Genomic DNA, 56,570 nt, shown 5'->3' with positions numbered 1-56,570 from the left:
GGCCTGCCCCTCGGGAACCGACGAGATGCCCGCGCGGACGATCTCCGCCATGTACGCGGCCTCGTTCATGGCCAGGCCCACCACGGCCAGCCAGAACGCCGAGTACAGGACCATCGTGTCGTCGAACCGGACGAACTGGAGGTCGGTGAACGGGATCCCGAACTGGACCTGGCGGTACAGGGTGAAGATCAGGCCCCAGAACAGCAGCTGCACGTAGATCGGCGTTCCGCGGAAGATCCACAGGTACACCCAGGCGACTGCTTTGAGCACGGGGTTGCTGCTCATCCGCATCACCGAGAGGATGACGCCGAGGACCACGGCGAGGATCATCGACAGCAGCGTCAGCGCGATCGTGTAGAACACGGCCATGCCGAACCTGGTGTCGAACAGGTAGCGGGCGTAGGTGTCCCACCCGTAGGCCGGGTTGGTCGCCGCGCCCCAGATGAACAGGAACACCAGGACCAGTACGACGGTCGCCGACACCCAACGCCACGGGTGCCGGAGAGGCACCGCCCGGATCGGTTCCGGGGCCTCCGCCGCGGGGGCGTCCGCCCCCTTCTGCGCGGTACTCACCTACCGGTCACTCAGCCCTTCCGGATCTCGGCGTCATCGATGAGCCCGGCCTCGAGGCCCCAGTTCTGGGCGATCGTCTCGAAGTCGCCGGTCTCGATGAGCTTGTCGGCGGCAGCCTCGAGGGCGGCGGCGAGTTCCGAGTCCTTGCGGACGGGCCAGCCGTAGGGGGCGGAGTCGAACACGTCGCCGACGAGCTGCATCTTGCCCTCGGACTGCTTGACCGCGTAGGCGGAGATGGGCGAGTCGGCGGACATCGCGTCGACCTTCCCGAGCGCCACGGCGGTCGAGGCCTCGTCCTGGGAATCGAATTGGACCTTCTCGATCGCGGGCTTCCCGGCCGCGACGCAGGCCTCGCTGCGGGCGGGCACGTCCTCCTGGTCGGAGACCGTGGTCCGCTGGACGGCGACGTTCAGGCCGCAGGCGTCATCGGGGTCGACGTCGTTGCCGGCGGCGGCTGCCCACTGGATGCCGGCTTCGAAGTAGGTGACAAAGTCGACGGTCTGGAGCCGCTCGTCGTTGACCGTGAACGACGAGGCTCCCATGTCCATGGTGCCGCCCTCGATCGCCGGGATGATCTTCTCGAAATCGGACTCGCGGAACTCCGCGCGAAGCCCCATCAGCTGTGCGGCGGCGGTCATCACGTCGATGTCGAAGCCGACGATCTCGCCGCTCTCGTTCTTGAACTCGTTGGGCGCGTACGGCGGATTGGTGCCGATCACGATGACGCCCTTGTCCCGGATCTCGGCCGGGACGAGCGCGGCGATCTTCTCGTCGGTCTCGAGAGACACCTCGTCACGAGGCTCCCCGGAGTTCTGCGGCCCCTCGGTGTTGGTGGTGCAACCGGTCAGCGCGAGGGCCGCGGTGGCGGTCAGGACCATGGCGGCGCGCAGTCCGCGCCGGGAGGTGAGCGTCATGGGGTGCCCTTTCAGGCGTCGTGGAGCCGAATCTGAAATGAACTTAGGGTACAGGTCGGCTGCCGCCCGGGAGGTCAACGGGACGCTCAGTGCGCCGCCGAGTCCCAGTCCGGACCGGTTCCGGTCGAGACGTCCAGCGGGACGTCGAGCTCGATGGCCGAGTACATGCGGTCCACGACCAGGTCCCGGACCTCGTCGAGTTCGCCCTCCGCCACCTCGAGCACGAGTTCGTCGTGGACCTGGAGCAGAAGGCGGCTCTTCAGCCGCCGTTCGGTGAGGTCCGCGTCGACCTTGAGCATGGCCGCCTTGATGATGTCGGCGGCCGTGCCCTGGATGGGTGCGTTGAGCGCGGCACGCTCGGCGTTCTCCCGCTTGAGCCGGTTGTCCGAGTTGAGCTCGGGCAGGTAGCGACGCCGCCCGAACAGTGTCTCCGTGTAGCCGTCACGGCGGGCCTGTTCGACCACTGCGCGCAGGTAGTCGCGCACGCCGCCGAAGCGGGAGAAGTAGGCCTCCATCTGATCCTTGGCCTCACCCTGGCTGATCCCGAGCTGGGCGGCGAGGCCGAACGCGCTGAGCCCGTAGGCCAGCCCGTAGCTCATGGCCTTGACCCGGCGACGGAGCTCCGGGGTGACCTCGTCGATCGGCACGCCGAACGCGCGCGAGCCCACGAACGAGTGCAGGTCCTCCCCTGTCCGGAACGCCTCGATGAGCCCGGCGTCGCCGGACAGGTGTGCCATCACCCGCATCTCGATCTGGCTGTAGTCGGCGGTGAGAAGACAGTCGTAACCCTCACCCACGACGAACGATTCGCGGATGCGTCGACCGTCCTCGGTGCGCACGGGGATGTTCTGCAGATTGGGGTCCGTCGAGGAAAGTCGGCCGGTCGCGGCCACGGTCTGGTTGAACGTGGTGTGGATACGCCCGTCGTCACCGATGGTCTTGATGAGCCCCTCGACCGTGGTCCGCATCTTGGTGGTCTCGCGGTGCAGCAGTAGTGCCTCGAGGAACGCCCGTCCCGGGGTGTCGCCCGTCTCCTTGGTGAGCAGTTCTTCCAGCGCCTTGGCGTCTGTGGTGTACCCGGTCTTGGTCTTCTTGGTCTTGGGCATGCCGAGGGTCTCGAACAGCACGACCTGCAACTGCTTGGGCGAGCCGAGGTTGATCTGTTCGCCGCCGATCGCGGCGTAGGCGGCGTCGGCCGCCTGCCGCCCGCGGTCGGCGAAGTCGTCCCGTAACCCGTCCAGGGCGCCGCCGTCCACCGCGATCCCGATCGATTCCATTCGCGCCAGCACCGGCACGAGCGGCAGTTCCATCTCCGCCATCAGGCGCGCCCCGTGCACCTGCTCCAGTTCCACGTCCAGCCGCTCCGCGAGATCGACCACCGCGCGGGCGCGGGTCGCGGCGGCGTCGGCGTTCTTCTGCTCAGTCTCGGCGTCATCGACATCGTCGAGCAGGGACAGTTGCTTGTCCCCCGCCTCCGCCTCGGGCAGTTCGCGCTGTAGGTGACGTTGGAACAGCTCCGCCAGTCCGTAGCTGCGTTGTCCGGGTCGAACCAGGTAGGCGGCCAGGGCCACGTCCATGGTCACCCCGCCCAACCGGAGCCCGCGTCCCGTCAGTGCGTGCGTGGCGGCCTTGGCGTCGTGGACCGCCTTGGATACCGCGTCGTCGGCCAGCCAGGCGCGCAGCGCCTGCTCGTCGTCCGGCCCGATGTTCGCGAGGTCGAGGTGTCCGGAGGCTCCGCCGGCGGCGGCGATGGTGATGGTCTGCGCGTCGCCCGCGCCGGGTCGGGAGGGCCCGACGACGACGAGGCCGTGCCGCTGCCCGGCCGGCGCGTGGGCGGCGAGCCAGTCGGAGACCTCGCCGGCGTGCAGCACCGCGGCCTGCTCGAGCTCCACCTCGGCGGCGGGCTGGGGGGCGCCCTCCGGCAGGAAGGCGGAGAGGAATCGGTCGCGCGCCTGGGGGCCGAATTCCAACCGGTCGAACAGTGCGTTGACGTCGGCACGCTCCGGAGTGGCGCGGACGAGGTCCCTGATCTCGACGCCCAGGTCCAGGTCACGCGTGAGCTCGGTGATCCGCCGGTTGAGCTGCACCTGGGGCAGGTGCTCGCGGAAGCTCTCACCGACCTTGCCCTTGACCTCGTCCGCGTGCGCGATGAGCTCCGAGAGGGTGCCGTACTGGGTGATCCACTTGGCTGCGGTCTTGTCGCCGACCTTGGGCACGCCCGGGAGGTTGTCGGAGGTGTCGCCGCGCAGCGCGGCGACGTCCGGGTACTGGGCCGGTGTCACCCCGTACTTCGCCTCGACGGCGCTTGGTGTGAAGCGGGCGAGCTCGGATACCCCCTTGACCGGATAGAGGACGGTGACCTCGTCGGACACCAACTGCAGAGCGTCGCGGTCCCCGGTGCAGATCAGCGTCTCGGCACCGCCCGAGTGGGTGGCGAGGGTGGCGATGATGTCGTCGGCCTCGTGGCCCTCCAGCGACAGCGTCCGCACCCCCAGCGCCACCAGCGCCTCCTGGATGAGTTCGACCTGCCCCTTGAACTCCTCGGGCGCGGCCGATCGGGTGGATTTGTACTCGGGGTACTCCGCCGTGCGGTGCAGCGTCGCACGGGACACGTCGAACGCCACGGCCAGGTGCGTGGGCTCCTCCTCGGTCACCAGGTTGGCGACCATGGACAGGAATCCGTACACGGCGTTCGTGTGCTGGCCGGAAGCCGTGGAGAAATTCTCGGCCGGCAGCGCGTAGAACGCACGGAACGCGAGTGAGTGCCCGTCCAGGAGCAGCAGGCGGGTGGGCCCCTCCCCCGCGGTGACGCCGGAGGCGACGCCCGAACGGGGGGCGGTGTTGGCTTCTGCGGTCTGACTCGTGGTGCTCACACGGCCACTCTAGGGCGGGCGTCGGACAGACGCTCATCGGTCGTCGGTTAGACTTCCGGACCAGCGGTTCACCGCGTTCGCCCCCGTAGCCCAATTGGCAGAGGCAACGGATTCAAAACCCGTCCAGTGTCGGTTCGAGTCCGACCGGGGGCACCACCGCTCGAGCGAGGTCAGACCCGCTCGTATTCCTCTCATCACCTCATCACCGCCTCCGCCCTCTCCACCCGCGCGCCACCCGGTGGCGCGGTGGTCCGCTACGCGCGTAATGTTTGCTTGTTGCAAGCAATCGGTTCGAGGAGTGGATATGGCGATAGACGCGGAACGCGGCGGCCGGTTGGTGGTGGACCTGTCGCGGGTGGTCAAACTCCTGCGCGCGGTCAACCTCTCGGTCCCCCGCTACGACGAGGCCGTCGAACCGTCCGCGCATCCACTGCTGTTCGCCATCCATGACGGCCCGGCCCGGGTCACCGACCTGGCCGCCCGAGTCCACACCGACGTCTCGGTGGTGAGTCGCCAGGTCCGCCAACTCGAGACCCGCGGGCTCATCGCAAAGGTCCCCGATCCCGATGACGGACGTGCCAGCCTCGTCACACTCACCGCCGAGGGCACCGATCTCGTCAGCCAGGTGTTCGAGCGCAGTGGTGACTGGATGGCCGGCCTCCTCGAGGACTGGACGCCGGACCGGGCGGACGCCTTCATCGCGGACCTCGCCCGATTGGCCGACTCCCTCCACGCCGAACTCTGCTCTCTCACCTCCGCCGAGGAGAACCGATGACCACTCCCAAGACATCCTCGGTCCACGCAGGCGAAGACGGCGAGTTCACGCACCGCCAGATCCTCGTCATCCTGGCCGGCCTCATGTCCGCCATGTTCCTGGCCAGCCTCGACCAGACCATCGTGAGCACAGCGATCCGCACCATCGCCGACGACCTGCAGGGCCTTGACGCCCAGGCGTGGGTCACCACCGCGTATCTCATGACGTCCACCATCTCGACGCCCCTGTACGGCAAGCTCTCCGACATCTACGGGCGCAAACCGTTCTTCGTGATCGGCATCGTCATCTTCGTGTTCGGCTCATTGCTCTGCACGCTCGCCACCTCGATGTACATGCTCGCCGTCTTCCGCGGCATCCAGGGACTGGGTGCCGGCGCACTGATGTCCCTGGCGCTCGCCATCATCGGCGACATCATCCCGCCCCGTGACCGCGCCAAATACCAGGGCTACATGCTGGCGGTCTTCGCGTCGTCGTCGGTCCTCGGGCCGGTGATCGGCGGGTTCTTCGCCGGGGCGGACACGATCTTCGGCATCGACGGGTGGCGCTGGATCTTCCTCATCAACGTCCCCATCGGCGCGGCGGCCCTGACCCTCGTGATGATCACGCTCAACGTCAAGAACGTCCGGGTCGACCATCGCGTGGACTGGGCGGGGGCCGCCGCGATAGTCGTCGGTCTGATGCCTCTCCTGCTCGTGGCCGAGCAGGGCAACACCTGGGGGTGGGGTTCCCCCGCCGCCCTCGGCTGCTACGTCGTCGGGCTGGCCGGCATCGGGCTCTTCCTCATCGTGGAGGCCCGCGCGGGCGACCAGGCCCTCATCCCGCTCCGCCTGTTCCGCGACCGCACCTTCGCGATCGTCACGGTCGGAGGCGTGATCGTGGGTATGGCCATGTTCGGCGGCATGATGACGCTGCCGCTGTACATGCAGATCGTGCACGGAGCCGATCCCATGGAGTCGGGACTCATGATGCTCCCGCTGGTCGCGGGGATGATGGGTGCCTCGATCGTGTCGGGCCAGCTCATCTCCAGGACCGGTCGTGTCCGCGAGTTCCCGATCTTCGGCACGGCGGTGGCCGCTGTCGGCCTGTTCCTGCTGTGGACGATCGATGCCGACACGTCGCTGACGCTGGTGATGGTCTACATGCTGGTGTTGGGCATCGGGCTCGGCAACTGCATGCAGCCGCTCACCCTGATCGTCCAGAACGCCGTGAGTCCGCGGGAGATCGGTGTGGCCACCGCGTCGGCCACCTTCTTCCGTCAGCTCGGTGGCACCGCCGGCGTCGCGGTGTTCCTGTCCATCCTCTTCAGCCGCGTCGGTGGCTCCATCTCGGGCGAACTCGAGCAGGCCGCCGCCGACGGTAGCCTCGCCCGCGGTGTTCAGAAGGGCCTCGCCGACCCCGCCCTGCGGCAGGATCCCGACGCGTACGGGATCGTCCGGGCCCTCGCCGACCCGACCACCGGCGCGGGGGCACTGGAGACGGTCACCAAGGACTCCTCGGTGATCAACCGGCTTCCCGAGCTGGTCGCCCACCCCTTCGAGCAGGGTTACGCACTGAGCATGTCCGAGATCTATCTGGTGGCCGGCATCCTCGCCGTGGCCGCCTCGGTAATCCTGGCGTTCATGCCGCAGATCGTGCTCCGGACCGGTTCGGCACAGGCCGAGGCCGCGCGTGAGGCGGCCGCGGCGGCCGCGCCCACGGGGACGGATGTCGAGGCGGCCGAGTCCGCCACCACGACTACGACGAGTCCCTCGGCGGACCGCTCCCGCTCGGCGGACCGGCCGGACTGAGCCCGGTCGGACTGAGCCCGGTCGGAGCCCGGTCGGCTACCCCTCGAGGTCGTCCTTGAGATTGGACAGCAGGGCGTGTTGGATGCGCTTGAGCCCGGCCGGCGCGAAGGTCCGCTCGAAGAATCCACCCACTCCCCCGGCGCCGTCCCACGAGGTGGTCATCTCGACGAGCGCGCCCCCCGTCGCCTCGCGCACCGTGTAGGTGGTGGCCATGGACGAGTTCTCGTCCTTCTCCACGAGTGACCAGTGCGCGGCGGCGTCGTCGACAGTGACGTTGGCCTTGACGTCCCGGCTTCGCTTCTTGGTGGCCTGGAGGTTCCACGCCGCGACGGTGCCGTCCCCCTGTCCACCCTGGATCAGGCGGTAGGCGCTGAACTGCTCGGGCTGGATGCGGGGCCGGACCTGCGCGTAGTCGGCGATCGCCGCGCTCACGGCCTCGACGGGCGCCTCGATGACGATGGTGTTGCTGGCGGTGACCCTGGCCATGATGATGACTCCTCCTCGTCGGTCCGACCGTGTCGCGCCCGCTACCTGACGCGGTGGTGGCGGCGCCCTCGGGTGGGCGCGTCAGACCACGTCCATCCTGCCCGACGCACCGGCCCGTCGCGTACGCCATCTCGCGCCGACCTTACGCAGCTCCTCCAGCCAGAGGATCGACGACGCCACCGCGGTGGCCAGCAGCCATTCGTCGGCGCGGAGCGAGGTGGTGTCGAAAACGCCCTGCAGGAACGGCACCTGGACCACCGCGATCAGCAGCAGCGGCACCGCGCCCAGCGCGACCCAGATCGGGGCGTTGTGCGCCATGTCGCGGGAGAACACCGAGCCGTGGTCGGATCGGACATTCATCAGGTTGAACACCTGGAAGAAGACGAACGTCGCGTACGCCAACGTGGTGGCGAACAGCGGTTCCCCTGCTCGATCGGGGAACACCGCCTCGGCGGACGCCAGCACGAGCAGGGTACCCACGGCCATCACCACACCCAGCCAGAGGATCCGCACCAATCGCGCCGGAGTGAGGATCTGTTCGCCGGCCGGCCGCGGAGGCCTGCGCATGGCGTCCTTCTCCACAGGCTCGACGCCCAGGGCCATCGCCGGCGGGCCGTCCATGACGATGTTGACCAACAAAACCTGCAGCGCGGTGAACGGCACCGTCGCCAGCCCCAACAGACCACTCGCCAGGAAGACGATCACGAACGCCCACGCGGTGGTGAGCTGGAACTTCACGAACTTGACGATGTTGTCGTAGATCCCCCGCCCCTGGCGCACCGCGGAGACGATCGTCGAGAAGTTGTCGTCGGTGAGCACCATGTCCGCCGCGCCCTTGGACACGTCGGTACCGGTGATCCCCATGGCGATCCCGATGTCGGCCTGGCGCAGGGCGGGCGCATCGTTCACACCGTCTCCCGTCATCGCCACCACGTCCCCGTCAGCCTGGAGGGCCCGCACCATCCGAATCTTGTGCTCGGGGGTCACGCGGGCCAGCACTCCGAGGCGAGCGGCCCGGGCGGACAGCTCCTCGGCGTCGATGCGGTCCAGATCGACACCGCTCACCGCCTCCCCGCCGATACCGAGGTCGCGGGCGATGGCCGAGGCCGTGACCAGATGGTCACCGGTGATCATGTGCACCGAGATGCCCGCCTGGTGTGCGATGCGTATCGACTCGGCCGCACGTGGCCGCGGTGGGTCGACGATCCCCAGCACCGCGAGCACGGTCAGGTCGCGGACCTCGCCGAGCAGAGAGTCCTCGTCGGGTTGTCCGTCACCGTCGCCGAAAGGCCGGGCAGCCACGAGCAGCGTGCGCAGGCCGGACGCGGCGAGCCCCTCCGTGTCCGCGCGCAACGCTCCACGCCGCTCGTCGTCGAGCTCCACGGCGGTCGCCCCGTCCCAGACGTGCGTGGCGCGAGGCAGGACGGCACCGGTGGCACCCTTGACGTGGAGGACGAGGTCTCCACCCGGTGCGCGGTTGACCGTCGCCATGAACTTGTACGCCGAGTCGAACGGGACCTGGGCCACCCGCGGACGGGCGGCGCGCAGCCCCTCGACGTCGATCCCGCACTTGGTCGCCGCCACCAACAGTGCGCCCTCGGTCGGATCTCCGACCAGTCGCCCGTCGGCGACGATCGCGTCGTTGCACAACGCCATGGCCACCGCGGCCCGTCTCAGGTCCGGTACGACGTCCGGGTCGGACGACAGGACGGTCCCGGCCCCGTCGTATCCGGTGCCGGTCACGGAGTACGACCCGCCGCCCGCGACGATCCGCGTGACGGTCATCTCGTTGAGAGTGAGGGTCCCGGTCTTGTCCGTCGCGATGTGGCTCGTCGAACCGAGTGTCTCGACGGCGGCGAGGTTCTTGATGATCGCGCCCTCGTGGGCCAGGCGCGAGGCACCCATCGCGAGCGTGAACGCCACGACCGCCGTGAGCCCCTCCGGGATCGTGGCCACCGCCAGGGAGACCGCGGACAGGAGCATGTCCTCCCAGGACTGACCGCGCACGAGCCCGATCACGAGGACCAGTCCCACCACGGTCAGCGCGATCCCGGTGAGGACGCGGGCGAGCGTACCGATCCGTTTCTGCAGCGGCGTCGGACCGGCGCCCGCACCGCCCAGCAGGTCCGCGATCGCGCCCATCTCGGTGTGTTCACCGGTACCGGTCACCACGATGCGCGCCCGGCCCCGGGTGACCTCCGTGTTCATGAACACCATGCCAGCGCGGTCTCCGAGAGGCGCGTCGACGTCCTGTACCGCTCCCGCGGCCTTGTCCACCGGGGCCGACTCCCCGGTCAACGTCGCCTCGGCCACCTGCAACCGGGATCCGGAGAGCACCCGGCCGTCGGCGGGGACCCTGTCTCCGGACTCGACCACCACGATGTCGCCCGGGACGAGCCCACTGCTGTCGATCTCGGCCTCCACGCCGTCCCGCACCACCCGGCTGTGCGGGACCGACATATCGCGCAGGGCTGCGAGACCGGCCTCGGCACGGGTCTCCTGGACGTAGTTGAGGATCGTGTTCAGTGCGACCACCAGCAGGATGACCACGGGGGTCTCCCATTCCCGGGACACCCCCGCGCTCACCGCGGCGGCAACTGCGAGCACGAGGATCATCGGATCCGCCAACAGCCTCGCCACCCGCCGCCACGCGGGCACCCGCTCGGCCTCGGGCAGGGTGTTGGGCCCGTGCCGGACGAGACGGGCGCCCGCCTCGGCGCTGGTGAGCCCGTCCGGGCCCGCACCGAGGCGGGACAACACCTCCGCGGGCGCGAGGGTGTGCCACGAAGTGGGAGGACCGGACTCTGCGGGCGTCCTCGTCGTCGTCATCTCCCCGGCCCCTCCCCCGCGTCAGTCCTCCCCGCGCCCACGGTGGCGGTCTCAGTGCCCTCGGGCGATCCATTCCTCGAGGTGCGGGGATTCGTCCCCGACCTTCGTCCCGTCACCGTGACCGGTGTGCACCAGCGTCTCCGCGGGCAGCGTGAGGATGCGCTCGCGGATGGAGGTGATGATGGTCGGGAAATCCGAGTACGAGCGGCCCGTGGCCCCCGGTCCGCCGGAGAACAGGGTGTCGCCGGAGAACAACACGCCCGCCTCGGGAACGTGGAACACGCACGATCCCGGTGAGTGCCCGGGCGTGTTCATCACGTCGATGCGGGTACCCGCGATCTCCAGACGCTGCCCGTCGGAGAGCTCGCCGTGGGAGACGGTGGGATGGGTCTCGTCCCACAGCATCTGGTCACCCGGGTGCACCAGGATCGGCGCATCCAGCTTCTCCGACAGTTCCGGCGCCACGGTGATGTGGTCGTTGTGGGCGTGCGAACACAGGATGCCCTTGACCCGGCGGCCCGCCACCGCGTCGATGATCGGCTGGGCGGTGTGGGCGGCGTCGATCACGTACACCTCGGAGTCGTCCCCGAGGATCCAGATGTTGTTGTCGACCTCCCACTCGCCGCCGTCGAGCGCGAAGATGCCGCTCGTGACGACCTTCTCGATACGCAGACCGCCGGCGTGCCCGGCGCTGGTGTGGATCTCGCTCACATCGTCACCACCGATCGGAGGACTGAACCGGACTTCATCGCGTCGAACGCCGCCTCGACGGCCCCGATGCCGATCCGCTCGGAGACGAACTTCTCGAGCGGGAGCCGACCCTGCAGATGCAGATCCACGAGCATCGGGAAATCGCGCTCGGGCAGACAGTCGCCGTACCAGGACGACTTGAGCGAGCCACCACGGCCGAAGAAATCCAGCAGCGGCAACTCCAACCGCATCTCCGGCGTGGGCACGCCCACCAGGACCACGGTCCCGGCGAGATCACGCGCGTAGAAGGCCTGCTCGTACGTCTCCGGCCGCCCGACGGCGTCGATCACGACGTCGGCGCCGAAGCCGTCCGTGAGCTCCCGGATCGCGGCCACCGGATCGGTCGAGGTCGAATTGACCGCGTGGGTCGCACCGAAGTCCTTGGCCCACTCGAGCTTGGTGTCGTCGATATCGACCGCGATGATCGTCGAGGCGCCCGCAAGTCGGGCGCCCACGACCGCGGCGACACCGACTCCACCGCACCCGATGACGGCGACGGACTGGCCACGGCTGACCTGGCCGGTGTTGACGGCCGCGCCGATGCCGGCCATGACACCGCATCCGAGCAGTCCGGCGACCGCCGGGTCCGCCGCCGGGTCGACCTTGGTGCACTGCCCCTCGTGGACGAGGGTCTTGTCGATGAACGCGCCGATGCCGAGCGCGGGGGTGAGCTCGGTGCCGTCGCTCAGCGTCATCTTCTGCGAGGCGTTGTGGGTGGCGAAGCAGTACTGCTGCTGGCCCCTCTTGCAGGCCCGGCACTCACCGCACACCGCGCGCCAGTTGAGGACGACGTAGTCGCCCTCGGCGACATGGGTGACCCGGTCACCGACGGTCTCGACGATGCCCGCGGCCTCGTGGCCCAACAGGAACGGGTACTCGTCGTTGATCCCGCCGTCCCGGTACGCCAGGTCCGTGTGGCAGACGCCGCACGCCTGCACCCGCACGATGACATCGTTCGGTCCGGGATCGGGGACGACGACGTCGACCAACTCGACCTCGGCCCCCTTGCTACGGGCAATGACGCCCTTGACGGTCTGCGACATGGATCGCCTCTCGACTGGTGGTGGACTCTCTCGCCCCACTGTGTCAGAAAGGCCCGACACGTGGCCCGTCAACGCGGTCGCGCCCCGCCTCCTCGAGGGGAGACGGGGCGCGACGGGTGCGTGTCGGGGGCGTCGATCGATCAGACGGCGACGCCGTTGGCGCGGAGCCACGGCACCGGGTCGATCCACTGGCCGGCCGGGTTGCGCACGCCGAAGTGCAGGTGCGGCCCGGTGGAGTAGCCGCGGTTTCCGACCGTTCCGATGACCTGCCCGGCGTTGACCCGCTGGCCGACCGAGACGTGGTTCTGGTCGTTGTGTCCGTACTCGAGCAGGTGGCCGTCGTCGGTCTGGATCCGGATCCACAGTCCGTACCCCGAGGCCGGGCCGGCAGCCACGACGGTGCCGGACTTGGCGGCGAACATCGGGGTCCCGATCGGTGCACCGAAGTCCGTGCCGTTGTGGAACGTTCCCCAACGGGGGCCGAAGCCGGAGGTGATCGGACCGTAGGTCGGGGCGTGGGCGCCACCGACCGAGGGGACACCGAGCGAGCCGAACACAGCCGGGTCGATCGCGTACTCCCGAAGCTGGTCCTCGGTGAGGCCGATGCCCTGGATGACGCCCTGCGCCATCTCGGTCAGCTGGTCGGCGTTGATCTCGGCGGACTGGGCGGAGGCTGCGGGGGCGGCGGCCATGGCCATGCCGCCGGAGAGGGCGGCGCCGGCGACGGTGCCGGCAACGAGGCGGCCCATGTTGGACGAGCGGGCGGCGCGGTGGCGCCCGGCGGTCGCGCCGGTGCCCTCGACGCCGAGTCGATCGGCGAGCTCGGCGTAGGAAATGCGAGTGGCGTCGGACATCAGGGAACCTCGGAGACTGGAGCGGGTGAAGCAGGGACGTGACCGGCTTCCCGGTCGACTCCAAGAAGGTAACAGAAGTGTCTCGACTCTGTCACGTCAAAGGCACGAACACAGACGAAAGCGCCGGTGAGCGGCTTGCTCACCGGCGCCTGTCGGTTGTTATCCGATGGTGATCAGTGGTCGACCTCGCCCATCCGGTGGACGAGGATGAAGTTGGTTGACCCCTCGACGCCCGGCACGTTCCCCGCGACGAGCACGATCAGGTCGTCCTCGTTGTACCCGTCGAGCGGGAGCAGCATCTCGTCGGTGACCTTGACGATCTCCGCCGTGTCGTTGACGCGGTCGGTGAGGAAGGTCTCGGTCCCCCACGTCAGCGCCAGCTGGCTGCGGATGCGGGGGTCGCTGGTGATGGCGATGAGCGGCAGGTGGCTGTGCAGACGGGCGAGCCGCCGCACCGTATCCCCCGTCGAGGTGACCGCGACGAGCGCCTTCGCCCCCAGCCGCTCACCGATCTCGCGGGCGGAGTAGGAGATGACACCGCGCTTGGTCCGTGGGATGTGCACCAGATCCGGCGCGGCCGTGGAGTCCGACTCCACCGCGAGTGCGATGGACGACATCGTGCGTACGGTCTCGATCGGGTACTTGCCGACGGAGGTCTCCCCCGAGAGCATCACCGCGTCCGCCCCGTCGAGGACGGCGTTCGCCACGTCGGACGCCTCGGCCCGGGTGGGCCGGGAGTTCGTGATCATCGACTCGAGCATCTGGGTGGCCACGATGACGGGCTTGGCGTTCTCGCGCGCGATCTGGATGGCACGCTTCTGGACCAGCGGCACCTCCTGCAGCGGCAACTCCACGCCGAGGTCGCCCCGGGCCACCATGATGGCGTCGAACGCCAGGACGATGGACTCGAGATTCTTGACGGCTTCCGGCTTCTCGAGCTTGGCGATGATGGGAACGTGGATCCCCATCTCGTCCATCACCTCGTGCACGAGGTCGACATCGGCCGGCGACCGTACGAATGACAGGGCGATGAAGTCCACCCCCAGACCGAGGGCGAACCGGAGGTCGGCGATGTCCTTCTCGCTCAGCGCGGGGACGGAGACGTTCATACCCGGCAGGGACACGCCCTTGTTGTTGGAGACGGTTCCGCCCTCGGTCACGACGCAGTGGACGTCGTCACCGTCGACCTTCTCGACGGTCAGTCCGATGTTGCCGTCGTCGACGAGGAGGCGGTCTCCCGGGCGGGCGTCGTTCGCCAGCCCCTTGTAGGTGGTCGAGACGCGATCCTTGGTGCCCTCCACCTCGGCGACGGTGATGACGACACGGTCGCCCTCCTCCCACTCGTGCCGGCCCTCGAGGAAGCGGCCGAGGCGGATCTTGGGGCCCTGCAGGTCCGCGAGGACACCGACGGCCCGGCCGGACTCGTCGGAGGCCTTGCGGACCCATCGGTAGTTGGCCTCGTGGTCAGCGTGCTCTCCGTGGCTGAAGTTGAGGCGGGCGACATCCATGCCCGCGTCGACCAGCTCTCGGATGCCTTCCTCCGACGCGACGGCGGGACCCAGGGTGCAGACGATCTTGGTACGACGATTCACTCGTACCAATCTAGTCCCCTCGACCGGCCACCCGGTTAACCCGAGGTCAACGACCGGCCAACGGGGGTGCGTCGCCCGCGGGACCACCCTCCGCCGGGTCGTCCCCGACGTCGTCCGGCGCCCGCAGGTCGGAGGCCTCCTCCCGGCCGCGGCGGGCCCGCCAGAGATACACCAGCGCGGCGAGCATCACCACGAGGGAGACGATGGTGTTGATGCGCAGTCCGAACACCTCCGTGGCGGCGTCCGCACGCAGCAGTTCCACCCAGAAGCGACCGAAGCAGTACAACGCCACATAGAGGGCGAAGAGCCGACCGTGGCCCAGGCGGAACCGCCGGTCGATCAGCACCAGGGCGATCGCCACGAGAACGTTCCACAGCAGTTCGTAGAGGAATGTCGGGTGAACGGTCGCCAGCACCTGTCCGGTCGACCGCCCGATCGTCTCCGAGTACCCGTAGGACTCGTCGTAGCGCTGGTAGATCTCCAGCGCCCAGGGCACATCGGTCTCGCGGCCGTAGAGCTCCTGGTTGAAGTAGTTGCCCAGTCGGCCGATCCCCTGTGCCAACACGATGCCGGGGGCGATCGAGTCGCCCAGCGCCCCCAGCGCCCGGATGCCCTGCTGGCGCAGACCGATGTAGGCGCCGAGAGCGCCGAACGCGACCGCTCCCCAGATGCCCAGGCCGCCATCCCAGATCTTCAACGCGTCGACGGGATCGCGGCCCTCTCCGAAGTAGCGGTACCAATCGGTGGCCACGTGGTAGATCCGTCCGCCGATCAGGCCGAAGGGGATCGCCCACAGCGCCGTGTCGATCACCACCCCGGCCCGGCCGCCACGGGCGACCCAGCGCTTCTCGCCCCACCAGATGGCGACGACGATGCCGAGGATGATCCACAGGGCATACGCGCGCAGGGGGAACGGACCGATCTCCCAGACGCCCTGGGGAGGGCTGGGGATCACGACCCGGTCCCGCGCCGGCGGACGCCCTCGGCCAACTCGGCGGTCAGCCTCCCGAGGGCGTCGAGCCCCTCGGTCGCCGCCGTGATGAGTGCCGACCCGACGATCACGCCGTCGGCGTACGAGGCGATCTCGGCCGCCTGCTCACCGTTGCGCACCCCCAGCCCGACCCCACAGGCGAGGCCCGAGATCTCACGGACCCGCGCGGTGAGGGTCCGGGGCGCGTCCGAGACGACGTCCCGGGCGCCGGTGACACCCATGACGGCCTGGACGTAGACGAAACCGCCCGTGTGGGAGAGCGTCATCGCGAGTCGCTCGGGGGTCGACGACGGCGCGACGAGGAACACCCGGTCGATTCCGTGGGCGTCCGACGCGGCGATCCAGTCGTCGGCCTCGTCGGGGATGAGGTCGGGCGTGATGACGCCGGTACCGCCGGCGGCGGCGAGGTCGGCAGCGAAACGGTCGACACCGTACTGGAGCACCGGGTTCCAATAGGTCATGACCACGGGGACCGCACCGGCCGCGGCGACCGCGCGGACCACCTCGAAGGTGTCCGCCACGCGGAACCCGGCCTCGATCGCGGTGTCGGCGGCGGCCTGGATGGTCGGCCCGTCCATCATGGGATCGGAGTACGGGATGCCGACCTCGACGATGTCGCATCCGCCCTCGACCATCGTGCGCACGGCGTCGATCGACCCCTCGAGAGTCGGGTAACCCGCCGGGTAGTAGCCGATGAGCGCGGCCCGGTCCTCGCTCCGGCACCGCTCGAACACGTCACTGAGAACGCTCATCCCTCGACTCCTCCGTCCGCGAACTCGCCCGCGCCGTCGTCGGCGCCCTGGCTCGAATCCACCCCGGCCTCGGGCGGGGTCCCCCCGTCCAACAGGCCGAACCACCGGGCGGCGGTGTCGACATCCTTGTCGCCGCGACCGGAGACGTTGACCAGGATGAGGTCCACGCCCTCCGCGGCGAGCTGCGCGGCACCGGCGATCGCGTGCGCCGACTCGATGGCGGGGATGATGCCCTCGGTGCGGCACAACTGAGCGAACGCGTCCATGGCCTGGGTATCCGTGATCGGGCGGTACTCGGCCCGCCCGATCTCCGCCAGGCGCGAATGCTCGGGCCCGACACCCGGGTAGTCCAGGCCCGCCGAGATCGAATGGGACTCGATCGTCTGCCCGTCGGAGTCCTGCATGAGATGGGCGTACGAACCCTGGAAGACCCCGGGCGTCCCCGCGTTGACGGTCGCCGCGGTGCGTCCGGACCCCACGCCGTCACCCCCGGCCTCGCACCCGACCAGACGAACCGAGTCGTCGTCGATGAACGAATGGAACAACCCGATCGCGTTGGAACCACCGCCGACGCACGCCACGGCGGCGTCCGGCAGCCGACCGGCCTGATCGAGGATCTGCACCCGGGCCTCGGCGCCGACGACGCGCTGGAAGTCGCGGACCATCGTCGGGAAGGGGTGCGGCCCGGCCGCGGTACCGAACGCGTAATAGGTGTCGTCCGCGTGGGCGACCCAGTCCCGCATCGCCTCGTTGATCGCGTCCTTCAACGTGGCCGAACCGATCTCCACTGCCTCGACCTCGGCACCGAGCAACCGCATCCGCGCCACGTTGAGGGCCTGCCTGCGCACGTCCACCGCGCCCATGTAGACCTTGCATTCGAGTCCGAGGAGGGCACACGCCGTCGCCGTGGCCACCCCGTGCTGACCGGCGCCGGTCTCCGCGATCACCCGCTTCTTGCCCATCCGCTGCGCGAGCAGCGCCTGGCCGAGGACGTTGTTGATCTTGTGGGAACCCGTGTGGTTGAGGTCCTCGCGCTTGAGGAACACCCGCGCGCCGATCTCCGCACCGAACCGCGTCGCCTCGTACAACGGCGACGGCCTACCCGAGTAGTGGCGCTGCAACCGGTCGAGCTCGTCGAGGTACTCGTCGTCCGCCCGGGCCTTGGCGTAGGCGTCGGTCACCTCGTCGACCACCGCCATCAGGGCCTCGGGGACGTAACGGCCGCCGAACGGCCCCCAGTGGCCCCGCTGGTCGGGCTCATGTCCGGTGGTGGACCGGAGCACCTCTCCCATGGTGGGCAGTGACGGAAAATCCTTGGAGTTCACGGTCCCAGTCTGCCGGAAGACCGCGACACCGGCCTAGCGGGGTCCCTGCGGGCAGGACGGGTGGGCACCGGCCGTGGCCAGGGCGTTGCAGGCCGCCCGCGGGTCGCCCTGTGTCACCAGTCCCTCGCCCACGAGCACGGCGTCCGCCCCGACGCTGGCGTACGCCAGGAGGTCCGAGGCGTCCCGGACCCCGGACTCGGCGATCTTGACGACGTCGGACGGGAGCCCGGGCGCGATCCTGGAGAACACGTCCCTGTCGACCTCGAGTGTCTTGAGGTTGCGGGCGTTGACACCGATGACCGTGGCGCCGGCCTCCAGCGCGCGGTCGGCCTCCTCCTCCGTGTGGACCTCCACCAACGCCGTCATACCCAACGACTCGGTGCGATCGAGGAGCGACACCAGGGCGTCCTGCTCGAGCGCGGCCACGATGAGCAGGATCAGATCCGCGCCGTGCGCCCGCGCCTCGTGGATCTGGTACGGCCCCACCACGAAGTCCTTCCGCAGGACCGGGATGTCGACCGCGCGGCGGACCGCGTCGAGATCGGCCAGGCTGCCGTTGAAACGCCGCTCCTCGGTGAGGCAGGAGATGACGCGCGCCCCGCCCTCCTCGTACATCCGGGCCAGGACTGCGGGGTCGGGGATCTCGGCCAGGGCACCCTTGGACGGGCTGGCCCGCTTGACCTCGGCGATGACGCCCACCCCGGGATCGCGCAACGCCTTGAGCGCGTCGAGTGGGTCCGGCGCCGACTGGGCCGCCTTCTTCACGGCCGCCATATCGATGACGGCCTCACGGGCCGCGACGTCCTCACGGACCCCGTCGAGAATCGAGTCGAGCACGGTACCCACCGTGACCTCCCTCTGCAGTCGTAGGGCGGAAAGTGTGATCGAGATCAACAATAGAGGCCCCGGCCGGGGTTCCCGAATCGGGACCGCCCCGACCCGGTCAGCCGGTCGGATCCCGTCCGTCGTCCAGCTCCTGCCACAGGTCCCGCCCGGCGTCGTCCTCCGTGTCCGGTCCGGTCGCCGCACCCTCCCGCCGGGCCGCCGGGGTCACGTACCGGTCGTCACGGCGCACCGGGCGGGCCGGACTGACCAGGACGACGATTCCCGCCGCCAGCAGGGCGACGGCGCCCGCGCCGGTGATCACGGGTCCCGCGGGCCGGGTCGACAACTCGGTGATCTCCGACCACTGCGGGATCGACTCCGAGCCCACGGTGCCCGGCCCGGCATCGGTCCGGGCCAGGCCCTCGTCACTCGTGATCACCGAGTGGACCCGGTCGGTGTCGACCTCCCCCACCGACATCGCCATGAGGACCCCGGCGGCCACGCCGAGCAGTGCGATGACGGCGCCCACCGCTCGCGCGGCAGTACCTCGGACCAGCGCCACGGCGGCGATCGCCGCCAGTGCGCCCAGTGCGAGCGGGACGAGCGCGGGTTGCCAGTCCGCCCCGGTCAGGGCCCGTCGCGCCTGCCCCGACTGGTCGTTGAAAGCCACCACGTCGAGCCACACCATCCGCGAGGCGACCCACAACAACGCCGCCCCCACCACCAACAGCACGACGGGGACCAGCAGGCGGGAGCGATGGGTCACCGGCCCTCCCCGGCGTCGCGCAGTGTCTCCGCGGCGGCGACGGCCCTCAGGACCGCCATCGCCTTGTTGCGGCACTCCGCATCCTCCGAGGCCGCTACCGAATCGGCGACGATGCCGGCACCCGCCTGGACGTACGCCGTGCCGTCCTTGATCACGGCCGATCTGATCGCGATGGCCTGATCGGTGTTGCCGGCGAAATCGACGTAGCCGACCACGCCCCCGTACACACCGCGCCGCGTGTCCTCGAGGTCCTCGATGATCTGCAGTGCGCGGGGCTTGGGCGATCCGGACAGCGTGCCGGCCGGGAAACACGCCGTCACCGCGTCGATGCCCGTCTGCCCGTCGGCCAGGCGCCCGGTCACCGTGGACACGAGGTGCATCACATGGCTGTACCGCTCGACCTGGCGGAACTCGGTCACCTCCACCGTGCCCGGCACGCAGACCCGGCCGAGGTCGTTGCGACCGAGATCGACCAACATCAGATGTTCGGCGTTCTCCTTGGCGTCATCCACGAGGTCCTTGGCGAGCAGGACGTCGTGCTCGTCGTCGTCGCCCCTCGGTCTGGTCCCCGCGATCGGATGGGTCGTCGCCGCCCCGTCCTGGACGGTCACCAACGCCTCCGGGCTCGATCCCACGATGGTGAAGGCGGTATCGCCGAACCCGTCCTCCCCGCTACCGTCCGGGATCGTCATGAGGAACATGTACGGGCTCGGGTTGGTGGTGCGCAGGATCCGGTAGATGTCGCGCGGCGAGGCGGCGGTGTCGACCTCGAACCGCTGACTGAGCACCACCTGGAAGGCCTCGCCCGAGTAGATCTGCTCGATGATGTCGGCGACCCGCGCGTGGTACGTCGACTCGTCGGTGCAGCGACGCACATCGGGGGCGGGAGTGTCGAACACGCTCACTCCGCCCGTCCCCGGGTCGGCGAGCCGCGCCGTCATCGAGTCGACCCGGGCCACCGCGTCCGCGTAGGCCTGCTCGACCCGCTCGTCGCTGCCGTCCCAGTTGACCGCGTTGGCGATGAGATGGATGCGACCCTCATGATGATCGAACGCCGCCAGATCCGTGGCCAGCAACTGGACCATCTCCGGCACCTGCAGGTCGTCGACTGTGTCGGGCCGGATCCGCTCGAGCCGACGCACGATGTCGTACCCGAGGTAACCGACCATCCCCGACGTCAACGGGGGCAGTCCCGGGATCTGATCGGTGCGCAACAGGTCGAGTGTCCTCCGGAGCGCGTCCAGCGGGTCACCGCCGGTGGGCGCGCCCGCGGGCACGTTGCCCCACCACGTGGCCTCGCCCGAGCCGTCGACGGTCAACGCGGCGGCCGCCCCACAGCCGATGAACGACCACCGCGACCACGAGCGCCCGTGCTCCGCCGACTCCAGCAGGAACGTCCCCGGTCGGTCGCCGGCGAGCTTGACGTACGCGGACAACGGGGTCTCGGAGTCCGCCAACACCGTGCGCACCACCGGCACGACCCGGTGGCCCGCGGCGAGCGCGCGGAACTGTTCGAACGTGGTCGTCTCGGTGCTCATCCGAAGGCCTTGCCGCCGATCCCGAAGGAATCGTGCGGCATGTCGTGGACGTGGACCCACACCTTCGCCGGGTCCTTGCCCGAGGCCTCGGCGTACGCGGCCGTGACCGCCTCAATGACGCGGGCCTTGTCCCCCGCGGCCATCCCGTCGAGCTGGTTGATCTGGATGAAGGGCACGCCGTTCAGTCCTCTCCGAGCAGGGTTGCGGTGTCGAAACAGCTGGTGGTGCCCCGGTGGCAGGCCGCGCCGGTCTGGTCGACATGGAGCAGGACGGTGTCTCCGTCGCAGTCGATCTCCACGCGTCGCACGTGTTGCACGTGGCCGGAGGTCTCTCCCTTGACCCACCGCTGCCCACGCGAGCGGGAGTAGTACACACCCCGCCGGGTCGCCAGCGTCTCCGCCAGCGCGGCGTCATCCATCCACGCCATCATGAGCACCCTGCCCGACGTCGCGTCCTGCACGACCGCGGCGACCAGGCCGTCGGCGTTGCGCGACAGCCTCTCGGCGATCGAACGATCCAGGACGTGGGCGCTCATCGGACCGTGATCCCCTCTGCCGCGAGCGCGTCCTTCACGTCGCCGATGGTCATCTCCCCGAAGTGGAAGACACTGGCCGCGAGGACGGCATCGGCCCCGGCGTGGACCGCCGGAGCGAAGTGCTCGACCGCACCGGCACCGCCCGAGGCGATGACGGGTATCGACACCGCCTCGCGGACCGCCTTCACCATCGCCAGGTCGAAACCCGCCTTGGTGCCGTCGGCGTCCATCGAGTTGAGCAGGATCTCGCCCACGCCGAGCTCCTGCCCGCGCCGCGCCCACTCGACGGCGTCGATGCCGGTACCGCGGCGACCACCGTGCGTGGTGACCTCCCATCCCGACGGGGTCTGCTCGGACCCCTCGGGGACGGTCCGCGCGTCCACGGACAGGACGATGCACTGCGAGCCGAATCGTCGACTGAGCTCGCCGAGCAGCTCTGGGCGGGCGATGGCGGCGGTGTTGACGCTCACCTTGTCCGCGCCGGCCCGCAGCAACTGGTTGACGTCCTCCTCGGTACGCACGCCTCCTCCCACGGTGAGGGGGATGAAGATCTGCTCGGCGGTGCGCTTGACCACGTCGATCATGGTCCCGCGACCCGACGACGACGCGGTCACGTCGAGGAAGGTCAGCTCGTCGGCGCCCTGCTCGTCATAGGCGGCGGCCAACTCCACGGGATCACCCGCGTCGCGGAGGTCGAGGAAGTTGACGCCCTTGACCACGCGGCCGGCGTCCACGTCGAGGCACGGGATGACCCTGGTGGCGAGTGTCATGATCCGGTCACCGCCCGCCCTGGAGCCACGGACGGGGGCTCTCGGGTTCCGGAGTGGCGCGCCGTCGCCCGGCCTCGAAGAAGTTGCTCGGCTCGCCGAGTTGACGGATCGTGTCGAGGACCTCCGCGTGGGCTCGCGGGCCCGCGGCGAGGATGGACTGGGAGTCGGTGGACCAGGGCTCCCCCGTGAGGTCGGTGACCACACCACCCGCTGCGCGGACATGGGAGGCGCCGGCCGCGTTGTCCCATGCGAAGTTGCCGAAGCTGACCGCCGCCGACAGTCGCCCCGAGGCGACGAAAGACAGGTCCACCCCGGTGGAGCCGAACTTGCGGGTCCGGGCCGCGTCGAGCGTGAGCTGCTCGAAGACCTCGCGACGATAGGCCGGAGGGTAGGTCGTGCGGGCACCGGTGTTGAGGGAACCCAGCCCCAGTGCGACGTCGCGGATGGAGACGTCGGGGATCTGCGAGACCTCCGCGCCGTTCTCCTTGAGCGGTCCCCCCGCGATCGAGGTGAACGTCATCCCCAACAACGGCAGCCAGGTCAGCCCCAGCACCGGCTGACGCTCGTGGACCAACGAGACCAGGATGCCGGCGGTCGGGATGCCCAACGAGTAGTTGGCCGTGCCGTCGACGGGGTCGACCACCCAGAGCGTGCCCTCGTTGACTGGCGGACCGCCGTACTCCTCACCGTGCACCTCGAGCCCGGTCCCCTCCCTCAGGGCCTCCGAGATACGGCGCTCCAACTCGAGGTCCAGCTCGGTCGCGAAGTCGTTGCGCGATCCCTTGTTCTGGATGCCCTTCGCGCCGACCCCCTCGACGAAGCGAGGAGTCACCTCGTCGAGCACGCGCGTCGCCAGTGCGAGCGCCTCGGTCGGGTCGACGGGGAGGTCCGTCGGCAGCGCATTTCCGGTCTGATCGTCCATCTCGGGCCTCCTGCTCGAGGTCATGCGGGGTCGGGAAGCTACCTGGCAGTCGCGAGACCGCGTGGTCAGCGTCGGCTGACGGCGGCGAGCGCTTCGGGAAGGGTGAACCGGCCCGCGTAGAGCGCCTTGCCGACGATCGCGCCCTCCACGCCCTGCGGCACCAGCGTGGCGATGGCCTCGAGGTCCGCGACGGAGGAGACACCTCCCGACGCCACCACTGGGGCGTCGGTGGCCGCGCACACCTGCGAGAGCATCTCGAGGTTGGGCCCGTTCAGCATGCCGTCCTTGGACACGTCGGTGACGACGTACCGGGCGCAGCCGTCCGCGTCCAGACGCTCGAGAACCTCCCAGAGGTTGCCGCCGTCGGAGACCCATCCGCGACCACGCAGCCTGGGCTCGCCGTCGACCACCCGCACGTCGAGTCCCACCGCGATGCGATCACCGTGACGGGCGATGGCCGAGGCACACCACTCCGGGTTCTCCAACGCGGCCGTACCGAGGTTCACGCGCGCACAGCCGGTGGCCAGGGCGGCCTCGAGCGAGTCGTCATCGCGGATGCCACCGGACATCTCGACCTTGACGTCGAGCGCCCCCACGACCTCGGCGAGGAGGTCGCGATTCGAGCCCCGGCCGAATGCGGCGTCGAGGTCCACGAGATGCACCCATTCCGCACCGTCACGCTGCCACTGCAGCGCCGCGTCGAGCGGGGCCCCGTACGAGGTCTCGGTCCCGGCCTCCCCCTGGACGAGACGGACGGCCTGACCGTCTGCGACGTCGACGGCGGGCAGGAGTTCGAGGTAATTGGCGTTGGTCACGGCCATCAGCCTAGTCCGTCGTCACCGGGGCGCTCCGCCTGCCCGCCGGGCTCCTCGCCGTATTCGGCGCGGATCGCGCGATCGGTGATGCGGTTGGACACCAGACCCATCGCCGCGACCGACAGGAGCAGCCCGACCAGCGCGACGACGGCCTTGCCGACCGGCGGCACGGGGAGCACGGCCACCGCGATCGCGGTCAGCGCGAGACCGAGTACTCCCGCCCCGGCCACCCCCAAGGCGAGCACGGCGAAGGACACCGGGGCCCGGTCCCCCTCACCCCTATCGGACAGAACGGATCCAGTTCTCGAGGAGCTGCAGTCCCGCGTCGCCCGATTTCTCGGGGTGGAACTGAGTGGCCGACAGCGGGCCGTTCTCCACAGCCGCGATGAACCTGGTGCCGTGCTCGGCCCAGGTGACGTCGGGGGCTCGGAGGTGATCCGACGGCTCCATCTCCCAGCGCTGCACGCCGTAGGAGTGGACGAAGTAGAACCGCTCATCGGCGGGCATGCCGGCGAACAGGACGCTGTTCGCCGGCGCCTCGACGGTGTTCCAGCCCATGTGCGGCAGCACGGGTGCGTGCAGCTTCTCCACCACGCCGGGCCACTCACCGCACCCGGGGACCCCCGGGGAGTCCTCGTGCTCCCCGTCCGAGAACTCGGTGCCGCGCTCGAACATGACCTGCATGCCGACGCAGATACCCAGGACGGGCCGACTGCCGGCGAGACGCTCACCGATGATCCGGGGGCCCTTGACCGCTTCGAGTCCCTTCATGCAGGCGGCGAACGCGCCGACCCCCGGCACGACCAACGCCTCCGCCTCGGTGGCGACGCGGGGATCCGAGGTGAGCTCGACCTCGGCGCCGACCCGCTCGAGCGCACGGTGCGCGGACCGCAGGTTTCCCGAGCCGTAGTCCAGGAGTGCTACCCGTGTGGCGGAAGTCGTCATTGGTTCACCTTATCGCCGGTGTCGGTCAGGGTCAGATCGCGCGTGGGCCTGGTGCGTCGGGCGCCCACCGCCGCCGGGCCGCCCACCGCGAGGACGACCCCGGCCGCCACGGTGAACAGCACGACGTAGCCGAAGCCGGCGAACCCGCCCATGACGACGGATCCGAGACCGGTACCGGCGTCGAAGGAGATGTTCCACGACGCGGACGCCGTCCCCAGGCGCGAGCGCGGCATCCGTTCGAACGACGCGACCAGGGCTTCGTTCTGGACGGCTCCGAACCCGAGACCGAAGATGACTGTCGGGACGAGGAACCACCAGGGGTTCACCTCCATCGTCAACAACCCGGCGATGCCGAGCATTCCGAGTGCCGCCACACCGAGCCCCGGCCAGACCAGTGCGCCCGGTCCACGCCGGTCCGAGATGAGCCCGGCGACGGTGCGGCCGACGATGACACCGGCGCCCAACAGTCCGAGTCCCACGCCGGCGACGACCGCCCCGCTGCCGGAGACGATGGAATCCAACGCGGGTGACAGGAACGACGCCGCTGCTCCGTAGGGCAGGGTCACCGCCAGCATGACCAGGAACGGCCCGGCCAGGAGCAGAACGACCTGCCTGGCGCCGAGCGCCGACTGCTCCGACTCCCCCGGGGGGCTCGGGAACACGTGGGGCAGGCGGGCGGCGGCGACCAGGCCCACGACGCCGAACCCGGTGGCCGCCCAGGCCACCGTGGGCAGGCCGAAGAGGTCGAGCAGCCACAGGCCGACCGGCAGGAAGATGGCTTCGGAGATGCCGACGGCGAGGCCGATCAGCGACGTCGCCCGACCGAGCATGCCGGGTGGCGCGAGTTCTGCCACGAGAGCCGAGCCGGCGACGGTCATCATGCCGAAGCCCGCGCCTCGCACACCACTGATCGCCAACACCGCGAACGGGCCGTCGAACAGGGCGAGCAGCCCCGAGGGGAGACCGAGCAGCGCGCTGCCGATACCCAGTACCCAGCGATAACCGATCGCGGCCGTGACCCTCGGGGTGGCGAGTTGGAACAGGACGGTCACCGTCATGAACACGCCGGTCGTGGCGCCCGCGACGAACTCACTCCCGCCTCCACGGACCACGGCGAGCGGCACCACGGGCAGCAGCAGGGAGAACCCGCCGAAGGCGAGCAGGACCAGGACGAACGCGGCCGGGACCCCGGGCGTACGGGCCAGCTTCGAGAACGCCCCCGGGGTGTGGACGCGCGGGGTCACGCCGGCATCACAGCGCGCCCTTGGTCGAGGGGATTCCGGTGATCCGCGGGTCCGCCTCGACGGCCGCGCGCAGAGCGCGCGCTACCGCCTTGTACTCGGCCTCGGTGATGTGGTGCGGATCGCGGCCGTAGTGCACACGGACGTGCAACGCGATCCGGGCGTTGTAGGCGAGGGTCTCGAACACGTGCCGGTTGAGCACCGTGCCGTAGGGCGCGCTGTCGTGACCGATCACGACGTAGCCGACCATCATCTCGGGCTCACCGGTGTGGACGAAGTAGGGCCGTCCGGAGACGTCGACAATCGCCTCGGCGAGCGTCTCGTCCATGGGCAGGGAACACTGACCGAAGCGGCGGATGCCGCGCTTGTCGCCGAGGGCCTGCGCGAGCGCCTGTCCCAGGACGATCGCGGTGTCCTCCACCGTGTGGTGCGCTTCGATCTCGCTGTCACCGGTCGCGCGCACGGTGAGATCGAAGGCACCGTGCTGGCCGAAGGCCGTCAGCATGTGGTCGAAGAACGGCACCCCGGTCGAGACATCGGTCCGGCCCGTCCCGTCGAGGTCGATCTCCACGACGATCGACGACTCCCTGGTCGTCCTCTCGACACGACCCCGCCGCGTGGTCTGTTCACTCATCGCTTCTCCTCGGTTCGGGTCTCGATCTCGTCGACCGCCAATTCGGCGCTCACCTGCAGCAGCTGATCATTCTCGTGCTCGAGCCCGATGGTCGCACGAAGTCGACCCGGGATGCCCACGTCGCGGATCAGCACGCCGGCGTCCAGATAGCGCCGCCACGCGCGCGTCGCGTCCACGAACGGCCCGTAGAGCACGAAGTTGGCCTCGCTGGGAAGCACCTCGAAGCCCTGCTCCTCCAGCCCGGCGGTGACGCGCTTGCGTTCCTCGGCGAGCAGCGCGACGGAGGCCAACGTCTCGTCGGCGTGACGAAGCGCCGCACGGGCAGCGGCCTGCGCGATCATCGACAGGTGGTAGGGCAACCGTACGAGCAGTACCGCCTCAACGAAGGACGGATCGGCCGCGAAGTAGCCGAGCCTGCCCCCCGCGAAGGCGAACGCCTTGCTCATGGTCCGCGACACGACGAGCTTGGTCGGATAGTCGGCGAGCAGGGTGCAGGCGCTCGGGGACGGCGAGAACTCCGCGTACGCCTCGTCCACCACCACGATGCCGGGGGCCATGTCGAGCAGGCGTCGCAGTTCGTCGAGGTCGACCGCATGCCCTGTGGGGTTGTTGGGCGTGGTGACGAACACCACGTCCGGCCGGTGCTCCTCGATCGCCGCCACCGCAGCGGCGATATCGATGGACAGGTCGGACCCGCGGTCCACCGGGATCCACTCGGTATCGGTTCCGGCCGCGAGGATCGGGTGCATCGAGTAGCTGGGGACGAAGCCCATGGCGCTGCGCCCGGGCCCGCCGAACGCCTGCAACAGCTGCTGCAGGATCTCGTTGGAACCGTTGGCGGCCCAGACCATGTCCACATCCAGATCGACGCCGGTCTGGCGGGTCAGGTACGAGGCCAGGTCGGTGCGCAGTGCGACGGCGTCACGGTCGGGATAGCGGTTGAGGTCTTCGGCGGCTGCGGCGACGGCGCCGGCGATGTCGGCGACCAGTTCCGCGCTGGGAGGGTGTGGGTTCTCGTTGGTGTTGAGCTGTACGGGGACCTCGAGTTGCGGGGCCCCGTAGGCGCTCTGTCCGCGGAGGTTCTCCCGCAGCGGGAGGGCGCCGAGCCCGACTCCGGGACGTGGGGAATCGGTCATCGTCCGTCCTCTCCCGCGCCGAGGTCCTCGAATCGGGCCCGTACGGCCTCACCGTGCGCGGGCAGCCGCTCGGCGTCCGCGAGGGCGACTACGGTCGGCGCGATCTCCTTGAGGGCGGCCTGGTCGTAGTCGACGACATGGATCCCCCGGAGGAAGGTCTGCACGCTCAACCCCGACGAGTGTCGGGCCGTGCCGGACGTGGGCAGGACGTGGTTGGACCCCGCCGCGTAGTCCCCGAGCGGGACGGGCGAGTAGGCGCCCACGAAGATCGCGCCGGCGTTGCGCACGCGGGCGGCGTCGGCCGCGGAATTGTGGGTCTGGACCTCGAGGTGCTCGGCTGCGTAGGCGTCGACCACCCGCAGACCGGCCTCGATATCGTCCACCAGGACGATGCCCGACTGCGGGCCCTCGAGCGCCTCGCGCACCCGGTCCGAGTTGAGGGTCACCTCGTAGCGCTCCTCGATCTCGCGGTCCACGGCATCCGCAAGAGTCTCGGAGTGGGTGACCAGGACGCTCGCGGCGTTCGGGTCGTGCTCGGCCTGGCTGATGAGGTCGTACGCGACGTGGACCGGGTCGGCGGTGTCGTCCGCGAGGACGGCGATCTCGGTGGGGCCCGCCTCGGAGTCGATGCCCACGACGCTGCGGCACAGGCGCTTGGCGGCGGTGACGTACACGTTGCCGGGGCCGGTGACCAGGTCGACGGGCTCGAGAACGGAGTCATCCGTGTCCTGACCGCCGTAGGCGAGCAACGCCACGGCCTGGGCGCCACCCACCGCCCAGACCTCCTCGACCCCGAGCAGTGAGCACGCGGCGAGAATGGTCGGGTGCGGCCAGCCACCGAAATCCGCCTGGGGCGGAGAGGCCACTGCCAGCGACCCGACCCCGGCGACCTGCGCCGGCACGACGTTCATGATCACGCTGGAGGGGTAAACGGCTTTGCCGCCGGGAACGTAGAGGCCCACGCGTTCGACCGGCACCCACCGCTCGGTGACGAACCCCCCGGGGGCTACCTCGGTGACGGTGTCACCGCGGCGCTGCGCGGAGTGGAGGATACGAGCACGACGGATCGCCTCGGACAGCGCGGCTCGGATGTCAGGGTCCAACTCGTCGACCGCCCGGGCGATGACCTCGGCCGGGACCCGGACCGACGCCGGACGGACCGAATCGAACTTCTCGCCGTACTCGAGTGCCGCCGGGGCCCCGTGCTCGCGGATCGCCTCGACCACCGGGCGGACGGTGTCGACGACCGAGTCGACGTCGGCGGCGCCGCGCGGGAGTGTGCGTCGCAACTCGGCCGTGCCGAGTGAGCGACCGCGCAGGTCGATGCGGGAGAGCATGGTGTGGCCTTTCCTCGGGAGCACCGTGGCCGCAGGCGGGGCCCGGCGATGGATTCCGGCAGGACGTGGACGCCCGTGGCCCGCGCGACCACCTGGCCACAGTCTAGTTGTGGGAAACCCGACCGCGACTCGGGCACCTGTGCGGGTGGCCCCGGCGCACCCTGGCCGGTTGCTTTTCAAGTCCTGTCAGCACACCCCGCCAGGGATGGATGCCAGTTGCGGCGCGAGCGCGTCCGCCATGGCGCTCAACGCTCCTGTACCGGACTCGAAGGTCGGGGCGTGGGCCGCGAGCGAGATCGCGACGTCTCCCCCGGCTGCGGGAACCAACCCGAACTGGCGTACGAGATAGCCGCCACTCTCAGCTGGGCCCCACCCACCCTTGAACCGCGCGCCGGAAAGTCGTCCGAGTCCCCACCGCTGGCCGGGCGCGATCTGCCCCATGAGGTCGATGACCTGCGACGCACCGACCAAGCATGGTAGAGAGGTCGCGAACCTCGTCTGATCGACCAGCGCCCACCGCGTCTGACCGAAGACGGAGTACCCGGGTCGCATCTGGACCGAAGGCACCTCGGAGGTCACATCTCCACCTTCGGCGAGAATCCGGCCGGTGGCGGCGGCCGACGCCTCGCCACCGCCCAGGTGAGCCCAGAGGTTCTCCGCTGCCTGGTTGTCGGAGACAGAAATTGCAGAGGCGTTGTTCTGAACTGTCTGCGGGTCCGTACGTGCCACGGCGATCGCCAACGGGATTTTGATCGTCGACCAGGCGACTCCGGTGTGCCAGGTTCCGGCCTCCCGGATTTCACCCCCACCGACCGGGGCGACCGCGATACCGGCCTCGCCAGGAGCTGCTTCCACGACAGCGTCGAGATCCATGGTCACCGCTTCGGAAGGCGAGAAGGGTTCAGCGGGCGTCTCGGAGAGGGAACCGGGCTCGCTCACCCCGCCCTGAACAGGAGTGCCGGTCACCGTGGCCACGGTCTCGGTCACGACCACCTGTGGGGGACCACTAGTCGGAGAGAGCGCCGCGCACCCCGCGCCGGTCACACCTACCGTGAGCAGCGCCAACAGAGGGACCGCACGCAGCCGCTGTCTAGATGATGTCAAAGTCATCAGTAGATGTGCACGACAGCATTGTCGCCGCCAGTGCAGGTCACAACGGGGCCGCCGGAGCACGACATCGTGTAGTTCCGTCCGGTCACCGGGCTATACGCATTCACTGTCCGCGCCTGACCGGTTCCGCCGGATCCCACGTACTGCGACCAGACGACCTCGGCGAACTCACAGGAGGTTACCGATGACCCGACCGCCGCCGCCGAGTACGGACCTGCCCCGAGGTCCATGCACTCGTATGCGCCGGCTGGCCGACCTCCCTGAGCGGGCTGTGCCGGTCGGACCTCCGGGGCCGTGTCCGCCTCGGCAGGTGCCGTCGCTGTCGCCGAAACCGTGGAGGTCGCCGGGGCTGCGGTGATACCGGAGAATCGAGGGGCCAGGACTATCGCTCCGGCGATCAGCATCCCCAGTAGCAAGACGGAAACCAGTACCAAGATCACGATCACCGCGGTAGAGGGCCCGGACCGCTGGAGCGGCATTCCGTATCCGCCGGGGGGCACCGGCCTGAACTGCTCGGTGGGCGAGGCGTCCCAGTTCGGGGTGTTATTCCATCCGGGTGGCTGGTTGTGGGTCATGGCGAGTCCTGAAGGGTCCGTGCGCCGCTGAATGCCCGCAGTAGAAATTTACTTTATCTCACTTCTGAGAACTGTTGCGGCACATCACGCCCTCGGATTGTCGGCCCACCCCTACCCACCGATCAGCCGCGCTCTTCGACTTCAAGCGCCGGCGGACACTGCTCTGGGCGATCGCTGGCCTCGCCGTCGTCACTGCCCTAGTGGTCTGCTCGCTGTTCATCTGCAGGGCCGCGCGCAGCGGCGATGGCGCGCCCCCGAACTTGATCGACGCCCGGGTCGCCGATCCCGGGCTTTGTCAGCGTCGAAACCCGCCGGGACGAGCGCCTTCCCCGGGGACCTCGTCCGGGAGTAAGGGAGAGCCACGGCGAAGAACGACCAGCGCCGTACGCCGAACGTTCACGACTCCCCGGCGTGGGCACTGTCCCGCCGGTCCCGACGGACGCGGTACCCGCGCCACTCGCGGATAATGGAATACAGAACGTAGGAGGTGAACGCCCCGGCAGGATCGCACCCAGCGCCCACTCGGACGCCGCGATGAGGGCGAGCGTCGTGGTGGACGCCGCGCCGTACACGATGATCAGTCCCGCCACCGCGGCACGCGTCCTCATGATGGTTCGTTCACTCCGCTTCAGATGCCAGAGGAGGGTCGCCCCCGCCAGATCGGCCGCAACGAAGAACATCACGCTGAAGGTCAGAAGGACGAACACCTCGGGGGAATCGGACCCCCGCATCGTCTGGCCATCGAACGCGAGGGCTCTCCACCAGGCCATAACCGAGGCACCCGCCCCGATGTCCGCACACTGTGGACGCCCGTTCCGGTGGACGCCCGAGCCTCTCCTACTCGGTGTGACGGCGCAAGGTACCCCTCCGGTTCCACCGGAACCGACCTCGCCGTGGGTCCCGTTGACCACCGTCATGAGTTGGGCGGACTCAACCGAAGAATCTCTACCTGAGTCGGGAATACTCAACTCCGCGCGAGGGTTGAACCGTGTGCGGCCCCGGAGATACCGGGCGCACACCGATCAGCCCAGAAGGAGACCATCATGGCCACCAGCACCCGCTTCGATCCGTTCCGTGAGCTCGACCGCCTCCTGGGCGAGGGGCTCCGCAGCGCCACCGCCTCGACTTCCCTGCCGATGGACCTCTACAAGGAGGGCGATCGCTTCGTCGGGCTCATCGATATGCCGGGGGTCGACCCCTCCACCATCGACATCGACGTGGAGGACCGCACCCTCACCGTCCGCGCGGAACGCCGTGCGCCCGCGGAGGGTGACGCGCAGTGGCTCATGCACGAGCGGCAGTCGGGGACCTTCGCCCGGCAGCTCGCCATGGGCAAGGGCCTGGCGACCGACAAGATCGAGGCCGACTACACCGACGGGGTCCTGCGCCTGGTGATCCCCGTGGCCGAAGAGGCCCAGCCGCGCAAGATCGCCGTCTCGCACGGCAACCAGAGGGCCGAGCAGGCCGAGCTCGTCGAGGGCGAGACCGACCTCGGGAGCTGATCCACCACTCCGTCGCGCCCCGGCCGCCCCAGCCTCCCCTCGAGGCCGGGGCGGCCGGTGTCGTCCGCGAGAGCTCAGGTGTCGATCTCCCCCACCACCACGAGTACGTCCGTCGCCCGTGACAGTCCCACGTAGATGCGCTCGCGGAGGCGGTCGATGCCCTCGTAGCTGTTGCACACCAGGACCACGGCACGTCGTTCGAGACCCTTGAAGCCGAGGACGTGACCGTAGAAGATGTCCTCGCCGTCCCAGAACGTCTCCCAGTAGGCGTCGTTGCCGTCCTCCTGGAGCTCGACCTGCATGGGGTGACGCGAGCCGATGGTCAGCAACGCCACGTCGCGGGGCTCCCACCCCTCGTCGAGCAGTCGCATCGCCTCGTCGTCTCCCACCGCGACGGGATCGGCGCCCTCCGGCACCTCCACGTACCGGACGGCGGGACCGGTGCCGCCGCGCAGCTCCATGCGCTGACCCACCAGCGGCATGAACGCGCTGGCGATCTGACGCGTATTGCGCAGGTTGTGGTCCAGCACGAGCGGTACGAGGTCCACGGGCGGACGGCCGGCACGCTCGAACACACTCTGGCCCGCGTCGCCGACGATCATGAGCCGACCGTTCTCCCTGTCACGCAGCGCTCCGACGACCGGCTGCCACCAACTGTCGGCGAAGTCCTGGGCCTCGTCGACGATCACGGCGTCGAATCGCTTGCCGTCGGGCAGTTGGTCCGCGAGGTCGGACATCAACCCGGGCAGATCCTCCTCCCACCACCGCACCGTCTCCGTGGACCGAATCCGCTCGTCCGGGCCCACCGGCGCGCCCCACTCGACGCCCAGGGCGTGGAACTCGCCGACGTACGCGGGTCGCTCCCGCCGCTTCCATCCGCCGGTGACTCGTTTGAGGTAGCTGGCCAGCCCGTGCGAGTAGCAGATCAGGGCGACGCGCTGCCCATCCCTCGACAACCGTCGGGCCTGCTCCAGCGCCAGATAGGTCTTGCCGCTGCCCGCGCCGCCCCGGATCTCCACCCGTGGCAGGGCGTCGACCGCCCGCAGGAGCACCGACTGTTCACGGGTGAGCGCGTCGGCGATGTCGGCGTTCTCGGCCGCGCGGGCCACCACGTCGCGCTGGGGCAGCCCCCGACCTCCGAGGATCTCGGACAGCCGGTCGACGGTGTCCGCGGACAGGAACGGGCGGTCCGCCGGGCCCGAGTCCCGGGCCAACCGGAAGGCGATCATCGCGAGGTCGTCGAGCTGATCGCGGTCCACGATCCGGTCTCGCGGGATCTCCGGCATCGCGAAGTCCGCGGGGATCGAGGCGTTCGGGAACACCAGCATGTGGGTCCAGCGCTGGAGCTGATCCGGCCACCGCGGATCCTCACTGACGTACCCGCGCAACGCGTAGAGGGCGTCGCGGCACTGGGCGACCGGGTCGATGGTGACCTTCTTGGTGCCGCTGCCCTGAACCCACCGGCCGTCCTCGATCGCGATCTGCCCGGCCTTGACCTCGATCGCCACGATCCCCGCGCCGGGCATCGCCACGAGGATGTCGACCTCGTGTTCCTTCTCGTATGTGGACACCCGCTGACCCACGACGATCAGGCTGTCGTCGGAGAGCTGGTCGCGGAGGAGGTCGACCACCTTCTCCTCGGTGGGATGTCCGTAGACGGGGTGAGCGGGGATGACACGGGCCATGTATAAGAACTACCTTCGCCACCGTCGCGCGGGTCGGCCACACGCCGCGACCCACCGCCTCAGGGCCTCCTGGTGGCTGTGACGACGACGTCGTGGACCGTCACGGGCGCGCCGCCGTGGCCCGGCATCTCGCGCGAGGTTTCCTCGGCCGCGACGATCTCCCACCGGTCGGCCTCGAGCCGCGCGGTGACGGACGCCGCGGTGACACCGGCCTCTGCCGGCGGATGGGCGCCGCGATCGTGCCCGGCGTGGGTCACGTGCCCGCCGTGCCGCCCATGCCCGGCGTCGTTCAGGTGCCCGACGATGAGCAGCGTGCCGCGAGGGGCGACCCAGCCGGCGAGCCGCTCGTAGAAGTCCAGCTGCGGAATCGCCGGGTGGGCGTAATGGGTGGTGACCAGGTCGTACCGCGCCGGAGGCTCCCAAGCCGAGAGGTCCGCCTCCACCCACGACACCCGGCCGGACAGCCCGAGCTCCGCCGAGCGCCGGGCGGCGATCGTCAACGCCTCCGCGGCGATGTCCGCCCCGGTGACCTGCCAGCCCTGCGAGGCCAGCCAGAGCGCTTCGGTCCCGGCGCCGCAGCCCGCCTCGAGCGCGGTCCCGGGGACGAGGCGGGAGACCTCCCGGATCAGGTATGGGTTCGGGGGGTTCGCGGCCATCGCGGCCGGGCGGTCACCGTCGTCGTCTCCGACGCTGCCGCCGGCACCCGCCCAGATGTCGTCCCAGTAGGCGCGGTCAAACTCGTGTGCCATCGCGCACCTCGATCGCCTTGTCGAGGTCGGCCATGATCAGCGCGGCGTTGATCTGCTGTGCGGCGCGGGCCCCCTGGGCGGCCGCCGCCCCGACCTGCGCCATGAGGTCCGCGCAGTTGCCCGCGGCCCACACCCCCGGCACCGGGGTGGCGCCCATCTCGTCGGTCGGGATGACCGTGCCGACCGGGTGATCGGCGGCCTCCAGGCCGATGGCCGCGTACGGCTCGACCCCGACCGTCATCCGGGTGGCCACCACCACGGCGTCCAGATCGATCACCTCGTCGTCGTCGACCTCCACGCCGACCACCCGCCCACCGTCGGCCGCCACTCCCGAGATCCGCCGCTCCTCGATCGGGATGCCCAGGGCGGCCAGGGAGACCCGGTCCTGCTCGTCGATCGGGCGACCGCCGCTGAAGAACCTGATGTCCCGGCTCCACTGGTGGAACAGCATGGCCTGGTGCGCGGACATCGGATGGGTCCCCAGGATGCCGATCCGCTGGTCGCGCACCTCCCAACCGTGGCAGTACGGGCAGTGCAGGACGCCGCGCCCCCACTGCTCGCGGACCCCGGGGATGTCGGGGAGTTCATCGCTCACCCCGGTCGCGATGAGCAGTGTGCGGGTGGGCAGCACCGAACCGTCGCGCAGGATGACGTCGAAGCCGTGCCCGGCCGTGCGCGTGTCCACGACCTCGCCGTCGATGACCTCGCCGTCGTACCCCCTGACCTCCGCGCGGCCTCGCGCGAGCAGCTCAGACGGGCTCACCCCGTCCAGGGCGAGCAGCCCGTGGACAGCCTCGGCGGGAGCGTTGCGCGGCTCGCCGGCGTCCACCACCGTCACCCGACGGCGGGCGCGGGCCGACGTCAGCGCGGCGCTCAGGCCGGCCGCCCCGCCACCGACCACCACCACATCCCGCAGTTCCCGATCGTCCGTGTCCATCTGTCGACCTCCGCTCTCCGGGCCACCGGTTCCGACCCTCGTCCCCCGACGATGTCCCGTTCGCGCCGACCACGCAACATTCGTTGCCGCTCTGGCAAACTCGGCCCATGACCGATCCGACCGCCCGCACCCTCGACGCCGTGGGTTCGCGGCTGAGGGCCCTCCGGCAACGCCGCGACCTCACACTGACCGCGCTGGCGGAGTCCACCGGGATCTCCACCAGCACGCTGTCGCGACTCGAGTCCGGGCAGCGCCGACCCACCCTCGAACTACTGCTGCCGCTGGCGCGGGCACACGGCGTCACCCTGGACCAGCTCGTCGACGCCCCGCCGACCGGTGACCCGCGGGTGACGCTGCAGCCGATCGCCACCGACCACGGCGCGACCGTGATCCCGTTGTCGCGCCGACCGGGCGGAATCCAGGCGTACAAGTTCGTGCTCCCCACCGGGAGTGACGACGACGAGCCCCACCTCCACGTCCACGAGGGCTACGACTGGGTGTTCGTCCTGGACGGCAGGCTCCGACTGGTCCTCGGCGAGCACGATCTCGTCCTCACGCCGGGCGAGGCTGCCGAGTTCGACACCCGCACCCCGCACTGGTTCGGCGCCACGAGCGCCGGCCCGGTGGAGTTCCTTAGCCTGGTGGGTCGGCAGGGCGAGCGGGCGCACATCCGGGCGGCACCGGCCAGGTGATCTTCGCGACACGATGTCAGCATCTTGTCGACACGGCGTTAGGATCTTTTCCGTCCCCCACGTCGACGCCGGAAGGCCTCCATGTTCCTCGCTTGGCGCGAACTCCTCCACGCGCGTTCCCGATTCGCCCTGATGGGGTCCGTCGTAGCCCTGATCAGCGTCCTGATGGTCCTGCTGGCAGGGCTGACCTCCGGCCTCGTCAACGACGGCGTCTCCGGCCTGCAGCGCATGCCCGTGCAGGCGGTCGCCTTCGCCCCCGAGACCAAGACCGACTCGGCCTTCACCCGCTCCGTGGTGGGTCCGGACCAGGTCGAGGCCTGGGCCGCTCAGCCGGACGTCGAGACCGCCACCCCGATGGGCCTGTCGATCATCAACGCCAAGTCCTCCGCCGGCACCCCGGTGGACCTCACCCTGATCGGTGCCGACCCGGACGGGTCACTCGTGCCCGCCGCGGCGGAGGGTCGCACCCCGACCGCGGACGGCGAGATCCTCGTGAGCTCGACAGCCGCCGAGAACGTCTCGATCGGGAACACGGTGACGGTCGACCGGCTGGAGATCCCGCTCACCGTGGTCGGCATCGCCGCCGATCAGCACACCTTCGGGCACGTCGACATGGCGTTCACCACCCTGACCACCTGGCAGGACGTGAACTCCGGCACCCGCTTCGGCGAGGAGCCGCGCGCCGGCGCCCGTGAGGAGTACAGCGTGGTCGCGCTGGCCGGCGTCGACGGGCAGACCCCCGACCTCGCCGCCGGCGACGCCGTCGCCGATACCTCGGCGCGCCCCATGGAGGAGGCCTACAACGCGTCTCCCGGCTACCAGGCGGAGACGACGACGATGTCGATGATCACCTGGTTCCTCTACGCGATCTCCGCGCTCGTCGTGGGCGCCTTCTTCGCGATCCTCACCGTCCAGCGCTCCCGCGAGATCGCGGTACTGCGCGCCATGGGTGCCTCCACCGGCAAACTGCTGATCGACGCGGTCGGCCAGGCGCTCATCCTGCTGGTCGCCGCCATCGCCGTCGGCGTCGCGATCGGCGTGGGCCTGGGCTCACTGCTGGTCGGGACCGGGATGCCGTTCGCCCTCGAGGCCGGACCGATCGCACTCGGGGCCGCCCTCCTGCTGGTCCTGGGCCTGATCGGCGCCACGCTCGCCACGGTCCGCATCAGCTCCGTCGATCCGCACAGCGCACTGGGAGAGCACCGATGACCACCACCGCACACACCGACACCACCCCGGGCCTGCGCATGAGCGGCGTCGAGCTGGCGTTCCAGGACGGTGACGAGAAGCTCTACGCACTGGCGGGGATCGACCTCGAGGTCGCTCGTGGGGAGGTCCTCGCCGTGGTCGGCCCGTCCGGCGCGGGCAAGTCCAGCCTGCTGGCCGTGGCCGGCGGCCTGGCGACCCCCACCGCCGGCACCGTCGAGGTGGGCGGCCGCGACATCACCGGCCTCGGCCGGCGCGAGCTCACCCGCTTCCGCCGCGACCACGTGGGGTTCGTGTTCCAGTCCGGCAACCTGGTGCCCGCGCTCACCGCACGCGACCAACTCCGTCTGGTGGGCACGCTCGGCGGCGACCGCTCCCGACTCCGCGACCCGGACCAGCTGCTCGAGGCGGTCGGTCTCACGCACCGCGCCCGGCGCCGCCCCGCCACCATGTCGGGTGGCGAGCGGCAACGGGTGGGCATCGCGCGCGCCCTGATGTCCTCACCGGACCTGCTGCTCGTCGACGAGCCGACCGCCGCCCTCGACCGGAAGAACAGCCACGACGTGGTCCGACTCCTCGCCGAGGAGACCCACGAGCACGGGGTGGCCACGGTCCTGGTGACCCACGACCACGAGATCCTGGAGCACTGCGACAGGGTGCTCGAGATGGTCGACGGGCGGCTCGCCGCGCACGTATGATCGACTGTTCTCCAGTTCGCTGACCTGGGAGGTCTCCATCCCCCGCATCGACGCCCCCACCGTGGGCGAGCACCGCGACGCACGGCGCCGGGCCCTGCTCGACGCCGCGCGCTCGATGCTGTCCGAGGCCCCCGGGACCCCGCCGGACTTCAACGAACTGACCGCCCGCGCCGGGATGACGAGGTCGAACTTCTACACCTACTTCCCGTCGCGGGCGGAACTGATCGTCGGCGTGGCCGAGGACCTCATGCCCCGGTGGATCGACACCGTCACCGGCGCGGTCCGGGAGACCGACGGCGGCCGGGCCGGAGTCCTGGCCTTCATCCGGGCGACGCTCGACCGGGTGGCCGCGGGCGATCACGCCATCCTCACCGCGCTGGCCGCCCAGCTCCCCGAGGGCACCGCGCGGGACGACCTGCACCGGATGCACGGCCAGATGACCGCTCCCCTGCGCGAGTGCCTCGTGGAGATGTCCTCCGCGGACCCCGAGGTGCTGACGGAGATGGTCATGGCGGCGACCTTCAAGGCGTCCGAGCTGGTCGAGGGTGGCCGGCGGGTGGACGAGGTGCTGCCCGCGGTCGAGGTGTTGCTCGCTCCGTCCAACGCGGAGCGGCCCGAGACGGACGCCTGATGCCGGACGCCCCGTCGGCGGGTGTCACTGGACCCGGCGACCAACCCGTTCTCGGTGCCGATGGAGGGCACGTCAGCACTCTCGCCGAGTTCTGGCGTTGGAGCTCCTCCAACCTGCTCGACAACACGCTCCGCGGCTTGGTCGCGGAATACCTGGTCGGATTGGCGTTGGAGTGCGTTGACGGTCGCCATCGGACCGAATGGGATGCCTACGACCTCGTGACCACAGACGGCATCACCGTCGAGGTGAAGTCGTCCGCGTACCTGCAGTCCTGGGTCCAGGAGAAGGTGTCAGCGATCCGGTTCGGAGTCGGACGGCGGACCAGCTGGGATGCCGCGACGAACACCTACGCCGAGGTCGCCGGCCGCGCCGCCGACGTCTACGTCTTCTGCCTCTTCCACGAAACGGACAGGGAACGCGCCAATCCGCTGGACACCCGGCAGTGGACGTTCTTCGTCGCCCCCACCTCGGTACTCGACTCGGTCCTGGGCACCCAGAAATCGATCGCTCTCGGATCATTGATCACCAGGATCCGACCGACCGAAACGACGTTCGCCGGACTTCCCGCTGCGGTCCGGGAGATGACGATGCCTCGCGACAGGCGATGACACAGCGGCTTCACTCCGCCCAGCGCCGCGCCTACGCTGAAGCCATCAGCCGGTGTGGGTCTAGGAGGACATCATGACGGACGGAGCCCAGGGCGACAGAACACCCAAGCTGCTCACCGGCGGGAATCCGCAGATCCCCAAGGGCGAGGGACCCGGCCCGGTCCGCGACTACATCGCCGCGATGCCGGAGTGGAAGCAGGCAATCGGCCGGCGGCTGGATGACCTGATCGTCGACGTGGTCCCGGACGTGCACAAGGGCGTGAAGTGGAACCAGCCCATCTACGGTCACGAGGGCGAGGGATGGTTCTTGTCCTTCCGTTGCTTCACCCGCTATGTACAGGTGCAGTTCTACCGCGGCAGCTCCCTCGATCCGGTGCCACCGAAGTCATCCAAGCATCCGGAGATGCGGTACTTCGACATCCACGAGAACGACGATCTCGACGAGGCCCTGCTCCGGTCGTGGATCGAGCAGGCGAGTCGGCTGCCCGGCCAGGACCTGTGATCGCCCACAGCTACCTCCCCGGGATGACCGCCCACCCCGTGGTCATCTGACCGGCGAACTCCGGAAGACGCACCAGGATCCGGTTCTGCTCCGCGCGGGGACGGAATCCCACGTCGAGATACCGCGGCGCCTCGTCGGGGCGGTCGCGGACGAGCGATCGGTACGCGGGCACCAGGTCCTGTTCGATGTACTCCCACCGTGGTTCGCGGTCGGCCCAGTTGAAGGCCGGGAGCGGCGTGTGGGCGACCACCGGCTGACCGCCGACCTCCGCGCGGACCGAGAGTGGTCGGAACTGGCCCAACGTGCGGGCGCCCGGGATGTCGGGCGCCCCGCCGACGGTGGTGATGTAGGTGAGCACCCGGCCGAGATCGCCTCGACCCGCGGCGGTGGCGTCCCACTGGTCGGCGATGATCTGGTTCTGCTCCCGGGACGCCATCCGCAGCAGCGCCTCGGACAGGCCGTCGGGGGATCCCTCGTCGAGCATCCGCCAGGATTCCAGCGCATAGTCGTCGTACGCACCTCCCGCGGCGAGTTCCTCGACCGCGGGCAGGCCCCCCGCGGCGTAGGCCTCGTGCACCGGGATCATGTCCGTGAAGATGTGCCGCTGCATGACGAGGAGTCGATGTATGTACCAGTCCACGTCGGGTTGCCGCAGCGTGGGGCCGAACGTGGCCAGCAGCCGGACGTCGCGCGGCATCTCGCGTGCCACCTCCCACGGCAGCCCGGCCATCGCTCCCCCCACCCCGAGCCCCGCCTCGTGGACACCGGGAACGGTGAGCAGCCCGCCGACGTCGTCGAGGTCCCAGAACCCGGCGGCGAACGACATCCCCGCGAGCCCGGCCATCCCGGCCCACCAGTACCCGTCGTGGGAGTTGTACAGGCGCAGGTAGTTGACGTACACCTTGTCGACCGTGTCGAGGTTAGCCGCCAACCCCCGGGCGGGTTCCCACTGCTCCAGGTCGATGTCGGCGTTCTCCGCCCCCACCGCCAACCAGTACTGGCGCGCCAGGGTCGAGTACCTTTCCGGGGCGACACGGGCGGCCCTCACCACGTCGAGCGCGGCCCGGAGTTCTGCCACGTCGGTGGTCATCCCGGTGGAGACGCCACCCGCCATTTCGCCGTCGGCGTTGTCGGCCGGGACATCGAGGTAGACCGAATACGGCGTGGCACCGGCGGTCGTCGGCGAGTGGACGACGGACACCACCGTGAGCATGAGAGCGGCGAGCAGTGCGACGGTGAGTGCTCCGAGTCCGTCTCGTGCTCGACCCATGACGCGCCACCCCTGCTCGCCCGACTGTGATCTGGATCACCCTAAGCGGAATCCATCCGGGCGGCGACCGCACGCGCCGGAGCCCGATGAGGCCATCCGACGTGACACGCGCGACAATGGACCGGATCACGCTGTCGAGCAGCACCCGCGGAGCCAAGGAGTCCAGTGAGCACCCCCGTCGACCGGGCCCCGGCCCGTAGCGCCACCCGAGACCTCGCCCAGATCGCGGTGTTCGCCGCCCTCATCGTGGTCCTGGGGCTACCCGGGCAGATCAGCATCGGTTCGGCGGGTGTGCCCATCACCCTGCAGACGCTCGGCGTGATGCTCGCCGGCTCACTGCTCGGCTGGCGCAAGGGCGCCCTGTCGGTGCTCGCGGTCATGGTCATCGGTCTCGCGCTGCCCGTCCTCGCGGGCGGCCGCACGACCCTGACCTCGCTGGCCGGCCCCACCGCGGGCTTCCTCATCGGCTGGATCCCGGCGGTGATCGTGATCGGCCTGCTCACCGCGTGGATCATGCCGCGCTACCGGCTCGTCCCGGGACTGCTCATCAACATCCTCGGCGGCATCGTCGTCATCTATGCCGTCGGGGTGGCCGGCATGCTGCACCGCACCGAACTGACGCTCGGCGGTGCGATCGCCGCCAACACGGTGTTCCTGCCGGGTGACCTGGTCAAGGCGGTCGTCACGGCGATCGTCGCGACGCAGGTCCACAAGGCACGTCCCGGCCTGATCGAGCCGCTGCGCCGGAAGTGACCAGCACGGAGATCCGCTTCGACGGGGTCGGCCACGCCTACGGTGACCGGACCGTCCTCGCCGACGTCGACCTGACCCTCACCGAGCGACGCATCGGGATCGTCGGCGTCAACGGCGGCGGCAAGTCGACGCTCGCTCGGATGATCAACGGTCTCGTGGTCCCCACCACCGGGACGGTCACCGTCGACGGCCTCGACACCCGCCGCAAGGGCGCGGCGATCCGCCGCCGTGTGGGCTTCTGCTTCACCGATCCGGACACCCAGATCGTCATGCCGACCGTGGAGGAGGACGTGGACTTCTCCCTGCGCCGTTCGGGTCTGAACCGGGAGGAGCGACGACGACGAGTCGCGCAGGTGCTCGAGACCTACGGCCTGGCCGGCCATGCCGAACATCCGTGCCACCTCCTCTCCGGGGGACAGAAGCAGTTACTGGCTCTGGCTGCGGTGTTGGTGATCGAACCCGCCGTGGTGGTCGCCGACGAGCCCACGACCCTGCTGGATCTGCGCAACCGGGCGCTGGTCGCCGAGACGTTCGCCGGGTTGCAGCAGCAGCTCATGGTGGTGACGCACGATCTGGACCTCGTGGCCGACTTCGACCGCGTCCTGGTGGTGGACGGCGGCCGGGTCGTGATCGACGACGCCCCCGGCCCAGCGCTGGCGGGCTATCGGCGGATCGCCCTGGGTTCGGGGCCGGGGGCCTAGGTGTTCGCCACCTATCAACCGGGGAACTCGCTCCTGCACCGACTGCCGGCGGGGTGGAAGATCCTGCTGGTGTGCGTGCTCATCCTCGTCGCCACCCTGGCGATACGCGAGCCCTGGCACGTGCTGCCCGCCCTGGGGGTGACCGCGGTCCTCTACGCGATCGGACGGATCCGTCCGCGGGCGGCGTGGGACCAGGTCCGCCCGGTGCTGCCGATGCTCATCGCGATCCTGGTACTCCAGTGGATCGTCGCCGACCTCGACACCGCCCTCCGGGTCTGCGGGGCCCTGCTGGTCGCGATCACGGTGGCGGGCCTCGTCGCCCTGACCACCCGCGTCTCGGACATGCTCGACGCCGTCACGCGGGCCGCCCAGCCGCTGCGGCACGTCGGTGTCTCACCGGACCGGATCGCACTGGTGTTGGTATTGACCATCCGCGCCATCCCCCTGCTCGCGCGTCGGCTTCGCCAGGTCACCGAGGCCCGCAAGGCCCGCGGCCTGGGCATGTCGATCCGCGCGCTCGTGGTGCCGACCGTGCTCGGCGCCCTCACCACCGCCGACCAGTTGGGCGACGCGTTGGCCGCCCGGGGCGTGGACGACTGAACCCGACCGGTGGCTGGATGCGGACGCCGTCCCCGGCACCGCTGCGTATCGTGGGGCCATGTCCCGACGCACCCGGAATGCCGGCCGAGACGACGCCGCAGTGGGCTCTCCAGCCGAGCCTTCTTCCCCCCGGTCCTCCGCTCTCGTGCCCACCACGACGGAGTCCAAGGAGGTCGCGCTGCGTTCGGCCCCCCTGTTCAGCCTGGCCGGGTCCGCGTTCGGCGCCGTGGCCGCGGTGGCGCGACTCGCGCGCCCGAAGGCACTGCACCCCAAGGGTGTGATCGCCGAGGCCACGCTGAGCGTGACCGGGGTCGGTCGTACGGGGTCGTCCCTGCTGGACGTGACGGGCCGCTGGCCGGCGACGATCCGGTTCTCCCGCGCGGTGGGCCTGCCGGACGCGGTGCCCGACATCGGCGGCATGGCCGTCCGCATCCACGCCGAGCGGCCGGTGGACATCCTGCTGGCCAGCACCGGCACGGGACCGCTGAGCCGGTACGTCCTCACCACGGGCTGGCGGACGATGGGCCGCACCATGACGTCCATGTTCCCGGTGCTCATCGCGGGTCGCCCGCTCCTGTTGGCCGCGATCCCCACCGGCGACGGCGGCACGTGGACCCTGCAACATGCGACGCCGCTCGGCAAGTGGAAGACGCTGGGCCGGCTCACGGTGGACTCGTGGGAGGACGATGACGAGAACCTGCACTTCGATCCGATCGGGAACCGTCTGCCCGGGTCTCGCTACCCGAACGTCCTCAGGGCGCTGCGGGACCCGTCGTACCCGCCCGCCGACCGCGGCGCCTAGGACCGATCAGCACTCCGCGGCGCCGCGCCGCCAGTACCCCATGAACCCCACGGCCTCCTTGGGCACCCCGGCGGCGTCCACGGCGAGGCGGCGCATGGCACGGACGAGCCCCGCCTCTCCCGCGAGGAACACGTACGGCTGGCCGGAGGAGACGGCGGTCGCCGGCTGCCATTCGCGCTCCGCGGGTCGGCGTCCGCCCAGGACGGTCCGCACGCACTCGTCGCCGAGGTCCAGCACGCCCGCCAGGCGTCGGGCCACCGCGGTGCCGGGCTCCCCCTCCCGCGGCAGCAGGGTGACGAAGTCGGGGGCGTCCTCTGCCAGTGCCACGGCATCGCGGTGGGTGGGCACCTCCACGATGATCTGTACCTGACGCCGCGTCACCGCCCCGCCCGACACAGACCCGCCCGCCACCGAGCCATCCGTGGCCTGCTCCGCGGCGAGTTCCCCTGCCAGTTCCTCGGCGATCGCCAGCAGCGCCGGCGCGGCGGTCTCGTCACCGGCGCACACGACCCGCTCGGACTGCCCGGGCGCCCAGGCCGCCCACGGCGCGTGCCCGCGCCCGGGCCCGGCGATGTGCACGATGTCGCCCGGCCGTACGGAGCGCGCCCAGGCGGATCCCGGCCCCTCGTCGCCACCGGGGTGGACCACCATGTCCACCGTCAGTGCGGGAACGTGTTCCCCGTCCAGTTCGACGGTGTCCGCGCGGCGGACGGTGTAGGTGCGCATCCAGCCGCGTTCGGCCTCTGGCAGTGCGAGCCAGTCGCGGATCGCGTCGGCGTCGGGGATCGCGCCGCCACCGCCCGGCGGGGGCACGATGACCTTGATGTAGGCATCACGGACGGTGCCCGGGTCCACCACGTCGGCGGACCACCGCAGCAGCTCGGGCCCGGCCACCACGAGGCGGAGGAACGACTCCCCCAGCGGGCGGGCGTCGATGACGCGGGTCTGCGAGACGACGATCGGTGCCTCTACTGCTACAGCGGTCATGTGGTCCCCTTCCGTCGTCCCCGTGGCAGCACCACGGGGTGGCCGGTGGCCGGATCGGTGATGATGTCGGCGTCCAGGTCGAACACGCGACGCAAGGTCTCCTGGGTGATCACCTGGTCTGGCGGGCCCGCGGCGACCACGCCACCCTCGGCGACCGCCACCAGGTGATCGGCCACCCGCGCGGCCAGGCTGAGTTCGTGCAGCACCGCCACCACGGTGCGGCGGCCGGTGCCGTGGTCGCGGTGGCCGGCGGGCAGCGGCAGGTCGCGTACGAGATCGAGGACGTCGAGCTGGTGCGCCAGGTCGAGGAACGAGCACGGTTCGTCGAGCAGGAGGGTGGGTGTGGCCTGGGCCAACACGAGTGCGACCCAGACGCGTTGCCGTTGGCCGCCGGACAGCTCGTCGACCCGCCGGTGGGCGAATTCGGCGGTGCCGGTCATCGCCAGCGCCTCGGCGACGGCCGTGTCGTCGTCGTCGCCTCCTCCCCACCACCGACGGTGAGGGTGCCGGCCGCGCGCGACGAGCTCGGCCACGGTGAGCCCCTCCGGCACCAGCGGGGACTGCGGCAGGAACGCCACGGACCGCGCGTGCTCGCGGGCACCGACCTCGGACAACAGATGACCGTCGGTCTCGATCGACCCGGACAGCGGGCGCAGCTGTCGCCCCAGGGCCCGCAGGATCGTGGACTTGCCACAGCCGTTGGCACCGATGAGCACGGTGGTCCGTCCGGCGGGGAGGTCCAGGTCGAGGTCGCGGATGACGGGCTCCGCGCCGTATCCCAGGGTCAGGCCGCGCAGGCGGAAGGCGGCGTCGGGTTCCGGGCCGAGGTCCATGGGCAGGGCCGGGGTCACGGACGCGACGGGCGCGGGGATGCTCATCAGGCCGCCTTTCTCGAACGCAGGAGGATCCACAGCATGGCGGGGGCGCCCAGTGCGCCGGTCACCACGCCGGTGGGCAGGTCGACCGTCCCCAACGCCTCTGAGGCCACGATGTCCGCGGCCACGACGATCACGGCGCCGGTCAACGCGGCCGCCCCGATGCGCGGGCGTCCGCGGCCGAGCGCGGCGGCGACGGGAGTGGACAGCAGGGCGACGAAGGCGAGCGGGCCGGCCACCGCCGTCGCGGCGGCGGCGAGCAGGCTCCCCACCCCCAGCGCGGCAGCACGGGTGGGGACCGGGCGGGACCCGAGGCCGACGGCGAGCTCGGGCCCCAGCTCGGCGGGCCGGAGCGCGGCGTGCAGCCACATCCCCGGCGGGAGCAGGACCACCAGCGCGACGGCGAGCCAGGCGATGCGCTCCCCCGACGCCCCGGACAGCGACCCGACGGTCCACACGGCCGCTTCCTGGGCTCCGGTCAGCGGGAGCCGCGCGATGAGCTGGGTGACCACCGCGGTGCCGAGGGCGGCGACGGCCACACCGCCGAGCAGGAAGCGTTGGCCGACGATCCCGGTGCGCCGGCCGGCGGAGGCCGCCAGGACGATCGCGAGCGCGACCGCGGATCCCACCAACGCGGCGGGTACGACCCCCACGCCGCGCAGCCCCCACAGCGCCATCCCGGCCACGGCCCCGGCGGAGGCGCCGTGGGAGATCCCGAGGATGTCGGGGCTGGCCAGGGGATTGCCGAGGACGCGTCGGAACAGCGCGCCGGACGCGCCGAACGCCAGGCCGGCGAGCGCACCGAGGACCGCACGCGGCAGCTTGTCCTCCATCACCACGAACGCGGCGCCGGGGATCGTCGCCCCGCCGAGGATGGCGATGAAGTCGGGGATGGTCACCGTGTAGCGCCCCAGCAGCACGCGCACCGCCATCACCGTCACCAGGGCGACCGCGAGGCCGACGACGACGAGGACCGCATGCCTGCGGCGGCGGGACGACAGGTGGCGGACGATCTGCTCGGTCTCGGCGAGCTCGGTGTGGGTCGAGGCGCCGCTGGCGGGGCCGGCCGTTCGGTAGAGGACGTCGGGGCTCACGAGCCGCCCACCCCCCGGTTCGCGCGGAGCAGGGCGATGAGGAACGGCACACCGATCGCCACGGTCATCACCCCGACGGCGATCTCCCCGGGCGGGGCGACCACACGCCCGACCGTGTCCGCGAACAGCAGGACCACCGGCCCCACGATCACTGACAGGCCCAGGACGACGCGGTTGCCCACCCCCACCAGCCGCCGCAGCAGGTGCGGCACGAGCAGTCCGAGGAAGGCGATGGGGCCGGCGAGCGCGGTGGCGACCCCGGACAGGATCACCACACCTGCCAGGACGACGGCGCGCCCCACGACGGGTCCCACTCCCAGCCCGCGGGCCAGGTCGTCGCCGAGCGCGAGGGCGTCGAGGGTGGCCGCGCCGGCCAGGACGAGGACGAGCCCCAGCAGGATGAACGGCGCGGCGGCACCGATCTCGGGTGCGGACGCGCGGGCCACCGAGCCCAGGCCCCAGAAGCGGAACCGGTCCAGGACTCCGGGAAGGGCGATGACCAGCGAAGAGGTCACCGCGGTACACCCCGCGGTGACGGCGGCCCCGGCGAGGACGAGTCCGGTGCCCGAGTCGGCGCCGAGTCGACCGGCGCCCACCACCACCATGCCCGCGGCCAGGGAGCCGGCGACCGCGAACAACGCGACGGCGGACGGGCCGGCGGCCGGCGCGAGGGCCAGCCCCAGCACCACGCCGAGCGCGGCGCCGGCGGTCAGCCCGAGCAGGCCCGGGTCGCCGAGCGGATTGCGGGTGGCGCCCTGGAGCCCGGCGCCCGCCACCGCGAGCGCGGCGCCCACGAGGATCGCGGTGATCGTGCGGGGAACCCGGGCGGCCACCACCACCTCGTCCATCCCGGTGCCCGACCCGGGGGCGAGGGTGGCCGTGAAGTCACCGGCGAACACCTGCGACGGGAGCGCCGCCAACACCGACCACACCACCGTCGGGTCGACGGATCGCGCTCCCACGAACAGCGAGAGTGCCACGCCCGCGACGAGCAACGTCGACGAGGCCACCGTGCCGATCACGACACGGTGGCGCCGCTGCACGGTCGGTACGGCCGGCACCGCCGACCCACCCGCCGACCCGCCCGCCGGGAGGGCGGGCGGGTCGGCGGTGCTCGCCGCTGGGGTGGTCACGCGCGTCAGGCCTGCTGTGCTGCCGCGATGATGTCGGGCACGACGTTCTCCAGCGCCCACGGCAGGCTCAGGGGCGAGGAGGCGGAGATCGAGAGGACCTGCTGCTCGTCGGTCTGCACGACCATCCGCCCGGCCTCGACGGCGGGGATGCGCCCGAGCAGCGGGTCGGACTCGATGGCCTCGCGGACCTCGGGGGAGGCGGCGTAGGTGACGAGGATGTCGGAGACCAGCTCGTCGGCGCGCTCGGGTGACCAGGTCACCGCGAACTCCTCGGGCGAGCCGCTCGACGCCTCGGCGACGACCGGCGCCTGGACCATCCCGAGCTGCTCGAGGAAGCGGGGGCGGTTGTCGACGTCGGTGAAGGCGTAGATCTTCTCCGCCGCGTCGGGGTCGACGGTGCCGTAGATGAAGGTCGTGTCGCGGATTCCCGGGTTGTCCGAGGCGACCTGATCGATCTGCCCCTCGACGTCCGTGATGAGCTCCTCGGCGGCCTCGGAACGGCCGAGGGCCTCGCCGATCAGCCGGGTCGAGTCCTGCCAGGCGGTGCCGAACGCGACATCGCCCTCCGGCATCGCGATGGTGGGGGCGATCTTCGAGAGGGTCTCGTACTCCTCTGCGGTCATCCCGGAGTAGACACCCAGGATGAGATCCGGCTCGAGGGCCGCGATCGCCTCGGTGTTGATTCCGTCGGTCTCGGAGTACAGCGTCGGCATGTCACCGCCGACCTCCTCCAGTTCCGCGTCGAACCAGTCCGTGGACCCGTTCGCGTTGGCGCCAAACGAGTTGCGGGGCATCCCCACCGGAACCACACCCAACGCCAGGGAGACGTCGGCGTTGACCCAGGAGATGGTGGCCACTCGCTGGGGCGCCTCCGGGATCTCGGTCTCGCCGTAGGCGTGCGAGAGGGTGCGGGGGAACTCGCCCTGCCGCTCGACCCCGCCTCCCGCGCCGGCGTCCCCGCCGCCGTCGACGGCGCCGGTCGAGCACCCGGCCAGCACGGCCAGGAGCGCCGCGACGGCCGCGAGGGCCACGAGGACCGCCCGGGCCCGAGGGAGCGCGGGGCCGTCAGGTCCGTCGAGCGTCAGCCGGGATCGTGTAGCGGGTGCGGTCATGGGGTCTCCGTCTGGTGTGGAACGTCGCCCGGCCCGAAACCGACCCAGGCGACTTAGGCTTGGCTTACCTTGGTGGGCGTCACCGTAGCGAGAGCCGGACCCTCAACGCAACAGCTACGTCAAAGATTTCCACTTCACCTGTCCCGCAACGTGATTCATGTCACTCTACTGTTGTTTAGGTAAGCCTACCCTGCATAGCGTTCGGTCGTGCCACTGTCCCCGAGTAGGTCGGAGTACCCGTGAACGATCCATTGTTGAGCAGCCGGAACCGGGAGGCCCACGCCGCCGCCCTGGCTGCCGCGACCGCCGAGGTGAGCCGGTATCTCGACGGTCGGACCACGCCGCGCTCGTCCGCGTCGCCCTCGACGTTGGAAGCGCAGACCGCCGCCGTCGATCTCGCCGCACCGCTGGGCACGCTGGACAGGGCACTCGAGGAGGTCCGGGAGCTCTACCTCGACCACGCCGTCGGCTACCACCACCCGCGCTACCTCGCCCACCTCAACTGCCCGATCACCATCCCGGCGGTCGCCGCCGAGGCACTCGCGACATCGGTCAATACGGCTGTAGAGACCTGGGACCAGGGCACGTCGGCGTGTCTGATCGAACAGAGGCTCATCGACTGGGTCACCGGGCTCATCGGTTTCGACGCCAGTGCTTTCGACGCCAGTGATCTCGACGCGACCCCCCGCCCGGACGGCGTCTTCACCACCGGCGGTACCGCCTCCAACCTGCAGGGCCTGTTCACCGCCCGCGAGGACCGTCTCGCCCGACCGGCCCCCGGGCGCCGGGGTGCGGGGCGGGACGCGGACCGCGGCGCCCGACTGTCCCGGCTGCGCATCGTCACGGGCGAACACGCCCACCTCAGCGTGGTCAAGGCGGCCCGCCTGCTGGGACTCTCGCCGGATGCGGTCATCACCCTGCCCGGAGACGGCGACCGGATGGACCCCGCGACCCTGGACCGCACCCTGTCCGCGCTGGCCGACGCCGGGGACGAGGTCGCGGCCGTCGTCGCGCTGGCCGGCACGACCGACCACGGCGCGATCGACCCGCTGCGGGCGGTCGGTGGGGTCTGTCGCGACCACGACGTCTGGCTACACGTGGACGCCGCGTACGGCGGCGGGCTCCTGGTCTCCCCGACGCGCCGGGACCTGCTCGACGGGATCGAGCTCGCCGACTCGGTGACCGTGGACTTCCACAAGACGTTCTTCCTGCCGGTGGCCGCCTCGGCGCTGCTGCTGCGCGACGGTTCGGGCTTCCGCCACTCCACCGTGAGCGCCGACTACCTCAACCCCGCCGACGGCGACGACCACGCCGTGGACAAGTCCCTGCAGACCACCCGCCGTTTCGACGCCCTCAAACTGTGGATGACGCTCCGCGTGCTGGGCGCTGACGGCATCGGCCGTCTACTCGACGAGGCGATCGACGTGGCCGCCCGGATCGGCCGGACGATCGAGGCCGACCCGGAACTCGAGTTGGTGCGGCGCCCGGCGCTGTCGACGGTGCTCTTCCGGCCCCGGCCCGCGGTGACCGCGCCCGACCGTCCCGTCACCGACAGCGCACTCACTGACGACGAGGCCAACGCCCTCGTGCGCCCCGTCCGCGACGCGCTGTTCGCGGAGGGGCGTTCGCTCGTCGCGTCGACGGTCGTGGACGGCCGGCCCTGTCTCAAGCTGACGGTTCTCGATCCGAACCTCGGAGACGAGGACGTGGCCGTCGTGCTGACGGACGTCCGCGACGCCGCTCGCTACCTCGCCGAGGGGATACGTGAGGCCACGACCGCGGGGGTGCTGACGTGAGCACTGACCTGAGCACCTCCCGCGTGCACGACCTGCTCGGCATCGGTATCGGCCCGTTCAACCTGGGCCTGGCCTGTCTGGCCGAGCCGCTGGGACTGGACGCGGTGTTCCTCGATTCCCGCGACGGTTTCGCGTGGCATCACGGACTCATGCTCGACGACGCGACCATCCAGGTGCCGTTCCTCGCCGACCTGGTCACGTTGGCGGACCCGACTTCCCCGTATTCGTTCCTCGCCTATCTCAAGCAGGTCGGGCGCCTGTACCCGTTCTACATCCGTGAGGATTTCCAGCCGCTGCGCGCCGAGTACGACGCCTACTGCCGGTGGGCTGCCGAGCGGGTGCGCGGCCTGCGCTGGGGGCGGGAGGTCGTCGACGTCCGACGGGAGGACCAGGGACGAGAGGGACCGGGCGACGACGACGAGGCCCCCGTCTACCGTGTCACCGCCCTCACCCGCGAGGGCACCGAGACCTATCGTGCCCGCCACCTGGTGCTGGGGATCGGCACGACCCCGTGGTCACCGATCGACGCGGGCCCGCTCGACGGTGGCGGCACGGTGGCTCTCCATGCCTCCGACTACCTGCACCGGCGGGAGGACCTGCTCTCGCTGGGGTCGGTGACCGTGGTGGGCAGCGGCCAATCGGCCGCGGAGATCTACCACGACCTGCTTTCCGCCTCTGCCGACGTCGGCCCGCGCGTCGACTGGGTGACGCGCTCGCCGCGGTTCTTCCCGATGGAGTACACCAAGCTCACACTCGAGATGACCTCGCCCGAGTACATCGACCACTTCCACGAACTGCCCCCGGACCAGCGCGACCGGATGCTGCGCGAGCAGCGTTCGTTGTACAAGGGCATCGACGCCGAGTTGATCAACCAGATCCATGATCTGCTCTACCGCCGTTCGGTCCAGGGCCTGGACACCGGGCTGCTGGCTGCCGCCACGTCCCTCGACGGTGCCCGCCGGGAGGCCGACCCCACCACCGGCCCTGCCACCGGCACCGGCCCTGCCACCGGCTCCGGCGCTGTCCTGCACCTGGACCTGGACTGCACCGACACGGGCAGCCCGTGGACCCACCACACGGAGGGGCTCGTCCTCGCGACGGGCTACTCCCCCACGCCGCCGCGGTTCCTCGACGGGATCGCCGAGGAGATCGACAGGGACGGCCGCGGGCGCTACCGGGTGGCCCGTGATCACACCGTCGACCGCGCGCACTCCTTCATCCATGTCCAGAACGCGGAGGAACACACCCACGGGCTCACCGCCCCGGACCTGGGCATGGGAGCGATGCGCAACAGCATCATCCTGCGCGGGATCTGCGGCCGCGAGGTCTATCCGATCGAGTCGTCGATCGCGTTCCAGCAGTTCGGCGCCCCGACCGCCCGGCACCAGGAGGCACGATGAACACCACCGCACCCACCCACACCAACACCGTCCACACCAGTGCCGTCCACACCCCCGCCGGAGTGGTCACCCTCGAACCACTGGCCCTCGACCACGACACCGTCCGCACCCTGCACGCGTGGCTCGACCATCCCGGTTCCGCCTACTGGGGCATGCGGGGAACCACCCCGGCAATGGTCGAGGAGTTCTTCACCGACTGGTCGGCGAGTCCGCACCGGTCGGTGCACACGGTGCGCATCGACGGTCTACGTGTGGGCCTGTCCGTGTTCTACGACCCGGCCGTCGTCGAACTCGACGGCCGGTACCCGCACGAACCGGGCGACCTCGGGATGCACCTGCTCGTCGCGCCCACCCGCACACCGGTCCCCGGCACGTCCGCGGCCGTGATGGGTGCCATCTGCTCGACCGCGTTCGAGGTGCCGCTGTTCGGCGCCCCGGCCCACCGGGTGGTGGTGGAGCCCGACATCCGGAACACCGCCGTGCACCGGCTCAACGCCCGCGCCGGCTTCCGCGAGGACGGCCCAGTCGACCTGCCCGACAAGACGGCACTGCTCTCCATCTGTAGTGCCGAGGCGTTCCGCGAGTCGGAGATCGGCCGGACGGCGACGCCGGTCTCGTCGTCGTCGCCGGTCACACCGCCACCCCACGCCCACCTCACCGGTCACGCCATGCGCCGCGCGCACCGCCACCTCTGCGCCAAGGCGCTGGCCGAGTTCTCCCACGAGCGGCTCCTCGCGCCCACCCGCTCCACTCACACCGACGTCGGCCCGGACACCTACGAAGTGCGCGCCGGCGGCGAACGGTGGACGTTCCGCGCGCGGGTGCTGCCGTTGGAGCACTGGGCAATCGACGTGGCCTCGCTGCGCCGCGAGGTCGACGGTGTCCCGGCCGAGCCGGACGCGCAGGAGCTGATCCTCACCCTCGCGCCCCGTCTGGGGATCCCCGGGTCGCTCGTGGGGACCTACCTGGAGGAGATCGCGGCCACGCTCGGCTCGGCGGCGTTCTGCCTGCACCACCGCGATCGCCCCGCACAGCAGCTGGCGGAGGCCGACCTGCAGGTGGTCGAGGGCGCGATGACCGAGGGGCATCCCGGGTTCGTCGCCAACAACGGCCGCGTGGGCCTGGGGCTGTCCGACCGTCACCGTTACACGCCCGAGGCCCCGTCGACCGTCCGGCTGGTGTGGCTGGCAGCCCGCCGCGGCCTGAGCCACCTGGCCACCGTCACGGGCCTCGACGAGCGCGACCACTACGCGCGCGAGTTCGGCACCGAGGCGCTCGTACGGTGCGACGACCAGCTGCGCTCGCTGGGCCTCGACCCCGCCGACTACCGCATCCTGCCCGTGCACCCGTGGCAGTGGCAGCATGAGGTCGCGGTGGCGTTCGCCCCCGATCTCGCGCGCCACGACCTGGTCTACCTGGGCGAATCCGACAGCGAGTACCGGCCACAGCAGTCCGTCCGCACCTTCTTCGACGTGACCCACCCCGAGCGCGGCTACGTCAAGACCGCCCTCGCCGTGCAGAACATGGGGTTCACCCGCGGCCTGTCGCCGAAGTACATGCGCGACACCCCGGCCGTCAACGACTGGGTGGCCGGGGTCGTCGCCTCTGATCCGGTGTTGCGCGCGCTGGATTTCCAGATTCTGCGCGAGGTCGCCGCCGTGGGCTACACCGGCGACGCCTACCACCGGGCGGCCGCGGCCGGGATCTCGGACGAGGGGCCGCACACCAAGATGATCGCGGCCCTGTGGCGCGAGAGCCCCGTTTCGCGGCTCGCCCCCGGAGAACGTGCCGTCACGCTGGCTTCGATGCTGCACGTGGACCTGCACGGGCGGCCCCTCGCCGTCGAGCACCTCGAGCGGTCGGGCCTGGACGCCCGGACCTGGCTCCGGGCGCTGCTCGACGCCTACGTGCTGCCCGTCGCGAGGTGCCTGCTCGTGCACGGGCTGGTCTTCATGCCGCACGGTGAGAACGTGATCGTGGTGATGGGCCCCGACCACACCGTGCGCCGGGCGCTGTTCAAGGACATCGGCGAGGAGGTCGCCGTGGTGCGTGCCCGGCCCCTGCCCGCCGGACTCGAGCGGATCCGCCACGTGGTGGACGCGGAGACAGCCGCACTGAGCGTCCACACCGACGTCATGGACGGGGTGCTGCGCCACCTCGCCTCGATCCTCGACGTCGCCGGGGTGCTCGAGGCGGATCAGTTCTGGGACGAGACGCGGCAGTGCCTGGAGACCCTGGCTCCCGGCGGCGGTCGCGGCGGCGGCGGTCGCGGCGGCGGCGGTCGCGGCGGCGGCGGTCGCGGCGGCAAGGGGAACAACGGCGAGGACCACGACGGCGAGGTGCACGACGGCGAGGTGCACCGTCCCACCTGGGAGGCGCTGTTCGCTCCGCGGTTCAAGCACTCGTGCCTCAACCGCCTGCAGCTGCGGAATACCCGTCAGATGGTGGACCTGACCGATCAGGCCGGATCATTGCAGTTCGCGGGGACGCTCGCCAACCCGCTCATCTCCCGGCTGGTCCGGGACGACGACACGCCGGGCGAACCGCAGCGTCCCGCCCGCCCGGGCACGGAGCCGGGCGCGGAGCCGGCGACGGTAGCGTCGACGGCATGAACGGACGGGAACTCCAGAAGTGCGCGGCGATGCGCGCCCGCGAACTGCCCGCGTCGACTCTGGAGTTCCCGTTCGGGCCGGACTTCGATGTGTTCAAGGTCCGCGGGAAGATGTTCATGTTCCACGCGGTCGTCAACGGCGAGCGTCAGGTGATCCTCAAGGCACTGCCGTCGGATTCGATGGCCCTGCGCGATGCGCACGCCGACATCACGCCCGGGTACCACATGAACAAGCGGCATTGGATCTCGCTGCACCCCGGCGGCACGCTGACCGCGGACATGGTTTCCGAGCTGGTCACCGAGTCCTACCGACTCGTGGTGTCGGGCCTACCCCGGGCACAGCAGCCCGTCGAACCGCACGCCTTCGGGCGCGGGCAGCGCTAGGTAGGCCGACGCCCACCACCCGGACCGACCCCGCCCCTTAGCCAGGGCCTTGGGGTTGGAGTCCGGGCGCGGGGCGCGGGGGCCGGGCGCGGGGCGCGGGAGCCGCCTCAGTTCTCCGGAGTCAGCGCGGCCTCGGAGACAGAACCCAGTCGATCACCCACGGACCCCTCCACCGACTCGGTGGCGGACCCGGTGTCGATCTGATCCTCGAGCGACGCGCCGACCAGTGGCACACCGGACACCACCGCGCCGACGGAACCCTGGACGTCTCCCTCGAGCAGCGCATCCGCCGACTCGGCGACCGGGTTGAGGACCATGCAGATGACTCCCACCGGAACCTGCAACGGCACGCCCATCAGGTTGGCGGCAGCGCCGGCCGCCGAACCGAGATTGCACACGAGGGTGGCGGTGGAACCCAGCGGTCCGGAGGCGTAACCGGGCAGAGAACCCGTAACGGAACCGGGCAGCAGCTCGCCAGCCTCGCCGAGATAGCCCCCCTCGGTCTCCGATGCCCCCGGGAGGGAGTCGGAGCCGGTGGCTTCCGAAGTCTGGGCGGCGGCGGCCCCCGTAGAGAAGACGAGGAGCGCGGCGGCCACGGCTCCGGCACAGGTGATGGTCTTGGTCATGGAACGCCTCCGAGTTTGGGTCTACGGGGCATCCACCCCAAGCAATCAAGAAGAGTGGATCATACATTTCGCTGAAATGGGCGATCGGTGATTGCAAATCAATAGGTAGGCCAGCAGCGGAGAAAACCCTTGCTTGGTCGAATGTGTGTGCGTATCGTAGAACACAGATTCGATACCAGGTAGCCAGACGGTCAGGGGGTGGAGCACATGGGCGGAAACGCAGACGCCGCGGCCGGTGGCCCGTCCCCATCCCCGTCCGGTGGTCCGTCCCCGTCTGGTGGCGGCGCCGGTTCCGCGGCGCCCGTGTCGCTGTCGGGGTTGCGGGCGGCGGCGCGGGAGGGGTGGATGGGCGAGAATCGCGCGGCGGCGCGCCGGTTCGTGGCGTGTTACGAGCTGTTTGTCGAATGCCAGCGCCGGGAGGAGTCCGGTGCGGGCGGCGGTGAGTGTCGGCCCGGTCATGCGGTACTCGATCCGATCGATGTCGCGGCCGGGTACGTGGTGTCGGCGATGGCGATCTCGACGG

General features: G+C 70.4%; 54 protein-coding genes and 1 tRNA gene (1 of these 55 running past the window's edge). 18 read left to right on the top strand and 37 right to left on the bottom strand.

The genetic code is table 11. The annotated features are described in order from the left end of the window. The 3 genes from AC3DEV_RS14695 to polA all read right to left on the bottom strand — a co-directional run. Window positions 1-573, bottom strand: the 5' portion of a protein-coding gene (locus tag AC3DEV_RS14695; protein ID WP_067714016.1) for an amino acid ABC transporter permease. 411 nt of this gene lie to the left of the window's left edge; the window shows 573 of its 984 coding nt (coding positions 1-573); it begins with the start codon at window positions 571-573; its stop codon lies off the left edge, out of view. 11 nt (window positions 574-584) lie between these two features. Further along, window positions 585-1,487, bottom strand: coding sequence for an ABC transporter substrate-binding protein (locus tag AC3DEV_RS14690; protein ID WP_096905576.1), 903 nt, complete (start codon window positions 1,485-1,487; stop codon window positions 585-587). An 86-nt stretch (window positions 1,488-1,573) separates the two neighbouring features. Continuing rightward, window positions 1,574-4,360, bottom strand: a complete 2,787-nt coding sequence (polA, locus tag AC3DEV_RS14685; protein WP_488372562.1) for a DNA polymerase I — start codon at window positions 4,358-4,360, stop codon at window positions 1,574-1,576. 79 nt (window positions 4,361-4,439) lie between these two features. Here polA and AC3DEV_RS14680 point away from each other — a divergent pair. The 3 genes from AC3DEV_RS14680 to AC3DEV_RS14670 all read left to right on the top strand — a co-directional run bounded on the left by AC3DEV_RS14680 (window position 4,440) and on the right by AC3DEV_RS14670 (window position 6,922). Further along, window positions 4,440-4,516: transfer RNA gene (locus AC3DEV_RS14680), tRNA-Leu, on the top strand. Between the two features lie 148 nt (window positions 4,517-4,664). Beyond that, window positions 4,665-5,135, top strand: a complete 471-nt coding sequence (locus AC3DEV_RS14675; protein ID WP_067714010.1) for a MarR family winged helix-turn-helix transcriptional regulator — start codon at window positions 4,665-4,667, stop codon at window positions 5,133-5,135. Then, entirely contained in the window at window positions 5,132-6,922 is a 1,791-nt protein-coding gene (locus AC3DEV_RS14670; RefSeq protein WP_488372561.1) for an MDR family MFS transporter, read from the top strand. Before AC3DEV_RS14675 ends, AC3DEV_RS14670 begins: the two co-directional genes overlap by 4 nt. A gap of 36 nt (window positions 6,923-6,958) precedes the next feature. Here AC3DEV_RS14670 and AC3DEV_RS14665 read toward each other — a convergent pair whose 3' ends face one another. From AC3DEV_RS14665 to AC3DEV_RS14550, 24 genes are all read right to left on the bottom strand, one after another. After that, window positions 6,959-7,408 carry an SRPBCC family protein gene (locus tag AC3DEV_RS14665; RefSeq protein ID WP_182633806.1) on the bottom strand — a complete coding sequence of 150 codons (450 nt, stop codon included), beginning with the start codon at window positions 7,406-7,408 and terminating at the stop codon, window positions 6,959-6,961. A gap of 81 nt (window positions 7,409-7,489) precedes the next feature. Continuing rightward, entirely contained in the window at window positions 7,490-10,237 is a 2,748-nt protein-coding gene (locus AC3DEV_RS14660; protein ID WP_488372560.1) for a cation-translocating P-type ATPase, read from the bottom strand. Between the two features lie 51 nt (window positions 10,238-10,288). Beyond that, the gene (locus AC3DEV_RS14655; RefSeq protein WP_172812117.1) at window positions 10,289-10,948 is read right to left on the bottom strand and encodes an MBL fold metallo-hydrolase; all 660 of its coding nucleotides are present in this window, start codon (window positions 10,946-10,948) and stop codon (window positions 10,289-10,291) included. Beyond that, complete coding sequence (locus AC3DEV_RS14650; RefSeq protein WP_488372559.1) at window positions 10,945-12,030, bottom strand: S-(hydroxymethyl)mycothiol dehydrogenase; 1,086 nt, start codon at window positions 12,028-12,030, stop codon at window positions 10,945-10,947. Before AC3DEV_RS14650 ends, AC3DEV_RS14655 begins: the two co-directional genes overlap by 4 nt. A gap of 140 nt (window positions 12,031-12,170) precedes the next feature. Then, entirely contained in the window at window positions 12,171-12,884 is a 714-nt protein-coding gene (locus AC3DEV_RS14645) for a M23 family metallopeptidase (RefSeq protein ID WP_082923784.1), read from the bottom strand. Window positions 12,885-13,057: 173 nt separating this feature from the next. Continuing rightward, window positions 13,058-14,476, bottom strand: coding sequence for a pyruvate kinase (pyk, locus tag AC3DEV_RS14640; RefSeq protein ID WP_488372558.1), 1,419 nt, complete (start codon window positions 14,474-14,476; stop codon window positions 13,058-13,060). A gap of 46 nt (window positions 14,477-14,522) precedes the next feature. After that, window positions 14,523-15,431: a prolipoprotein diacylglyceryl transferase gene (gene lgt / locus AC3DEV_RS14635; protein ID WP_067713993.1), complete on the bottom strand. Its 909-nt coding sequence runs from the start codon at window positions 15,429-15,431 to the stop codon at window positions 14,523-14,525. After that, window positions 15,428-16,219 carry a tryptophan synthase subunit alpha gene (trpA, locus tag AC3DEV_RS14630; protein WP_488372557.1) on the bottom strand — a complete coding sequence of 264 codons (792 nt, stop codon included), beginning with the start codon at window positions 16,217-16,219 and terminating at the stop codon, window positions 15,428-15,430. Before trpA ends, lgt begins: the two co-directional genes overlap by 4 nt. Then, complete coding sequence (gene trpB / locus AC3DEV_RS14625) at window positions 16,216-17,511, bottom strand: tryptophan synthase subunit beta (RefSeq protein WP_472985739.1); 1,296 nt, start codon at window positions 17,509-17,511, stop codon at window positions 16,216-16,218. The genes trpA and trpB overlap by 4 nt, the downstream gene beginning before the upstream one ends. A 66-nt stretch (window positions 17,512-17,577) precedes the next feature. Next, window positions 17,578-18,390: an indole-3-glycerol phosphate synthase TrpC gene (gene trpC / locus AC3DEV_RS14620; protein WP_067714103.1), complete on the bottom strand. Its 813-nt coding sequence runs from the start codon at window positions 18,388-18,390 to the stop codon at window positions 17,578-17,580. Window positions 18,391-18,487: 97 nt separating this feature from the next. Next, on the bottom strand, window positions 18,488-19,135 hold the full coding sequence (locus tag AC3DEV_RS14615; RefSeq protein WP_472982700.1) for a TIGR02234 family membrane protein: 648 nt from the start codon (window positions 19,133-19,135) through the stop codon (window positions 18,488-18,490). Next, window positions 19,132-20,673: an anthranilate synthase component I gene (locus AC3DEV_RS14610; RefSeq protein ID WP_259821777.1), complete on the bottom strand. Its 1,542-nt coding sequence runs from the start codon at window positions 20,671-20,673 to the stop codon at window positions 19,132-19,134. The genes AC3DEV_RS14615 and AC3DEV_RS14610 overlap by 4 nt, the downstream gene beginning before the upstream one ends. Beyond that, window positions 20,670-20,849: a tautomerase family protein gene (locus tag AC3DEV_RS14605; protein WP_317470865.1), complete on the bottom strand. Its 180-nt coding sequence runs from the start codon at window positions 20,847-20,849 to the stop codon at window positions 20,670-20,672. The genes AC3DEV_RS14610 and AC3DEV_RS14605 overlap by 4 nt, the downstream gene beginning before the upstream one ends. Before the next feature lie 5 nt (window positions 20,850-20,854). Next, window positions 20,855-21,208, bottom strand: a complete 354-nt coding sequence (gene hisI, locus AC3DEV_RS14600; RefSeq protein WP_119191825.1) for a phosphoribosyl-AMP cyclohydrolase — start codon at window positions 21,206-21,208, stop codon at window positions 20,855-20,857. Then, on the bottom strand, window positions 21,205-21,978 hold the full coding sequence (gene hisF / locus AC3DEV_RS14595; protein WP_096905587.1) for an imidazole glycerol phosphate synthase subunit HisF: 774 nt from the start codon (window positions 21,976-21,978) through the stop codon (window positions 21,205-21,207). The genes hisI and hisF overlap by 4 nt, the downstream gene beginning before the upstream one ends. Window positions 21,979-21,985: 7 nt before the next feature. Beyond that, window positions 21,986-22,900: an inositol monophosphatase family protein gene (locus AC3DEV_RS14590; RefSeq protein WP_488372556.1), complete on the bottom strand. Its 915-nt coding sequence runs from the start codon at window positions 22,898-22,900 to the stop codon at window positions 21,986-21,988. Window positions 22,901-22,965: 65 nt separating this feature from the next. Further along, complete coding sequence (priA, locus tag AC3DEV_RS14585; RefSeq protein ID WP_119191827.1) at window positions 22,966-23,721, bottom strand: bifunctional 1-(5-phosphoribosyl)-5-((5-phosphoribosylamino)methylideneamino)imidazole-4-carboxamide isomerase/phosphoribosylanthranilate isomerase PriA; 756 nt, start codon at window positions 23,719-23,721, stop codon at window positions 22,966-22,968. Beyond that, entirely contained in the window at window positions 23,721-23,972 is a 252-nt protein-coding gene (locus AC3DEV_RS14580) for a hypothetical protein (RefSeq protein ID WP_120285870.1), read from the bottom strand. The genes priA and AC3DEV_RS14580 overlap by 1 nt, the downstream gene beginning before the upstream one ends. 22 nt (window positions 23,973-23,994) lie before the next feature. Then, on the bottom strand, window positions 23,995-24,660 hold the full coding sequence (gene hisH, locus AC3DEV_RS14575; protein ID WP_096905589.1) for an imidazole glycerol phosphate synthase subunit HisH: 666 nt from the start codon (window positions 24,658-24,660) through the stop codon (window positions 23,995-23,997). Continuing rightward, window positions 24,657-25,904, bottom strand: coding sequence for an MFS transporter (locus tag AC3DEV_RS14570; RefSeq protein WP_472982703.1), 1,248 nt, complete (start codon window positions 25,902-25,904; stop codon window positions 24,657-24,659). Before AC3DEV_RS14570 ends, hisH begins: the two co-directional genes overlap by 4 nt. Window positions 25,905-25,911: 7 nt before the next feature. Further along, entirely contained in the window at window positions 25,912-26,535 is a 624-nt protein-coding gene (gene hisB, locus AC3DEV_RS14565; RefSeq protein WP_472982704.1) for an imidazoleglycerol-phosphate dehydratase HisB, read from the bottom strand. Then, on the bottom strand, window positions 26,532-27,671 hold the full coding sequence (locus tag AC3DEV_RS14560; RefSeq protein WP_472982705.1) for a histidinol-phosphate transaminase: 1,140 nt from the start codon (window positions 27,669-27,671) through the stop codon (window positions 26,532-26,534). Before AC3DEV_RS14560 ends, hisB begins: the two co-directional genes overlap by 4 nt. Then, complete coding sequence (gene hisD / locus AC3DEV_RS14555) at window positions 27,668-29,008, bottom strand: histidinol dehydrogenase (RefSeq protein WP_488372555.1); 1,341 nt, start codon at window positions 29,006-29,008, stop codon at window positions 27,668-27,670. The genes AC3DEV_RS14560 and hisD overlap by 4 nt, the downstream gene beginning before the upstream one ends. Window positions 29,009-29,194: 186 nt before the next feature. Further along, complete coding sequence (locus AC3DEV_RS14550; RefSeq protein ID WP_488372554.1) at window positions 29,195-29,995, bottom strand: hypothetical protein; 801 nt, start codon at window positions 29,993-29,995, stop codon at window positions 29,195-29,197. A 1,741-nt stretch (window positions 29,996-31,736) separates the two neighbouring features. Between AC3DEV_RS14550 and AC3DEV_RS14545 the strand changes: the two genes are divergently transcribed. Beyond that, on the top strand, window positions 31,737-32,195 hold the full coding sequence (locus AC3DEV_RS14545; RefSeq protein WP_067713942.1) for an Hsp20/alpha crystallin family protein: 459 nt from the start codon (window positions 31,737-31,739) through the stop codon (window positions 32,193-32,195). 74 nt (window positions 32,196-32,269) lie between these two features. Here the strand turns inward: AC3DEV_RS14545 and AC3DEV_RS14540 are convergent, their stop codons facing one another. Genes AC3DEV_RS14540 through AC3DEV_RS14530 form a run of 3 tightly spaced genes read right to left on the bottom strand, consistent with a single transcriptional unit; the run spans window position 32,270 to window position 35,566 of the window. Next, the gene (locus AC3DEV_RS14540) at window positions 32,270-33,880 is read right to left on the bottom strand and encodes an NERD domain-containing protein (protein WP_488372553.1); all 1,611 of its coding nucleotides are present in this window, start codon (window positions 33,878-33,880) and stop codon (window positions 32,270-32,272) included. 59 nt (window positions 33,881-33,939) lie between these two features. Next, complete coding sequence (locus AC3DEV_RS14535) at window positions 33,940-34,629, bottom strand: class I SAM-dependent methyltransferase (RefSeq protein WP_488372552.1); 690 nt, start codon at window positions 34,627-34,629, stop codon at window positions 33,940-33,942. After that, on the bottom strand, window positions 34,613-35,566 hold the full coding sequence (locus tag AC3DEV_RS14530) for an NAD(P)/FAD-dependent oxidoreductase (protein ID WP_488372551.1): 954 nt from the start codon (window positions 35,564-35,566) through the stop codon (window positions 34,613-34,615). Before AC3DEV_RS14530 ends, AC3DEV_RS14535 begins: the two co-directional genes overlap by 17 nt. A 107-nt stretch (window positions 35,567-35,673) precedes the next feature. On the opposite strand from AC3DEV_RS14530, the gene AC3DEV_RS14525 reads away from it, so the two are divergent. From AC3DEV_RS14525 to AC3DEV_RS14500, 6 genes are all read left to right on the top strand, one after another. Next, entirely contained in the window at window positions 35,674-36,258 is a 585-nt protein-coding gene (locus AC3DEV_RS14525; protein WP_120285857.1) for a helix-turn-helix domain-containing protein, read from the top strand. An 81-nt stretch (window positions 36,259-36,339) separates the two neighbouring features. Further along, on the top strand, window positions 36,340-37,467 hold the full coding sequence (locus AC3DEV_RS14520) for an ABC transporter permease (RefSeq protein WP_488372550.1): 1,128 nt from the start codon (window positions 36,340-36,342) through the stop codon (window positions 37,465-37,467). Beyond that, the gene (locus AC3DEV_RS14515) at window positions 37,464-38,162 is read left to right on the top strand and encodes an ABC transporter ATP-binding protein (protein ID WP_271799538.1); all 699 of its coding nucleotides are present in this window, start codon (window positions 37,464-37,466) and stop codon (window positions 38,160-38,162) included. The genes AC3DEV_RS14520 and AC3DEV_RS14515 overlap by 4 nt, the downstream gene beginning before the upstream one ends. Before the next feature lie 61 nt (window positions 38,163-38,223). Beyond that, entirely contained in the window at window positions 38,224-38,793 is a 570-nt protein-coding gene (locus AC3DEV_RS14510; RefSeq protein WP_488372549.1) for a TetR/AcrR family transcriptional regulator, read from the top strand. Beyond that, window positions 38,793-39,401 (top strand): hypothetical protein, encoded by a 609-nt coding sequence (locus AC3DEV_RS14505; RefSeq protein WP_317470850.1) that lies wholly within the window; start codon window positions 38,793-38,795, stop codon window positions 39,399-39,401. The genes AC3DEV_RS14510 and AC3DEV_RS14505 overlap by 1 nt, the downstream gene beginning before the upstream one ends. Before the next feature lie 73 nt (window positions 39,402-39,474). After that, window positions 39,475-39,903: a DUF1801 domain-containing protein gene (locus AC3DEV_RS14500; RefSeq protein ID WP_396444073.1), complete on the top strand. Its 429-nt coding sequence runs from the start codon at window positions 39,475-39,477 to the stop codon at window positions 39,901-39,903. Between the two features lie 10 nt (window positions 39,904-39,913). Here the strand turns inward: AC3DEV_RS14500 and AC3DEV_RS14495 are convergent, their stop codons facing one another. Further along, the gene (locus AC3DEV_RS14495) at window positions 39,914-41,173 is read right to left on the bottom strand and encodes a hypothetical protein (protein WP_488372548.1); all 1,260 of its coding nucleotides are present in this window, start codon (window positions 41,171-41,173) and stop codon (window positions 39,914-39,916) included. Window positions 41,174-41,338: 165 nt separating this feature from the next. Here AC3DEV_RS14495 and AC3DEV_RS14490 point away from each other — a divergent pair, with 165 nt between their 5' ends. The 4 genes from AC3DEV_RS14490 (at window position 41,339) to AC3DEV_RS14475 (ending at window position 44,029) form a co-directional block, all read left to right on the top strand. Beyond that, window positions 41,339-41,926, top strand: a complete 588-nt coding sequence (locus tag AC3DEV_RS14490; protein WP_488372547.1) for a biotin transporter BioY — start codon at window positions 41,339-41,341, stop codon at window positions 41,924-41,926. Beyond that, window positions 41,923-42,627: an energy-coupling factor ABC transporter ATP-binding protein gene (locus AC3DEV_RS14485; RefSeq protein WP_488372546.1), complete on the top strand. Its 705-nt coding sequence runs from the start codon at window positions 41,923-41,925 to the stop codon at window positions 42,625-42,627. The genes AC3DEV_RS14490 and AC3DEV_RS14485 overlap by 4 nt, the downstream gene beginning before the upstream one ends. Continuing rightward, window positions 42,628-43,227: an energy-coupling factor transporter transmembrane component T family protein gene (locus AC3DEV_RS14480; protein ID WP_067713923.1), complete on the top strand. Its 600-nt coding sequence runs from the start codon at window positions 42,628-42,630 to the stop codon at window positions 43,225-43,227. Window positions 43,228-43,372: 145 nt separating this feature from the next. Beyond that, entirely contained in the window at window positions 43,373-44,029 is a 657-nt protein-coding gene (locus AC3DEV_RS14475; protein ID WP_488372545.1) for a phosphodiesterase, read from the top strand. A gap of 6 nt (window positions 44,030-44,035) precedes the next feature. On the opposite strand, the gene AC3DEV_RS14470 is transcribed toward AC3DEV_RS14475, so the two are convergent. From AC3DEV_RS14470 to AC3DEV_RS14450, 5 genes are read right to left on the bottom strand one after another with little or no spacing between them, the layout of a single operon-like run. Further along, complete coding sequence (locus tag AC3DEV_RS14470) at window positions 44,036-45,016, bottom strand: siderophore-interacting protein (RefSeq protein WP_488372544.1); 981 nt, start codon at window positions 45,014-45,016, stop codon at window positions 44,036-44,038. Beyond that, on the bottom strand, window positions 45,013-45,849 hold the full coding sequence (locus tag AC3DEV_RS14465) for an ABC transporter ATP-binding protein (protein WP_488372579.1): 837 nt from the start codon (window positions 45,847-45,849) through the stop codon (window positions 45,013-45,015). Before AC3DEV_RS14465 ends, AC3DEV_RS14470 begins: the two co-directional genes overlap by 4 nt. Before the next feature lie 44 nt (window positions 45,850-45,893). Beyond that, window positions 45,894-46,985: a FecCD family ABC transporter permease gene (locus tag AC3DEV_RS14460; RefSeq protein WP_488372543.1), complete on the bottom strand. Its 1,092-nt coding sequence runs from the start codon at window positions 46,983-46,985 to the stop codon at window positions 45,894-45,896. Continuing rightward, complete coding sequence (locus tag AC3DEV_RS14455; RefSeq protein WP_488372542.1) at window positions 46,982-48,118, bottom strand: FecCD family ABC transporter permease; 1,137 nt, start codon at window positions 48,116-48,118, stop codon at window positions 46,982-46,984. Before AC3DEV_RS14455 ends, AC3DEV_RS14460 begins: the two co-directional genes overlap by 4 nt. Before the next feature lie 5 nt (window positions 48,119-48,123). Continuing rightward, window positions 48,124-49,230: an iron-siderophore ABC transporter substrate-binding protein gene (locus AC3DEV_RS14450; RefSeq protein ID WP_488372541.1), complete on the bottom strand. Its 1,107-nt coding sequence runs from the start codon at window positions 49,228-49,230 to the stop codon at window positions 48,124-48,126. Window positions 49,231-49,469: 239 nt separating this feature from the next. On the opposite strand from AC3DEV_RS14450, the gene AC3DEV_RS14445 reads away from it, so the two are divergent. The 4 genes from AC3DEV_RS14445 to AC3DEV_RS14430 are packed head-to-tail and all read left to right on the top strand — an operon-like array spanning window position 49,470 to window position 55,421. Beyond that, window positions 49,470-51,026, top strand: a complete 1,557-nt coding sequence (locus AC3DEV_RS14445) for a pyridoxal phosphate-dependent decarboxylase family protein (protein WP_488372540.1) — start codon at window positions 49,470-49,472, stop codon at window positions 51,024-51,026. Then, on the top strand, window positions 51,023-52,426 hold the full coding sequence (locus AC3DEV_RS14440) for a lysine N(6)-hydroxylase/L-ornithine N(5)-oxygenase family protein (protein WP_488372539.1): 1,404 nt from the start codon (window positions 51,023-51,025) through the stop codon (window positions 52,424-52,426). Before AC3DEV_RS14445 ends, AC3DEV_RS14440 begins: the two co-directional genes overlap by 4 nt. Further along, entirely contained in the window at window positions 52,423-55,038 is a 2,616-nt protein-coding gene (locus tag AC3DEV_RS14435; protein ID WP_488372538.1) for a GNAT family N-acetyltransferase, read from the top strand. Before AC3DEV_RS14440 ends, AC3DEV_RS14435 begins: the two co-directional genes overlap by 4 nt. Further along, entirely contained in the window at window positions 55,035-55,421 is a 387-nt protein-coding gene (locus tag AC3DEV_RS14430) for an MmcQ/YjbR family DNA-binding protein (protein WP_488372537.1), read from the top strand. Before AC3DEV_RS14435 ends, AC3DEV_RS14430 begins: the two co-directional genes overlap by 4 nt. A gap of 107 nt (window positions 55,422-55,528) precedes the next feature. On the opposite strand, the gene AC3DEV_RS14425 is transcribed toward AC3DEV_RS14430, so the two are convergent. After that, complete coding sequence (locus AC3DEV_RS14425; RefSeq protein ID WP_163375625.1) at window positions 55,529-56,047, bottom strand: hypothetical protein; 519 nt, start codon at window positions 56,045-56,047, stop codon at window positions 55,529-55,531. Window positions 56,048-56,570 lie beyond the last annotated feature (523 nt).

It is taken from the genome of Dietzia sp. IBK-p2-15D (assembly GCF_057773105.1).
Note: the sequence above shows the minus strand (reverse complement) of the source record. Positions and strands in the feature narration are given on the sequence as shown.

Excerpts from the sequence above, each read along its gene's own strand:
- AC3DEV_RS14425 (WP_163375625.1), bottom strand. The coding sequence starts at position 56,047 with ATGACCAAGACCATCACCTGTGCCGGAGCCGTGGCCGCCGCGCTCCTC.
- AC3DEV_RS14465 (WP_488372579.1), bottom strand. The coding sequence starts at position 45,849 with ATGGACCTCGGCCCGGAACCCGACGCCGCCTTCCGCCTGCGCGGCCTG.
- hisH (WP_096905589.1), bottom strand. The coding sequence starts at position 24,660 with ATGACGACTTCCGCCACACGGGTAGCACTCCTGGACTACGGCTCGGGA.
- AC3DEV_RS14590 (WP_488372556.1), bottom strand. The coding sequence starts at position 22,900 with ATGGACGATCAGACCGGAAATGCGCTGCCGACGGACCTCCCCGTCGAC.
- hisI (WP_119191825.1), bottom strand. The coding sequence starts at position 21,208 with ATGAGCGCCCACGTCCTGGATCGTTCGATCGCCGAGAGGCTGTCGCGC.
- AC3DEV_RS14520 (WP_488372550.1), top strand. The coding sequence starts at position 36,340 with ATGTTCCTCGCTTGGCGCGAACTCCTCCACGCGCGTTCCCGATTCGCC.
- AC3DEV_RS14670 (WP_488372561.1), top strand. The coding sequence starts at position 5,132 with ATGACCACTCCCAAGACATCCTCGGTCCACGCAGGCGAAGACGGCGAG.
- AC3DEV_RS14650 (WP_488372559.1), bottom strand. The coding sequence starts at position 12,030 with ATGTCGCAGACCGTCAAGGGCGTCATTGCCCGTAGCAAGGGGGCCGAG.
- hisF (WP_096905587.1), bottom strand. The coding sequence starts at position 21,978 with ATGACACTCGCCACCAGGGTCATCCCGTGCCTCGACGTGGACGCCGGC.
- AC3DEV_RS14430 (WP_488372537.1), top strand. The coding sequence starts at position 55,035 with ATGAACGGACGGGAACTCCAGAAGTGCGCGGCGATGCGCGCCCGCGAA.
- hisD (WP_488372555.1), bottom strand. The coding sequence starts at position 29,008 with ATGCTCTCCCGCATCGACCTGCGCGGTCGCTCACTCGGCACGGCCGAG.
- AC3DEV_RS14450 (WP_488372541.1), bottom strand. The coding sequence starts at position 49,230 with ATGACCGCACCCGCTACACGATCCCGGCTGACGCTCGACGGACCTGAC.
- AC3DEV_RS14540 (WP_488372553.1), bottom strand. The coding sequence starts at position 33,880 with ATGGCCCGTGTCATCCCCGCTCACCCCGTCTACGGACATCCCACCGAG.
- AC3DEV_RS14690 (WP_096905576.1), bottom strand. The coding sequence starts at position 1,487 with ATGACGCTCACCTCCCGGCGCGGACTGCGCGCCGCCATGGTCCTGACC.
- priA (WP_119191827.1), bottom strand. The coding sequence starts at position 23,721 with ATGGCCGTGACCAACGCCAATTACCTCGAACTCCTGCCCGCCGTCGAC.
- AC3DEV_RS14495 (WP_488372548.1), bottom strand. The coding sequence starts at position 41,173 with ATGGGTCGAGCACGAGACGGACTCGGAGCACTCACCGTCGCACTGCTC.
- AC3DEV_RS14515 (WP_271799538.1), top strand. The coding sequence starts at position 37,464 with ATGACCACCACCGCACACACCGACACCACCCCGGGCCTGCGCATGAGC.
- AC3DEV_RS14535 (WP_488372552.1), bottom strand. The coding sequence starts at position 34,629 with ATGGCACACGAGTTTGACCGCGCCTACTGGGACGACATCTGGGCGGGT.
- trpA (WP_488372557.1), bottom strand. The coding sequence starts at position 16,219 with ATGAGCGTTCTCAGTGACGTGTTCGAGCGGTGCCGGAGCGAGGACCGG.
- AC3DEV_RS14435 (WP_488372538.1), top strand. The coding sequence starts at position 52,423 with ATGAACACCACCGCACCCACCCACACCAACACCGTCCACACCAGTGCC.
- AC3DEV_RS14545 (WP_067713942.1), top strand. The coding sequence starts at position 31,737 with ATGGCCACCAGCACCCGCTTCGATCCGTTCCGTGAGCTCGACCGCCTC.
- AC3DEV_RS14560 (WP_472982705.1), bottom strand. The coding sequence starts at position 27,671 with ATGACCGATTCCCCACGTCCCGGAGTCGGGCTCGGCGCCCTCCCGCTG.
- AC3DEV_RS14675 (WP_067714010.1), top strand. The coding sequence starts at position 4,665 with ATGGCGATAGACGCGGAACGCGGCGGCCGGTTGGTGGTGGACCTGTCG.
- AC3DEV_RS14660 (WP_488372560.1), bottom strand. The coding sequence starts at position 10,237 with ATGACGACGACGAGGACGCCCGCAGAGTCCGGTCCTCCCACTTCGTGG.
- AC3DEV_RS14500 (WP_396444073.1), top strand. The coding sequence starts at position 39,475 with ATGACGGACGGAGCCCAGGGCGACAGAACACCCAAGCTGCTCACCGGC.
- AC3DEV_RS14505 (WP_317470850.1), top strand. The coding sequence starts at position 38,793 with ATGCCGGACGCCCCGTCGGCGGGTGTCACTGGACCCGGCGACCAACCC.
- hisB (WP_472982704.1), bottom strand. The coding sequence starts at position 26,535 with ATGAGTGAACAGACCACGCGGCGGGGTCGTGTCGAGAGGACGACCAGG.
- AC3DEV_RS14645 (WP_082923784.1), bottom strand. The coding sequence starts at position 12,884 with ATGTCCGACGCCACTCGCATTTCCTACGCCGAGCTCGCCGATCGACTC.
- trpB (WP_472985739.1), bottom strand. The coding sequence starts at position 17,511 with ATGGGAGAGGTGCTCCGGTCCACCACCGGACATGAGCCCGACCAGCGG.
- AC3DEV_RS14525 (WP_120285857.1), top strand. The coding sequence starts at position 35,674 with ATGACCGATCCGACCGCCCGCACCCTCGACGCCGTGGGTTCGCGGCTG.
- AC3DEV_RS14665 (WP_182633806.1), bottom strand. The coding sequence starts at position 7,408 with ATGGCCAGGGTCACCGCCAGCAACACCATCGTCATCGAGGCGCCCGTC.
- AC3DEV_RS14530 (WP_488372551.1), bottom strand. The coding sequence starts at position 35,566 with ATGGACACGGACGATCGGGAACTGCGGGATGTGGTGGTGGTCGGTGGC.
- AC3DEV_RS14610 (WP_259821777.1), bottom strand. The coding sequence starts at position 20,673 with ATGAGCACCGAGACGACCACGTTCGAACAGTTCCGCGCGCTCGCCGCG.
- AC3DEV_RS14470 (WP_488372544.1), bottom strand. The coding sequence starts at position 45,016 with ATGACCGCTGTAGCAGTAGAGGCACCGATCGTCGTCTCGCAGACCCGC.